This is a genomic window from Maricaulis parjimensis, from assembly GCF_016817355.1.
In the GTDB taxonomy this organism is placed as follows: domain Bacteria; phylum Pseudomonadota; class Alphaproteobacteria; order Caulobacterales; family Maricaulaceae; genus Maricaulis; species Maricaulis parjimensis.
In genome coordinates this window covers 225,001-282,362 of sequence record NZ_JADOTT010000003.1, presented here as the reverse complement: position 1 = coordinate 282,362, position 57,362 = coordinate 225,001, and the positions used below count along the sequence as shown (strand labels likewise).

Below are 57,362 nucleotides of genomic sequence, written 5' to 3'. Positions count from 1 at the left end.
ACGATCCGGTCTTTCGGTTCACTCATGATCCCTTGCCCTGCTCGGCTTGTGCATCGGCATGTTCCGGTCGTCCCGAAGCGCGCCAGCTGCCGCTCAGATCGACCATCACCACATCCAGGCATTCCACATCAAGCCGGAGCTCTCCGCCACCGGAAAATACCAGCACGACCTGTCCGGCCGGCTCTTCGCCGACCTCAAAGCGCACGGCGAGGAGATTGACGACGGCATCTTCCGCGCCCTGGCGGATATTGCGGCTGCGCGCGCCGAGCACCCCGCCCAGCTGCAAGCCGGCGCGAACACGGCGGTTGCGGCGCCCGGCCTCCCACTGGAAGCGGTTGAAGGCGATGGTGAAACGCTTGTTGCGGCGGTCGAACTCGAAATCACCCAGCAGCGCGACGGCGTCCTGCAGGGCCGCCGAAATCGGCTCCAGATCCTGCTGGTCGAAGGCAACGAGGCGAAGCGGTTTCGGGTCTCGGCTCACGCGCGGGGCGCTCCTGCTGTTGGGCGGCCTATTCGGCCTGACGCTCGATGCGGGCGCCGCACCCGGTCAGCTTGGCTTCCAGGCGCTCGAAACCGCGATCAAGATGGTAGACCCGGTTGACCACGGTTTCCCCTTCCGCCGCAAGCCCTGCGATGACGAGACTTACTGACGCACGCAGATCGGTCGCCATGACCGGCGCGCCCTTCAGCGTCTTCACACCGCGCACTACGGCCTCATTGCCGTGCACGGTGATGTCGGCACCGAGGCGGGCGAGTTCCGGGGCATGCATGAAACGGTTCTCGAAAATCGTCTCGCGGATCACGGACGTACCGGAGGCCAGCGTCATCAATGCCATGAATTGGGCCTGCGCGTCGGTCGGGAAGCCCGGATAGGGCTGGGTCTCGATATCGACACTGTCCAGTCGGCTGCCATTGCGGGCAATGCGGACGCCATTCTCGACCGCTTCCACCGTGACACCGGCCTTGCTCATGGCCGACCAGAGCGCCTTGTTGTGGGCATGGACCGCGCCGTCCAGAACCGCGTCGCCGCCGGCTGCGGCCACGGCAAGGGCATAGGTGGCAGTCTCGATCCGGTCACCCACCACACGGTGGGTGATGCCGTTGAGTTTCTCACGACCCTGGATACGGATCGAGCTGGTCCCCGCCCCTTCCACGAGCGCGCCCATGGCGGTCAGGCAATCGGCCAAATCACCGATTTCCGGTTCGCGGGCGGCATTCTCGATCACGGTCTCCCCGCGCGCCAGGGAGGCGGCGAGCATGGCGTGTTCGGTGGCACCGACAGATGCGAAGGGCAGATCAATCTCTGCTCCGACCAGACCGCCCTTGGGCGCACTGGCTTCGACATAGCCTTCAGAGAGTTCGATCCTGGCCCCCAGCGCTTCGAGCGCCTTGAGGTGGAGATCCACCGGACGCGCGCCGATGGCGCAGCCGCCCGGCAGGGAGACCTTGGCCTTGCCTTCACGCGCGATCAGCGGACCGAGCACGTTGAACGTGGCCCGCATCTTCCGCACGAGATCGTAGGACGCATAGGTGTCGGTGAATTTGGCCGCGTGCAGGTTGAGGCAGGCATTGGGCGCTTCCTCGACGGTGACGCCGAGACTGGCCATCAAATGCCCCATGAAACGCGAATCGGCGAGGCGCGGCATGTTGGTCAGCGTGACCGGCTCATCGGTCAGCAGGGCCGCGGCCATGAGTTTCAGGGCCGAATTCTTGGCACCGCTGATCGGGATACGGCCTTCCAGCCGCGTGCCGCCCTGGATGACGATACGGTCCATGCTCACTCCCTTACCGATTGTCCGTTTCGATGCGCGCTATCGAGACGGTGGAACTCGGCGGCATTATGACGATTTCGCGGGTTTTTCTGAGGCGGTTTGTGCAGGCGCACTGTCATTGCCTTCTGCATCAGGCGTTTTCGCCGAAGCCGGTTTCTTCGCCGCGGCCTTGCGGCGGCGAAGATTGGCGCGCAGGGCCTCGGCCAGGCGTTCTTCCTTCGAGCCCGGCTCGGGCTTGGCGGCCCGCTTGCGCGCAGCCGGTCCGGATGTGTTTTCCGCATCGCTCATGTAATTCGTCCTGCCGAACGCTGCACATCACGTCAAGACACTCTTGGCGTCGGCGGCACGGTGCGTTATATGCCCGGCTCTCGTTTGCCGACAGGCACCCGGTGCGCCGCTATAGCTCAGGGGTAGAGCGTTCCCTTGGTAAGGGAGAGGTCGAGTGTTCAATTCACTCTAGCGGCACCATTTTCTTGATCTCACGACAGTTTGCTTCGCAAACGTCTCCGATGGGCGGCCCATCAGGGGCTGGCGCGCAGTCGCGCTTGCGCCTTTGGCCCGGTTTTTTTGATTGTTCCCGCTCCGCTCGACCCGAGTCCCGGCACGCCCTGACGGTGTCAGGGTCGATGCTCACATGGAATGCGCTCAAGGCTGCAGGGCAGAGAGCGGTGCGGAGCTGCGGTTGTGATCTCACGCCGGTTTGCTTCGCAAACGCCTCCGATGGAGGGGACATCGAGCCCTTCAGGCGAACCTGTTCCAGAGGCATCCCATTCTACGCGCAAATGTTTTGGCGGCTGGGCGAACCGTGTTACCCAGACGGCCTGAGTTGAAACCCTGAGTATCCACGCAACCCCAACAGTGCCTTGAAACCCTATTCCACGACCCTGCTCGACACGCCACCGAAGCGGAAGAGTTCTGAGTCCCGTTCCGCCGACGCTGCGCCTGAAACGCCGGAACAGGATGATCCGTCGCGCCCGGCACGCGGCCTGATCAACGGGTTCGCGATCATGATTGTGTTCTGGGCCCTGGTCGCGCTGGCCTATTTCTTCCTGCGCTGACGCCGTCACCCGAACGGCAGCTCCTCAATTCCCGCCCTGCAGGACTTCGAACTCGACTTCACCGGTTTCAGAGTCCTGCACGATGAATTCGATTTCGCGGTCGGGCGGAGGCGCCAGAAGGCGGATGGCTGCGACCACGGCAAAGACCAGCAACACACCCACCGCCACTGACAGGCCGGGATTCCGGCGGGCAAACCCGATGGCAGGATGTCCGGCAAGCGTGACGCCCGGTTCAGCCGGGCGCGCCGGTTCCGCAGGCCTCGCGAGACTGTAGCCAATCCGCGGATGCGTCTTGATAGCCCCAGCATCGCCCAGCAGGCGGCGCAGGCGGGAAATGGACTGGGTGAGCGCTTCGTCACTCCCCTCGCCGTCCCAGACCAGATCCAGAAACTCATCGCGGGAAATCGCGTCGGGTGCGCGCTGGACAAGAAGCGCGAGCACGCCGGCCAGGCGCGGTTCCAGCCGGTCGTCCCGCCCGGCACACCGGACCAGACCGGCATTGAGATCGCACACGGCCTCGCCGATCCGCACACAGCGCACGGACGAATTCGAGACTGGCTTATGGGCAAGGTCGGACATGTTTCGAAACGTTTTCGTCAGGTCAGGCAGGGCCACGATATCTAGCGAAACCGCCTTTCCCGCACCTTCCGCGAAAATAAAAGGAAATCAAGCATGACCCGTTTCGCATGTCTGGCCCTGGGCCTGAGCCTGCTGGCCCTGCCTCCGGCAGCCTGTGCCCAGGCTGGCGACCGCCCGTCCCTGTCTGAGGAACATGTCCGGCCCCGGCTGGACGCGACCTTTGACCGATTGGTGGAGGCCGGTTTCACCGGCTATGTCATGATCTCGCATCAGGGACAGACCGTGTATGCCCGCGGTGAAGACAGCGCCGACATGCACTTCGGCCCTGATTCACAAATCGACATCCTCTCCATGTCCAAGAGCCTGACCGGGATGGTGCTGGCCCGCCTGATCGAGGACGGCGAACTGTTCCCCGGAACGACGCTGGCTGAAATCTTTGCTGATGTCCCGGCCGAAAAGGCGGGGATCACCCTGCACCAAATGCTCACCCACACAGCTGGCTTGCCGCATGCACTGGGCGAGGACACCGAGTATCTGGACCGAGACGCCTATCTCGCCCGCGCTTGGTCGACACCGCTCCTCTCCGAGCCGGGTACGCGCTACGAGTATTCCAATGTCGGCTATTCCATTCTGGCTGCCGTGGTGGAAGTCGCGACCGGTGAAGCATTCGACACCTATCTGGGTCGCCATTTCCTCGAACCGGCCGGGCTGACGCACACCGGTTATGAGTCGCAATGCTGCGCAACGTCTGGGGGCCAAGCCGTGACGGAGGTTTCCTGGGGTGGCGACCGTGCGTCCTGGCACCTGATCGGCAATGGGGGAATGCTCTCCACACCGTCGGACATGCTGGCCTGGATCCGGGCCTATGAGACCGGGGCGCTAACCGGCCAGGCGGCAACGGAACGCGCCCATCAACCCTATGAACAGGAAGGTGAAAATGCGCCAAGCCATTATGGCTACGGCCTTGTCGTGGAAGATCTGCCCCAACTGGGCCGGGTCTATTGGCACAATGGCGGCAGCCGGGCCTTCAACGGACACTGGCGCTATTACGCCGATCATGATGTGGCGATTTTCGTGACATCAGACCAATGGGAGGTGGATCCTGACAGCGTGGAACGCGCACTAGCCCGTGCGCTGCTGGCACCGTCTCAGCGCAAATAGACCATGGGACAGGGCCGGACGTCTTTCCTATCTGGACGCGGACGCCCGGCCCGCCTAGTTTGCCCGCGTTCGACGGGGGATTGCCGGGCATGTTTCGTTCTGATGTTTTCCGGGCCGCGATGGCGCTGGCCGTGACGGGGTCGGCCGCCAGTGCGCTGGTCGTGTTCACGCCGGAACTGCGTGCCGCCGGAATCCTGCCGGAACCCCTGCCCCAGCGCGAACTGGTCTATACGTTCATCAACATCACCGACGATCTGGACGCCCGTCAGGCCTGCCCGCTGGATCTGGACGCAGCCAAGAGCCAGGTGGAAAGCGGCCTGGGTCAGACCGTTCGTCCCGTCTACAGCCCGATCGCGGATGGTCCGGACATTCTGGTCCACGAGGTGGAAGCCGTGCACCGCGATGGCGATTGCGAATGGTCGAGCACGGTGCTGATCGGCGGCCAACTGGACGGGCCTCATGCCGACACCCCGGACGCGGCGCTCTCCAGCCTCCAACAGGCCAGCCGGGCCGCTCGCCCTCTGCTGGATGTTCACCGCTGATGCCATCGCTCTTGGCGTCGAGCCGGACACAAGGCTAGCCTGACGTCATGTCCCATTATTTTGACGCGATCGAACCCCGTTCAACCGGCCGTCTGGCGGTCACGGACGGGCATGACCTGGCCTATGATCTGTGCGCCAATCCCGACGGCCTGCCCCTGCTCTTCCTGCATGGCGGTCCCGGCTCGGGCGCGGCACCTAAATACCGGCGCATGTTCGATCCGGATGTGTTCAATCTGGTCCTGTTCGACCAACGCAGCTGCGGCCGGTCGACACCGCATCTCGATCTGACCGCCAACACGACGCAGCATTTGATCGCGGATATCGAGGCGCTGCGGGATCATCTCGGTATTGAACGCTGGATCGTGTTCGGCCCGTCCTGGGGATCGACGCTGGCGCTGGCCTATGCACAGACGCATCCGGAGCGGGTTCTGGGCCTGGTGGTGGAAGGGATATTCCTGGGCCGGCCGCAGGACATGGACTGGCTGCAGGGCCCCAATGGCGCGCGCATGGCCTTTCCCGACGCGTTTGCGCATTTCATTGCGCCGGTTCCCGAAACTGCCCGTTCATCGGTTCGCGCGACGATGGAGTGGTATTTCGAGGCCATGAAGGCAGAAGTCGCGAATGGTCTGGAAGACCTTGAGGCCGCGCTCAAAGACCCGGCGACAGCGCTGGATGATCTGCGGCAGTCGGCTCTCTACCGCTGGACCGAGTATGAGGACCGGCTTTCCTATCTGGACAATCCGGCCGAGGCTGTGCGCGACGGGTTGAAGACACGTGGTGAGAAATTCATTGCAGCGCATTCGCTGATCGAAGCGCACTACTTCCTGAATGACTGTTTTCTGGAACCCGACCAGCTCTTGCGGGACGCGTCGCGCCTCGCCGATATCCCCATGCATATCCTGCAGTCGCGCTATGACATGGTCTGCCCTGCCAGCGCCGCTTTCGAGCTGGCCGAAGCTTGTCCCCATGCCGGGTTCGACCTGGTTCCGGTCAATGGCCATGGCATGACCGAGACTACACAAGCCGTGCTCAATCGGATCATGACGGACCTTGTGAAGGCGATCAGCCCGCCGGGGCGGTAAACCGCAAGAGGTGGAAGGCGATATCGACACTGCCGCCCGTGAAATCTCCACCATTGGCCGTCAGTATGACCGGTGTGTCGGCATAAAAGGGACGCGGCCCGACCACGCCGATATTCGTACTGCCTGACAACACGCCCAGCGATCCACCGAAGGCGCTGGCCTCGCCAGCCAGGCCGCAATCAAAACTCGTGGCACCGGTGACGGTCTCACTGACCCGGATGGACACGGCGAGCAGAATGGCGCGTTCCGGAATGAGTTGTACTGTGCTGACTTGGCTGCCTGTCAGGCCGGTCAGGGTTTCGCTGATGATCTGGACATCGAGGCTGGCATTATTGAGCCCCTGAGCCAGGGGCGAACGCTGGGAGGCCATCCGCCAACTCTGCAGCAGTCCATCAAAACGGACGGGCAGCCCCTCATCGCGGACATGGACGGACCAGCCATCGAGTGGCGAGACTTTGTGCCAGGCCCCGTCGCGATAAAGAGCGAGCTCCCCGGCTGCGAATCCTGACCAGTTGGCGCCGGTTGCCCCATCCGGCACGATCCAGGCTTGGCCATTTTGCGGACTGGCTGGCTGCACGCCCAATGAGCGGCTCTCGACACAGGCCTGGGTGAGCAGGTCCAACCGCAAGAGGGCTTCATTCACGGTGACATGTTTTTGTGCCTGGGCCGGCTGGATCAGGGGCAGGTTCAGGTTCGGACTGGTTTCACTCATTGCTGCTCTCCAAGGCTTTGCATCAGCCTGGAGCACAGGGTCCGGCCTGCGGATTTCACGCGCGACTGTCCCTGATCTGCATCCGTACTTGACCTTCGAGGGCTTGGTGCCTTTTCTCCTGCCCGTGTGGCGCTCTCTGGCCGGGGAGGCGCGCGAGGAGAGGACAGCACGATGAGTGATACTATCCGCGCCTTGGCTGCGGGATTTCCGGCTATTGAAGCCTCAGCCTGGCAAGGCTTGGCAGAAAAAGCGCTTCGCGGCGCCCAGTTCGACACCCTGAATCGCGAGACGATTGACGGCATCAAGCGCGGCCCGGTTTTCTTTGACCGGCCTGAGGGCACGCATGCGGTGGATACGGCCCCGCGCGACCTCGACCTGCCCTGGGGCATGCGCCAGACCCTTGTGGAAGCCGATCCTGAACGCGCCAATACGGCAGCCCTGGATGATCTCATGGGCGGTGTATCCGAACTGGAATTGCGCCTCGATTCGACCGGCGCTTTCGGGCTCAAGGCCAATGAACTCGAACTGCTGGATGCGGCCCTGAAGGGGGTCGACCTCTCGATCGCTCCGATCCATCTGGACAGCCTGAACGGCCAGGGTCATCACGCCCACCTCCTGCTCGCCCTGTTCGCCAAGCGCCGGCTGGATGGCGAGACGCTGGGCGGCGGGCTGGGCCTGCACCCGATCGAGCGGGCCGCGCGTCAGGGTATCGCCCTGGATGATCAATGCTTCCCCAAGGCTGTCGATCTGGTCCAACTGACCCGCGAAGCCTTCCCGCAGCTGAAAGTCTTCCGCCTGGAAGCGGCCCTGGCCTTCGAGGCCGGCGGATCGGAGACCCAGGAACTGGCCCTGATGGCGGCCTCGGCGGCGACCTATATGCGGCTAATGATGGAGGCTGGCCTGGACGCGAACAGCGCGGCCGGCCTGATCGAGGCGCGCCTGTCGGCCGATGCGGACATCCATCTGACCATCGCCAAACTGCGCGCGGCCCGCCGCATCTTTGCGCGGATTGTCGAGAGCTTCGGTGCAACAGGCGACGCCACGCGGCTGAGCCTGCAGGCCAGCACCTCGGCCCGCATGCTGTCGGCCAAGGATCCTTGGACCAATCTGATCCGCAATGCCTGCGCCGGCTTTGCCGCGGCGGCCGGTGGGGCTGATGCCATCACAGTGCGCCCGCTGACCGAGGCCATCGGACGCCCGACCGGGTTTGCCCGCCGCGTGGCCCGCAATCTGCACATCCTGCTGGCCGAGGAGAGCCATCTCGGCGCGGTCACCGATCCGGCCGCCGGCTCCTATTTGCATGAAAGCCTGTCGGATGGTCTCGCCCGGGAGGCCTGGGCCCTGTTCCAGACGATCGAAGCCAAGGGCGGGCTGGTCGAGGCCTTCGCCAAAGGCTGGCTGCAAGAGGATATCCGCGAGGTCCGCGACAAGCGCCTGGCCCTGATTGAAGACGGCCAGACGCCGATCCTGGGCGTCACCCAATATGTCGACCCGGACCCGCGGGCGGTGGAAACGCTGGACCGCTGGCCCGAACCGGACGCACCGGAAGGCGCGCTGACGGCCATGCGGCTGGCGGCAGATTTCGAGGAGGCCGCCCAATGAGCACTTTCCCCGATTTCACGATGATCGATCTGGGCGAAGCCCATAGCGCCGGCACCGGAAGCCGCGAGGCCTGGAACACGGCGGAGGGCATTGCCGTCCAGCCGCAATACCGCGCCAGCGATGCCGAGGGTATCGACTTCCTGGGCTCGGTTCCGGGTGCGGCCCCCTTCGTGCGCGGCCCCTATCCGACCATGTTCCTGCAGCGGCCCTGGACGATCCGGCAATATGCCGGTTTCTCCACCGCCGAGGATTCCAACGCCTTCTATCGCCGCAATCTGGCCGCCGGCCAGAAGGGCCTCTCGGTCGCTTTCGACCTGGCCACGCACCGCGGCTATGACAGCGACCATCCGCGCGTGGCGGGCGATGTCGGCATGGCTGGCGTGGCGATCGACAGCATTTACGACACGCGCACCCTGTTCGACGGCATTCCGCTGGACCAGATGTCAGTCTCGATGACGATGAATGGCGCCGTCCTGCCGGTGATGGCGCTCTATATCGTGGCGGCCGAGGAACAGGGCGTGAAGCCGGAACAACTCTCGGGGACGATCCAGAACGACATTCTCAAGGAGTTCATGGTCCGCAATACCTATATCTATCCGCCCTCGCCTTCGATGCGGATCATCTCGGACATTTTCGAGTACACCTCGACACACATGCCGCGGTTCAACTCGATCTCGATCTCCGGCTATCACATGCAGGAAGCCGGCGCGCCGGCGGACCTGGAACTGGCCTATACGATCGCGGACGGTCTGGAATACATCCAGACCGGGATTGATGCGGGCCTCGACGTGGACGCCTTCGCGCCGCGCCTCTCCTTCTTCTTCGGCATCGGCATGAATGTCTTCATGGAGATCGCCAAGCTGCGGGCTGCGCGCCTGCTTTGGGCGAAGCTGGTGAAGGAACGCTTCAATCCCAAGTCGGACAAGTCGATCTGTCTGCGCACGCACTGCCAGACTTCCGGCTGGTCGCTGGCGGCACAGGATGTGTTCAACAATGTCGGCCGCACGGCGCTGGAAGCCATCGCGGCTGTGGACGGGCACACCCAGTCCCTGCACACCAATTCGCTGGACGAAGCGCTGGCCCTGCCGACGGATTTCTCGGCCCGGATCGCGCGGAACACCCAGCTCCTGCTGGCCGGTGAAGCGCATCTTTGCGATGCGATCGATCCCTGGGGTGGCAGCCATTATATCGAGCGCCTGACCCATGATCTCGCGGCCCGCGCGCTTGACCATATCGCCGAGGTCGACGCCCAGGGCGGCATGGCCAAGGCGATCGAGGCGGGCATTCCCAAGCTTCGCATCGAGGAAGCCGCGGCCCGCACCCAGGCGCTGATCGATAGCGGCCGCCAGACCATTACCGGCGTCAACAAATTCCGCCTCGCCGAGGAGGAAGATGTGCCGGTGCTCAAGGTCGACAATTACCTGGTGCGCAAACAGCAGATCGAGAAACTCGAGAAGCTACGCGCCGAGCGGGACCCGGCCGAAGTGCAGAGCACGCTGGAGGACATCACCCGCGCCGCTGAACAGGGTCAGGGCAATCTGCTCGACCTCGCGGTCAAGGCGGCGCGTGCGAAGGCCACAGTCGGCGAAATTTCCGATGCGATGGAAAAGGCCTTCAACCGCCATGTCGCGGAAATCCGTGCCGTGACCGGTGTCTATGGCGAAGCGGCCGGCGATGATGATCGCGTGGCCAAGGCCCGGGCGATGGCCGAGGCCTTCGCAAAACGCCATGGCAAGAAGCCGAAAATCCTGATCGCCAAGCTGGGCCAGGATGGTCATGACCGCGGCCAGAAAGTGGTCGCCTCGGCCTATATGGATCTGGGCTGGGATGTGGTGATCGGTCCGCTCTTCCAGACGCCCGAAGAAGCCGCCGAACTGGCCGCGCAAGAGAATGTGGACGCCGCAGCGGCCTCCTCGCTTGCTGCCGGTCACCTGACCCTGGTGCCGCAATTGCGCGATGCGCTACGCGATCAGGGGCGCGAGGACATCCTGGTCATCGTCGGCGGTGTGATCCCGCCCGATGATGAACCGGTCCTGCGCCAGATGGGCGCTGCCGCCGTCTTCCCGCCCGGCACGATCATCGCCGACAGTGCGGTGGTGATGCTGGAACGCCTGGGCATGAATGAGGAGGAACTGGCCTAGGGGATCTCGATTTCGCCCAGCGAGCGGTCTTCCTCTCCCGGCAGCTGCAGCACCAGACGATACCGGCCCGTGGGCAGCATCAACGTCACCGGGCCGGTCTCTTCCTCACGGACCAGATACTGATCCATCGGGATAGCACCCTCACCTTCGCCCGCGACGAATGCCTGCACCAGGAAGGGACCCTGCGCCGGCAGATCGCTGACGGTGTGAGGGCTGCGATACCCGCCCATTGCCAACCAGGCCGGACGGCCGCCTTGGCCCGCTTGGAGGAAGGGGTGCACGACAAGCATGTCGACGGTTCTGTGGCGGACCTCGTTGAACCAGCCGCTCCCGGCGTCCCGGAACGCCGTCGGCCGGGTGAGTTCAAAGGACTCCGCCAGGCTCGCAGAAACGGGATTACTGATGCGGTCGGCATAGGTTGTGCCCTGCTGTTGGTCGACCGTCAGCGGATCGATCCCAGTCAAAGCTTGCAACTCTGCCGCCATCCAGCCATTGAGGACACCATCCCCGTCCGTGTCACCGGTCTCATCGAGATGCTGGAAGCCCACAAAAACCACAACCCGGCTGTCGGGATTGGCCTCCAGGAATTCCGCAAGATTGGACGCCTGTGCCCGCTCCCTCGCCCGAATCTGGGCGGCCTGATCGCACTCGCCCGAACAGCGCTGCTCAGCAGTGGCTTCATACCGAACCAATGCCATGTCGAGCGACATCGCCGTTCGAACAAGGTCTCCGAAAACCGGTTCCCTTGAGTAGAACCCCATCCCGAGCGTCGGATAGCCCAGCGCTTCAGCCGTCTCGACCGGCTCGGTCAAACCGAATGTCTCTGCGGCGAAATGTGTGAACCCGTCCTGCACCAGTCTTCGCAGCAACAAGGTCGCAAAAGCACGATGCTGGGCGTCATTATGGGCTTCGTTGATGATCACGATGCGGTGGCCGATCGCAGCCTCAAGGATGGCGTCCACCGCATCGACCGGCTCGAGCCCCGCGAGATCGGCACTCAGTGGCTCGGCAGGCGGGGGAGCGCTCCATCCTTCAGACATGCCATAACCGAGGAAGTGTCGGCCTGACATGGTGAAGACCGACTGTTCCAGTTGAGCCACGATCTGGCTGGCCACTTCCGGCGGGTAGTGGGCCGGTGGCTCAATCATGTCGAGTGCAGCCAGATACCGTCCCTCCTGCAGGGCCCGCGAGTATGTCATCTCCTGCTGGGCCGTCGCAGGTACCGCAACCAGCAAGACCGCCAACGCAGCACCAAACACACTTTTCGATCTCACGCACATCTCCCGCATTCACACACCCGCAGCGCGTGCAGAGTTTCACACCACGCGCGTTCGAGAAAGACCCCCTCGAGATGTTCATGAGCGATACAGGAAAACTGTGGCAGAGTGGTCCGGTCCCAAAAGCGAGGCCCCGACATGAAGCGCACCCTGGTGACCCTGACCGTGCTGGCTTTGGCAGCCTGCGCCTCTACGCCGACACATTATGAACCGGCAAATGGCTCGGACCGTGGCTTCTCCGAGACTCGGATCGAGCAGGACCGGTATCGGGTCCGCTTTGCCGCCGGATCGGACACGACTTTCCAGCAGGCCGAGGATTTCGCCCTGCGCCGGGCAGCCGAACTGACCCTGCGCGAAGGCATGGACTGGTTCCTCGTGGTCTCGCGTCATCGCGACGGCAATGATCGCAATCCTGTCGGCGTCGGTGGGTCCGTGGGACACACTTGGGGATCCGGTGGGTTCTCCGGCAGCGGGGTCGGGATCGGTATCCGGATCGATGGCAATGCCGGCGACAAGGAAGTCGGGCTGGAAATCGTGCTGCGCACGGGCGAGCGGCCCGATCAGGCCGATGCCTATGATGCCCGGGCCATCCTGGAATACGAAGCCGGGGACTAGTCCAGCAAACCCAGCTCGCGCTGTTTCTTCTTGCTGAGACCGGAGCCGACAATGCGGTGGCTGTCGGTGATATAGGCCTTGAGATCATCCGGGCTCAGCCCGGGTTCCGCATAATGCTGGATCCAGGTCATGCCGCGCGACGCCAGATAGGGTGCCGGGCGCAGGCCGGGTTGTTCCTTGAGGATTTCAAAGGACAGGTCGGAGACCTTGAAGGAGAAGCGCGGCCCCTCCTCCGGATCGAAACTCGCCACGACGAAAACCTTGCCGCCCACTTTCCAGACATCCGCGCCACCCCATTGCACAACGTGCGAAGTGGCAGGCATGGCCTGGCAGAAAGCGCTGAGTTCAGCCTGATCCACCGGACTAGGCCGACAGGGATTTGGCCTGTTCCACCCACTGATCGCGCACGATCCGGCCGCGGCCATTGATCCGGTCATCCCAGACCTCGACATCGGTCTCGGTCCACTCGGCGATATCGGCGAAGCGGGTTACCCCCCCCGCCTGCAGCGCGGCCGCCGCTTTGGGACCCAGCCCCTTGATCTTCGTCAGATCGTCCTGCCCGGCCGGTGAAGCCGGCTTGGGCGTTGCCTTGGCCTTGGCCGCCGCTTTCGGTTTGGCGGCTGACTTGGGCTTGGCCGCCGGTTTCGGCTTGGCCGGTTCGGCGACCGGTTCCGGTTTGGCGTCCTCGACCGGTGCGGCCACAGGCTTGGCTTCGGCCGGCTTGGCTTCGGCCGGTTTGGCTTCAACCGGGGTCGCTTTCACCGAGGCTTCGCCCAGACGGCGGGCCAGATTCTCGTTTTCCTGGCGCAGGCGCGCATTCTCGGCCAGGGCCTTGTCGGCCTCGGCGCTGCGCGCATCACCGCTCCAGATCTGGTAGCCAATGAAGACACCGGCCGCGATTGCCGCGAGCAAGAGGAGACCCATCTGCCAGACCAGGTAGAACATGCGCTAACCCCCGAGTGTCGTAACTGAGAACCGGATCGCCCGGTCCTGATCCTGAACCAATTCTACCGTGACCCGCGGGTCCTCGGCCACGCCATTGCCCAGAAGGACAGCGACCTCGTCCACGCGGGCCGTGTCCAGCCCCGCGGCCAGGGCCTCACGCAGCACGCTGACGGTGAGGTGCGAGTCGGACGGGCAGGACTGGAACACCCGGCCGACACGGCGCAGGGCGACGGCGGTCAACGGGCTGGGCGATGAGCCCTGACGATCAAAGCGTAGCGTGTCGGCGCCCTGGGCTGCGCGGATGATCGCGGCACAGGCCTCAACGTCCGGCACATGGGCCTGGGCCGGCATGCCGGTCGGCGTAATGATCCAGGCGCCCTGATAGGGTTCCGGCAAGCTGGACAGGGCCGAGGCCACCGATTGCGCGGTCTGCGGATTGGCCGCCTCACCAACCAGAACGCCATAACTGGATTGCAGCACCAGCGCGCCCCGGTCGAGCCGGGCCAGCTGGCCGAGCAGGCGCGTCGCTGTGTCCTGCCAGGCCGCGGACGCCGAACCGCCCGGAACTAGGGTCAAATCCGTATCGGCGCCATGGGCAAACTGGTTTTCCGCATAACGCGTCAGCGCTTCGCGGGCCGATGCGTCTGTCGCATCGCCGCGCAGCAGGACCCGGCCATTCATGGCCACATCAGCGCGGAAGACGAAACCATGCTCTAGGCGCGCATCCACGGTCTCATCGATGACGCGGGTGACGCCGCCGGCAACCCGACCGCCGGACCAGGTGGAGGCGGCCACAGTGGAGAGCGCGTCGGCGCGGGCCGTATCGGTGGGCGCGGCACCGGTCACGATGGCCGTCTGGCCATTCATGCGCACATGCGCCCAATCATGACCGCGCAGGCTGAGCGCCGACTCGGCCCCAGCCTGGAGGCGGGCCTCAATCGCGCCCACGGAAAACGGACCGACCGAAAACAGAAGCACAGCCGCGCTGAACACGGCCGCTGCTGAAATCAGCAGGACTTTGCGAACCCGGGTCGTCTTCAAGAAATTCATCATCGCGTGAAATACCATCCCCGCGCAGGGTTCAATCAGCCGAATTCGGCAGTTTCAGGGCAAGCGGCTGATTCCGGGAGTAGCATTAAAAAAGCCGCCCCTCCAGAGGGCAGAATGCCGCTTTGTAACCCCAACGAGAAAGGGCCGGAGCGATTGCCCCGGCCCTTCCCGATTTCAGAGCCGTTTGACGGGCTTAGTAGCGGGCGCGCAGCGTCAGACCATAGGTCCGCGGCTGGCCCAGGAAGGCGTTGAAGGAGCCCGACTGGAACGGACCGTCGAAGCCGACCTGGATGTAGTCTTCGTCAAACAGGTTGCGGCCCCACAGTTCCAGCGACCAGCTCTCGTCGGCCGAGGTGACACCCACGCGGCCGTTGAAGATCGCATAGGCTTCCTGGATCTTCTCGGCGTCGAGGTCGGAACCGGTATTCTGTTCCGACACCCAGCGGCCATCGAGGTGCGCCAGCCAGGTCATGCCGTTGTCGAAATCACCTTCATAGGTGATCGCACCGGACGTGTACCATTTCGGCGAGAGCGAGAAGTTCTGGCCGGACAGGGCGTCCACATCGGCGGTACCCGTCGGAGCGAACGTGTCATAAGCCGCGTCCGCATAGGTCACGCCACCCTGAACCGTCAGGCCCGGAAGAGATTCCGGCAGCCACAGGATTTCCATTTCACCACCCTGAGTCGACGCACCGTCGATCGAGGTGACGAAGAAGGAAATGCCGTTGAACGTGTTCAGCTGGTAGTTCTCGAAGTCGGAACGGAACAGGTAGAAGTTGGCCAGGATCGTGTCATTGGCCCACTCCGTCTTGATACCGATCTCGAAGCTGTCGACCGTTTCCGGTGCGAAGGCCGCCGGATAGGTTTCCGGATTGGCCAGAACACTGGTGAAGTTCACAGCCTGCGTACCGGCTTGCGTGAAGCGGTCGAGGTTGAAACCACCGGCCTTGTAGCCGCGCGAATACGTACCATAGGCCAGCACGTCATCGGTGAAGCGGTGCGAGACGGACGCCATGCCCGACAGCTCGTTCTCTTCAAACGACTGGGTGTGGTCGATCAGGCTGAACACGTCACGCGACTGCGGGAGGCAGGTGAACGTGCCCAGCTGGGCGAGGCTGGCAGCCGGCAGACCGGACGCGCCGGACAGGACAGACAGGAAGGTCTGGGCCTGAGGCGTGGTGAAGTCGAGAGCCGGACCCACAGCGTGTTCCCACACGGCACAAGCCGGGCTTTCGCTGTCACCCCAATCGAAGGTGGCGGCTTTTTCCGTGGACGTGTGACGCAGACCGAAGGTCAGGTCCGTGCTGTCCGTGATGCGCCAAGTGTTGTGGGTGAAGAAAGACAGGCTTTCGGAACCCTGGGTGTAGGTATCGCCATTCACGTTCCAGGCACCGGCCGGGATGCCCTGGCCCGGAGCCAGACCGACAAAGCCCGGGACCGGATTGCCGAGTGCGGCCGAGACAGCGCCGGCTGCATTGGCGATGTCGACGATCGTCGTGGCCGACGTGCCGCCGGAGGCCAGCAGGGACAGGAAGGGTTCGAAATGCGCACCCGTCAGGATGGCGTCACGGCGAACGAGCGTCTCGTTGGAGTAGTAGGTGCCGACCATCCAGTCGAAATTGTCGGTCGCACCGGACAGGCGGGCTTCGAACGTGGTCGACGCAAAATCGACCGTGTTGTCATCCGCCAGGCGGTAGACAGCATCCATGCCCGTGAAGTCGGTGTCCTGGCCGGACATCACGGAGAAGTCACGGTCGGAAGCGATCACGGTCAGGTCGAAATTGTCGAACGCCCAGTTCAGCTCACCCTGGAAACCATAATCTTCGATTTCCTGCGTGGTCGGACGGTTGGAGTTCACGACGCGGGCGAACGGATCTTCCGAACCCGGCAGTTCGCGGGCACCCGGCACCAGGGCGTTGACGATGCCAGCGGTCGGGCCGGAGACCAGGCTCGGCGCGGCGCAGCAATCTTCATCGCGGCTGGTGTAGTCGGCGCCGAGGAGGACGCTGACATTGTCGGACAGGTCGAACAGGACCTGGCCACGCATGGTGTAGAAGTTCTGGTTGGCGTCTTCCGTCTCGGTGCGCGGACCGGAGAAGGTGTTCACCGTCTGGAAGCCGTCGCGCTCACGCGTGGCACCATAGAGGCGCATGGCGACATTGTCGGTGAGACCACCGGTGACACCACCGGCCAGGCCCCAGCCGTCCGCGCCGCCGCCGGACACGGTGGCCTCGGCATGGGCACCGAACTCGTATTCCGGGCGCTTGGTGCGGATATTGATGATACCGGCCGACGTGTTGGCGCCGAATAGCGTACCCTGCGGGCCCCGCAGGACTTCGATGGCGGACAGTTCCCCCAGATCGCCGAAGCTGATGCCGTTGCGCGAACGCGGCACACCGTCGATCACGACGCCGACGGAGGATTCCAGACCCGGGTTGTCACCCACGGTACCGATGCCGCGGATGCGGACAGTGGTGGAATACTCGTTCGAGGTCGAGGTGACATTCAGGCCCGGCGCGATAACGGCCAGATCCTTGATGTCGCTCACACCGGCATTGGTGAGCAGTTCTTCGTTATAGGCCGTGACGGCAACCGGCACGTCCTGGATGCCCTGCTCACGCTTCTGGGCCGTCACGGTGATGACGTCCACGGTGCGAGCTTCCTGGGCGACAGCTGCGCCCGAGGTCAGGGCGATGGCAGATGTTGCGGCAAGCAAAAGGGTGCGATGAATCGCTGACATACTCTATCTTCCTCCCGTTGGTCGGCGGCTTGGGACCGCCTGTCGTTCACGACCAGTTTCCTAAGTCGGGTATGGTCGCGGCCGGACACTTATCAATTTCTCCCGCCACGTGAAGACGGTTTTCTGCAATTTTGCGCCTTCGCACCTGCAGCGGCTGCTTTTTGGGGCGTTTTCCGACCCTGTGTTGCATACCTGTCACATCCGAGAGGATCGCTGATTGCGAAACCCGCTCTCACCGGCTTACACTCACGCCGGGCTCAGGGAGTGGAATTGTGACGATTCGTATTGCTGCATTAATCATTTCGGTCTTGTTTTGCTCCCCGATCTGGGCCCAGCCACCCCGTCCGATACAGCCGGAAGACGTGTTTGAGCTGGAAGCCGCTTCCAGCCCGCAAATTTCAGCCGACGGTATGGTGGTCGCCTTTGTGCGTCGCACAAATGACATCGAGACAGACCGCACGCGATCGGCCATCTGGCTGGTCTCGGCGGACGGAGAAAACCTGCGTCCGCTCACCGCCGCGAATGGCGAGAGCCACACGCCGCGCTGGTCGCCCGACGGGCAATTCCTCGCTTTTGTCATGCAAAGCGATACCGGCGCGTCCTTGCAGGTCTATGACCGTGAGAATGGGCGCGTCACCAAGCTGACCAATCTGGAAACGGGCCTGAATGATCTCGCCTGGTCACCGGACGGCGAACATATCGCCTGGGCGGCTTTTGTCATGGCGCCAGGCGTGGCAGCAGCCCCCCTGCCCGATCGTGGCGAGCATGACTGGGCCCCGGCCGCCCAGGTCGAGGACCGGCTCAATTTCCGGTTCGACGGAAGCGGCAATATTCCCAATGGCCGGCTGCAGCTTTTCCTGATGGCCGTGGATGGTGCCGAAGTCCGGCAGCTGACCGATGATGAACTCGGCGCATCGGGCGATTTTGCCTGGGACCGCGATGGCGCTTCGCTGGTCTTCTCTGCCGACCGCCGGTCGGACGGCGAAGGACAGGCACCGGACTCCGAGCTGTTCCGCCTGATGCTGGAAGACGGATCGATCACCCGGCTCACCGACCGGCGCGGCCCGGACACCAATCCGCAACCCTCGCCGGACGGCCGCCATCTCGCCTATCTTGGTTTCGATGACCAACGGATGGGCTATCACAATACCGAGCTCTATCTGGCCGGACCGGATGCGGGTGAGCCGGTTTCCCTGACCGAGGCGCTGGACCGCACCATCAATGCCTACCAGTGGAGCGCGGACGGCCAGTCGCTCTACATCCAGTATGACGATCATGGCGGTACGGATATCGCGCGCGTATCACTGGACGGGGCAATCGAGCCGGTTGCCAGCGGACTGATCGGGCCGACCTTTGGCCGCGCCTATACCGGCGGGAGCTTCTCCGTATCCGACACGGATGTGCTGGCCGTCACAGCAGGCTCTTCAATGATACCGGCGGAAATCGCGGTCGGACCAGCCGGCGGCGAACTCACCCGGATCACAGATCTGAATGCCGACATATTGCCGCGTCTCAGCCTGTCGGAGGCCGAGGATATCCGCTGGGCCTCGCCGCATGACGGCCGGGAAATCCAGGGCTGGGTCCTGTATCCGCCAGACTTTGACCCATCGCGGGAATACCCGCTCCTGCTGGAAATCCATGGCGGCCCCTTCTCAGCCTATGGCCCCAGTTTTTCCGCCGAATTCCAGCTCTATGCGGCGGCGGGCTATGTCGTGCTCTACACCAATCCGCGCGGCTCGACCTCCTATGGCTATGAGTTCGCCAACCTGATCCATCACGATTATCCCGGTCATGATTATGATGACCTGATGGGCGCGGTGGATCACATGATCGCCCGCGGCTTCATCGATGAGGAACGGCTCTTCGTAACCGGTGGATCCGGTGGCGGTGTGCTGACGGCCTGGATCATCGGCAATACCGACCGGTTCGCCGCAGCCGCTGTCGTCAAACCCGTGATCAATTGGTCCAGTTTTGTGCTCTATTCCGACCTCCCGCAATTCTTCTACCGCTACTGGTTCGCCAGCGCGCCCTGGGAGGATCCGGAGGAATATTGGCGCCGCTCGCCGCTCTCGCTGGTGGGCAATGTCTCCACACCGACCCTGATGATGGTCGGCGGAGCCGATGTCCGCACGCCGCGGTCAGAGACGGAACAATACTATTCCGCCCTGCATCTTCGTGGTGTGCCGACCCGGCTGGTCGTCATTCCTGACAGTTTCCACTCGATCTCGAATTCACGGCCCAGCCGCCTGTTGAGCAAGGTCGGTGAAATCCTGCGCTGGTTCGACATGTATGATCCGGGCGCAGAGGCGGACTGACCGGAGATGGCAGGCGAGACCCTGAAACTGGCGGCCATCCAGGCCGCTCCGGTCTTCTTCGACAAGGCGGCCTCGCTGGAAAAGGCCTGTGAGCTGATTGCGGAAGCCGGTCGCAAGGGCGCCACGATTGCCGCGTTTGGCGAGACATGGCTGCCCGGATATCCCTTCTTCATCGAAGCGCCGCTGGGCGATGTCTGGTGGGAAGCGGCCGCCGCCTATCTGGAAAACGCCATCACCCTGCCCGGCCCGGAAACGGACCGGCTCTGCCAGGCGGCGCGCCAGGCCGGGATCGACGTCGTAATCGGGATCGCCGAGCTCGATCCGGCAACGCGCGGGACCGTCTATGCCAGCCTCGTCTTCATCAGCCGCGACGGCGAGATTCTCGGCCGGCACCGCAAGCTGAAGCCGACGCATCATGAGCGTTCGGTCTGGGCGGATGGCGATGCCGAGGGGCTGCGCGTGCATGAGCGGCCCTATGGCCGCCTGTCCGGGTTGAATTGCTGGGAGCACAATATCGTCCTGCCCGGCTTCAGCCTGATCGCCCAGGGCACGCAGATCCATATCGCCGCCTGGCCCGGACGCGAGCCGGAACAGGCGCCGCGCGATCCGGTCTGGTCCCGCCAGATCCTGCTGTCGCGCGCCTTTGCCAGCCAGGCCGGGGCCTATGTCATTGCACCGGCCGGCTTGCGGCTGAACGAGCATGTGCCTGAACGCTTCCGCTCGCTGAGCACGTTCGAGCATACCGGGCAGAGCGCGATCATTGATCCGCGCGGCGAGATCATTGCCGGACCGATGGAAGGCGAAGGCATTCTGATGGCCGATGCCTCGCTGGACGAAGTGCGCAAAGCAAAGTCGGCCTGCGATCCGGCCGGTCATTATTCCCGGCCGGACCTGTTCGAACTCAAGCTGAAAGGCGAGACGATCTACCCACCCCGCAAGCCGGGCTAGGCCTTGGCACTGGGCCGGTTTGCGACCGCTTCATACCAGCGGTGCAAGGCTTCATACTCTTCGGGGACCGGCAATTTGATCCAGCGGCAGAAGTCGATCAGGGTCAGGCCGGCGATGTCGGCAGCGCTGAAATTGTCCCCGGCCAGGAAAGCGGTTTCCTGCAGGCGCTCATCCATGACTTTCAGGAAGGCTTCCGCACGGGCCCGGCCGCGTTCGGCGAGTTCGGGGATCTGCGAATACCGCTGCGGGCCGGTGATGGCATTGTCCTTGAAGAATTCGGACCGGTTCCGCAGGGCTTCGGCGACGCCCATCATGCCTTCGCTTTCCACCCGGACCCACCATTCCGCGACCAGGGCTTTCTCGACCGGGGTCGAGCCCATCAGGGGCGGTTGGGGATAAACCTCTTCCAGATAGCGGGCGATCGAGGCGTTATCGCACAGCACGGTACCGTCCTCGAGCTGGAGAGCGGGCACGGTGCAGCGTGGATTGACGGCGCGGAACCAGTCCTCGAACTGGGCCTTCTCCCCCAGATCGACCTGGATGGTTTCAACTTCAATGCCTTTTTCGGCCATGAAAATGCGGGCGCGGCGCGGATTGGGCGCAGCGGTGTAGTCATAGTATTTCATATCTCTCCCTCAGGCGGTTTTCCGCCCTTTTTCAAATGGTTGGGGGCTAGCCGAATTCCGGCGGACGGGTCTCCGAGACGCCGAGCCGGGCTTCGATCGCCCGCCCCAGCGCGACGATCTTGCCTTCCTCGAACAGGGGCGCCCACAGGCTGGTGGTCTGCGGCACGGTGAAGCGCGGCCCCTCGGCGCCGGGCTGGTTGCCGCCGAAAATCGTGCGGGAGGGCTGTTCGGAGAAACCGGAGCGGAAGGCAAGTTGCGGGTGGCCGGTATAATTGGTGATGACCAGCATTCCGGCGGCGTAGTTCGGGCCGATGATTGCATCAAGCCCTTCAAAAACCTCAGCCATATCCTGCATGACCTGACGGCGCAGACGGTCGATATTGATCAGGTCGACCGCTGAAATGAAACGGGCACGGCGCCAGGTGTTCGGCCAGGCATTCGGCGCCTGCCAGACCATGCTGTCATCCTCGCCAGACAGGGTGAGATGCTCGAAAGCCGCCGCGGACTCGGCCTCCACGACAGCATAGAGCGCATCGATGCGACGCTGGGGCAGTTCGAACTCGACCAGGTCCACACCGGCATCACGGGCGGCCTGCAATGCGGCCCGATCGGCATCAGAACCGGACTCGAACCATGACGGATTGTAACCGACGCGCATGCCCCGCACGTCCATTCCGGCATCAATATCCAATCCCATGGCAATCGATCCGGCGTCGCCTGAATCATAGCCATTGATCGCGGAGAGAACGAAGGCCGTATCCTCCACGGCGCGGCAAATCGGACCGATCTTGTCGAGCGACCAGCACAAGGCCATGGCGCCGGCGCGGGAGACCCGGCCGAAGGTCGGACGCAGCCCGGTCGTGCCGCAGCGATTGGAGGGCGAGACGATGGAACCGAGCGTCTCGGTGCCGATCCCGAATCCGACCAGGGCGGCCGAGGTGGCCGAAGCCGAACCGGCGCTGGAGCCGGAAGAGCCCTCATTCGGATTGAAAGGATTGCGGGTCAGGCCATCAAACCAGCGGTCACCATAGGCGATCGCGCCATTCGTGGTCTTGCCGAGAAGGACGGCGCCGGCCTCGCGCAGGAGGGTGGCGATATGGGCATCACTCTCGGCGACGCGGTCGCGATAGGGTTCCGCACCCCAGGTGGCGGGAATACCGGCGACATCGATGATGTCCTTCATGCCATAGGGAATGCCGTGCAACGGACCGCGATGACGGCCGGCCGCCAGGTCGGCGTCGCAGGCATCCGCTTCGGCGCGCGCGACATCCGGTGTCACGGTGACAAAGCATTCCAGGCGGGAACCATATTGTTCGATCCGCGAGAGATAGATTTCGGTGAGGCGGCGCGACGACAGGGCTCCGCTGGCGATCCAGGATGAGAGTTTCCAGACCGGTGCAAAGGCGATGTCGGCATCGTCCGAGGGCAGAGGCCCGGCGGACTGGCCGGACGGGGTGAGACCGGCGGTCTGTTCGCGAAAGCTGGCGCCTGGCAGGCGCGGATCAAAGACGGTGGCCGGAGCGAGCGCATTCGGCTTGTCGACGGCCCGCAGGCGCGATTTCTGGGCGATCCATTCATCGATCTCCAGAACCACCTGTTCACGTTCGGCTTCGGTGTATTCGATGTCGAAGAGAGCTTCGGCGCACTGGACGGTCTCGGTCGTCACACGATCCTGACCGAGGGCGGATCCGGCAGCGCCGGCCGTGAGCGCGGCAACAGCGCCTCCCTTGAGCAGGCTGCGGCGGCTGGCATCAAAGCTTTTCATGGATTTCCCCCTAAATCTCCTGCCCGGAAAACTGGGCCGGTGCGGGGGCGGTTTCAATCCCAACCTTCGCCGGGATGAACACTTTCACCCACAAATTGCCTTAATCCGCCCCATTTCACTTCACAATTGATCATTAACCCTAGTTCACGTGCCCATGCGGGCGTTCAAGCGGGGGAGAGGCCATGCCCTTGGATCAAACAGTTCTGGACCGGTCGGATTTCCGAGACGACCTCGTCGAAATGCGTCCGGAGATTGCCGAGTTTCGTGACACGCGGTCACCGGCCGCGATGATTGCGCTGTCGCGCGCTTCCGCCATTGCCCGCGCACGGCTGGCGGACCTGCGCAAATTCCGCCGCACCTGGGGCGGCGCCGTGGAGGATGCACCGGGCACCGAGGCGAAACCGGCCATCAAGCCGATCGACCGGGCCGCCATCTATCCGCAATCGCACATCCTGCACTTTTCCGTGCTGGCGACGCTGGTCCTGTTTGAAGGCCTGGCCAATGCCTATTTCTTCTCGAAGGGCTCTGATCTGGGCCTGCTGGGCGGCTGGCTGCAGGCGATCACCGTGTCCTTCACGAATGTGATCGCGGCCTTCTTCCTGGTGGGCTTCATCGGCCTGCGCCACATGTCCAACCGCCACAAGCCGATCCTTGCCGGACTGGCCGCTGTGGGTGTCGGTCTGACCGTGGTTGCCCTTCTCATGCTGAACCTGACCGCCTCGCACTTCCGCGATCTGCTGGAATTCAATGCGGCCACGCTGGCACTGGGTGGTGCTGAAACCACGGGGACGGTGCTGACGCCGGTGACCGAAGCCCGGACCAATCCGTTCGGCATCGAGACACTGGAAGCCCTGCTGCTCTTCGTGCTCGGCTCGACCTTTGCGGTCATCGCCGCCTTCAAGGGCCGCACATTTGACGATGCCATTCCGGGCTATGGCGGTGTGACCCGCCGTCTGGAATCGGCCTCCCGAGACCTCGAAAAAGCCCTGGAAACTGGCTGGAAAGACGCCAAGAAACTCTCCCAGGGTGAACTGGAAGACCTGGTCGAGGCGAAAAACCTGCTCGACGAGATCTGCAACGATCTGGCCGGACCGGGCGACCAGCGTTAAGCTTTGTCCCATCGGCAGAGGAATCTGCCGATGGGGACACCAGCGACGGAGGGGGCATGTCCGGACGCGACGCCATCGGGCTTTTCAATCTTGTGATCATTGCGGCGGTGCTGGGCGCGGTCAGCTACGCCGCCTTCGTGCTGAAGCCGGCCGAGTATGACAGCCAGACCCTGTGCCTGGCCGATGCGGTACCGCCGCACCGCGTGGTGGTGATCGACAAGACCGACCTCTATTCCCCGACGCAAGCCGACCATATTGCCGGTCTGATCCTGGCGGAACGCAATGCGCTGGCCGTCGGCGAACGCCTCTCGCTCTACGAACTCAATGAAAGCGGTGAGCTGCGCAATACCAACCGCTTCTCCCTGTGCAATCCGGGTGCGGGCGAGCAGGTCAATCCGCTCTATCGCAATCCGGAACGCATCCAGGCCCGCTATGAAGCCTTGTTTGCCGGGCCACTGGACCGCGCCCTGGCCGACCTGGTCACGCCCAAGGATGCGCCCTCTTCCCCGATCATCGAGGCCCTGGCCCGCCTGGGCCTGGACCCGGCCTTCGACCGGACTGTGCCCGGCCGCCGCATCGTCCTGGTCTCGGACATGCTGCAGAATTCGGAGGTCTTCTCCGTCTATGGACGCCGCCGGGCCTTCGAAGACCGTGTGCCGCCGGTGGACGAGGTCGCTGCGGCGATCCGGGACACCTACGGCGACAGCCTGCGCGGGGTGCAGCTGGAAATCCGTTTGATCCCCCGGGAGAATTGGGAAATCGAGCAGCGCGGCATTCTGATGGATTACTGGAATGCCGTTTTCCAGCAATTGGGCATCCGCGCCTACTGGGCTGACATCTGAACCCGCCTTCGAGGTTTTCCACAATCCAGCACCGTGAATGCATAGAATATGCATTCACCTGAATCAGCACGCGGCACACAATATCTAGTGTTCGGTGAATTGAGCACCGCTAGCTATTGGGTGATCCATGCCATTCCCGCTTCTGAAAGAACAAGCCGCCCGCGGCGGTCTTTCGGCCGAAGCCCGTGCCCTGGCTGACAAGGACTTGCTGACCTTCTGTGCGCGGCAGGCTCATCTGACGGAATTGGCCTTCACCCTGGCTGATCACGGCCATACTCATGTCGGTCATGTCGCCCGGCTCAGCCTCTACACGATCATGGATCTGGCGGGCGGCAATCGCGCGCTGGCGGAAGAACTGAACCACCGGCTCAATCATGCCGGTCTGGGCCTGGATCTGGAGCTGCAAGGCTGGGAAGCGCCCGAAGGCGAGAGCATCGCCCCAATGATCGACTGACCAACCGCATAAATTGAGACGGCAGGCATTGCCCTGACACCGCTCCGGCCTATCTTTCCCGAAAATTCTGCGTCCAGACGGAAAGACGGCCATGATCACAGTGCATCACCTCAATAATTCCCGCTCCCAGCGCGTGCTCTGGCTGCTGGAGGAAATCGGTTGTGACTACACGATCGAGAAGTACATGCGGGACAGTGAGACCATGCGTGCGCCGGCCTCGCTGAAAGCGGTCCACCCGCTGGGCAAGTCGCCGGTGGTGACTGACGGGGATGTAACGGTCGCCGAGTCCGGTGCCATCATGGAATACCTGGTCGACACCTATGCGCCGGGCCTCAAGCCGGAAGCCGGCACGGCCGCGCATCGCGCCTATGTCTACTGGATGCATTTCGCAGAAGGCTCGGCCATGCCGCCCATGCTGATCCGGCTTCTCGTGGACCAGATCGGCAAGGCCAAGATGCCCTTCTTTGCCAAACCCATCGCCAAGCAGATCGTGGCCCGTCTGCGCGCATTCGTGGATCCGGAAATCGACAATATCTTCCGCTATATCGAAGATGTACTGGGCCAGTCGGAATGGCTGGCGGGTGATGCGTTCACGGCAGCCGACATGCAGATGAGCTTTCCGCTGGAAGCCGCCGCGGCGCGGGCCGGCCTGGACAAGACAGCCTATCCCAATATCCACGCCTGGCTGGACCGCATCCACGCCCGTCCGGCCTATGCGAAGGCTTTGGAGAAGGGTGGCGAATACGGGATTGTCGGCAGCTAGGCCTCAGCCCTGAACGCGGAAACCGATCCGGAAAATCGCTCCGGAATAGGACCGGCTGGCGATGTTGGAGTCATTGTCGACATAGCCGGCCTCGCCATAGAGCGAGAAACGGTCACCGAACGGACGCTCGGCACCGGCCACGGCTTCCCAGCGGCTGTCGGACCGGGCGAAAGGCTCGGCCAGGGAAAACGCCCCGTCATAATCGCGCTCGACCAGTTCCAGCTGGACATGACCGGTCGCCTGCATCCCCAGCGGGGTCCAGGCCCGGGCGCGGGCGCGCCATTCATCATGGGAGAAGCGATCAGCATCGGCGTCAGCGGTCTTGTAGTAGAGGTCCGCGCGCGCACCGCCCCTGCGGTCTTCTGAATACCAGAACTGCTCAATGCCGGCACGCCATTGGGACTGGTCCAGACCGGCCACGACCTGGTCGCCGAAATCATAATTCGTGTGGCGCAGGCGGATGACGGTCTCCCGATTGGCCACGCCGCGATAGCGCAACTGCCCCTCGCCTTCCAGCCGGGTGTAGTGCGTGTCGCCATCACGCTGCATCCAGGAGGCAGAGCCGTTGAAACGCGCCTGCCAGTTTTCCCCGACCGGCGTCCAGTACTGGATGCGCGGGGTCAGAAGAACAGAATTGAGATCATCACGATCATCGAAGGCGCGCAGGCGAACCTGTTGTTCGAACCGCCAGACCCGGCCCTGCCCGGTCGGCTGGACCCAGCGCAGCCAGGTATTGCTGTCGATACCGGTCTCCAGATCGGACACGCCGCCCGGCTCGATGGTATCGGAGTCGATGAAGGGGTCGGACCGTTCCACACCATTCTCGGATCGGTATTCGAACCGGCCGTCCTGGCCGTGTGCAAGGGACGGGATCATCACCAGGCAAGCTGCCACTCCGCCCAACCAGTTCAAACCTGTGTTTTTCACGACCAATCCCCTGTCTTCACATGGATTTCAGCTTATCGCCCAAGCCGGTCGGAGGCTATCGCTTTGACGCAACAAAATTGCTAGTCTTCAGGCTTGGCAAGGGATGCGCCGGACCGGCGTTGTAACGGGTTGAGTGTCGGATGTCGGGTCGCGAACGCCAGCAGGGCAGAGACACGGACGGTTTCGTCCAGCCGGCCGAATTTTACCGGTCCGTCGACAGCGCGCCCAAGGGGATCAGCGTCAAGCGCGACCGGTCAGCGACCGACGGCTTCCTGATCACCTTCACTGCCCTGACAATGCTCGCCCTGTCGGGTGCCGCCTACATCAATGACCGGGTGCCCGGCGCCATTCCCACCGATCTGATCTTCTTCACGGCGGACCGGTTCAATGCGGTCCTGCCGATCCGGATATTCCTGGTCCTCTTCTTTGTGACCTATGCCGGTTATGCGCACGGCCCGATCCTGGCCCGTATCCGGCTGGGACTGAGCTTTCTGCTGAAGCTGGGTGCCATCGCGCTTCTGGTGGACAATCTGGCCTATCTGTCCTGGGCCTATGCCGATGCGGTCTGGCCGGTCTATGTGCAACAAATCCTGGTTGGCCTGTCCGGCCTGGCCATCTTTCCGCACACCGTGCTCAATCAAGCCCGCCTGCCCTGCCCGTCCGGATCCCCGGTCAAGCGGCGGGGGAAATTCTTCGAGTACGCGCTGGTCTTTGGCGCGGTCACGATAGCCGGCCTGTGCGCCACCATCGCCGTCACCGTCTTCAATGAAGACGTCGTCACCCTGCGCAATTTCGCCCTCTTGGGCGGGATGGGCCCGGGCGTCTTCCTGGCGCAGCAGCTCTTCACCCTGCAGCTGGGCCTGGTGGGTACGATCCGCAACCAGATCTCCGGCCGCAAAGCGTTCAGCCCGCCGGTGGCAGTCCTGGTTCCCGCCCATAATGAGAGCCATCTGATCGCCAAGACGATCGACGCAATCGATGCGGCTGCCGCCTGCTATGACGGGCCGGTCCGGATCGTGTTGATGGATAATTGCTCGGTCGACAATACGGCCGAGATTGCCGAAGAGGCCCTGGCGCGCTGCCGCTGTGCCCGCGGCGAGGTGATCGACAGCCCGGTTCCCGGCAAGGCCAAGGCCCTCAATCACGGGTTGGAACTGATCGATGAGGATTTCATTGTCCGGATCGATGCCGACACTCAGATCGACCGGAAAGCGCTGCGCATCGCCATGCGCCATTTCGCCAATGACAATGTCGGCTCGGTCGGCGGCCTGCCCCTGCCCTTCAAGAATAATGGTACGCTGGGCAAGTTCCGGGCGATCGAAGTGCTCAACCGGCACGGCTTTTTCCAGGTGGCGCTGGGCGCGTTCAACGGGATTCTCGGCCTGCCCGGCATGTTCGTCATCTATCGCCGTGATGTGCTGATGGAAGCGGGCGGGATCACCGAGGAAATGAATGGCGAGGATACGGATATCGTCCTGCGCATGACCAATCTGGGCTATCGCGCCGTGTCCGACCCGTCCGCCCGGTTCCGGACGGAAGTCCCCGAAACGATCGCCCATTTGCGCGAGCAGAGAACGCGCTGGTTCCGTAGCCTGTATCACGTGACCGCCCATAACCGGCGCATGCTGTTCCAGGGCAATCTGATCACGGGCGCGGTCGTCCTGCCCTTCACGCTGATGAATGGCGCCCGGCGGGCGATGATGGCACCGCTGGCCATCTATGGCGCCCTGCTCTTCTTCGTGTTTGGCGGGATATATGACCACCCGCATCTGGTGACGGTGATTGCTGTCCTGCTGGGCATGCCCTTCGTCATGTCGAGCCTGGTCGTGCTGTTCTGGCGCCGGCCGGACCTGTTGTTCTACATGCCGCTCTATATGGGTTTCCGCCTGCTGCGCTCCTACTACACGCTGGGCGCCATCCTCACCCTGGTCTATCCGCTGCGCGCGTCGGAGCGCGACTTCTTCCCACCCAAACCGCTGCAGGACGGCGTGTTCGGCGAGGCCGACGACGCGGCTGACTGGGAGGAAGAGGCGGAGACGGCGCCGGACGAAACCGGCGCCGACTGGCGTTAGTCGAGGATCAGAACCGCACCGAGACCGTGGACCACGGCGGCCTGTTCCTGGCCGATCCGGGCCGTCATCAGCGAGGGCGGACGATCCATGGCGTGGGCAATCAAACCGGTCACGGGGACCACCCGGTCCAGCGCGCCGCGTGTCGGACGCGGCGCCAGGGCGGTTGCGGTCTGCAGGACGGCCACCGATTCCAGATTGCTGATATCCGCCGCGGCAAACCGCTGGCTGCCCTGCACGGCGATCGTGTCTTCGCCGACATTGAAGGCGGCCTGGGCATTGGACGGATTGTGGTTCAGCGCGATGAAGTTCCGGTGCACTTCCGTGGTCCGCGGATCTGACGGGTCGACATAGGTGAGATCAATGCGGGTACGGGCCGGCACAAAGCTGGCGACGATCTCGGCACCCATCTGCAGGACGGAGAGGCGCTCTTCGCCATCCAGGTCACGCGGCACCAGGAGTTCCACCCGGTCACTGAAGGCCAGCGGCAGGCCGGCCAGACCGTTCAGCGGACGCACGACATCATCATAGAGCAGCGCCGATTCCGGCAGGAGCTGGATGGGATAGCGGCGTGCCGTGATCGTGCAGCCGCCGGCTTCGCGGTGGCGCTGGACCGAGACGCGGATGTCATTGCGCAGGGCCTGGGCGCCTTGCGGCAGGGCCAGGGTGAAGGTGTTCAGACGGCCGGTCTCGACGTGACGACTGTCGATCAGCACGCCATTGAGCTCAGTATGGACCAGATTGGTGAAATCGCCCGGGCCTTCCGGCAGGCGCAATTCCAGACGCAAACGGTCCGGAGCGCGGCCGTCCGGCATGGCGGAGAGGCCGTATTTTACGTCCCAATTGCGTTGTTCAGCGACATTCTGGACCGAGGTGTCGACCCCCATCTCACCGAACATGGTCTGGGCGGTCTGGCGCGAGGCTTCCTGGAAGGCATTCGGCTCGACGAAGGCGGTGCGGGCGATGGGCAGGAGTTCACTGGTCAGGAAGTCGACCGCGGAGGCGTTCTGCGCGTCGGTCAGACCGATCTGCACATAGCCACGGCGCTCCCAGAGCGTGGCACTCTCGCGGAGCTCACTGTCACTGACAGGCTGGAAGCCGGACCGGCTCAGCGTGTCGGCATCGCCCAGCAGGATCAGGCCACGGCCGCGCAAGCGCGACACGTCGGACATGTCGGCATAGCTGACCGAATAGCCGCGCTGGATCATGCGGGCGCCGAGGTGCAGCGCCATCGGGAAGTAATCGTCACCGGCTTGCGGCAGGGCAATGGTGACATCCGACGGCAGCAGGCTGACCACATCGCGCAGGGAGCGGATCGGCGCGCGCAGATCCATTTCCACCGCGCTGGATGGGTCGATCGTCACAACGGCACCGATGGAGCGGTCATTATGGCAAAGCTCGTCCGGCAGATCGCCGTGCAGCTGGAAGCCGACATCCAGATCGCCGCTGGTCAGGGCAGAGCGCGGCAGGGCCACGGTCCACTCGAAGTCCCTGGTCCCCGGAGCCAGGACGCGCTCCAGGACGCGCTGACCGTTCACGGTCAGGCGCAGGGCGGCGACAGCGCTGGCAGAGACATCCTGCACGCCGCGGACGACGAGACGGACCTCGCCCAGCTCGGCATCGCGCACGACAGGGAGCTTCAGAGACGCGTAAGACGGATAGCCGGAGATGAAGAGCCCGTCAGGCCGGCCGATATCCGCCAGGGTAACGGTCGCGGGCGCGCTCGTGCGCGCTTCAGCCGGGCCGGTGAAGACCCGATCCGCGAGATGCGTGAGATAGCGGCCGAAACTGCCATGACCGGCATTGAGGGCGCCGGAATTGAACAGGGTAATCACACTGGCGAGTGCGACAATTGTCAGGAAAATCGAAAACCACGGCCTGCGGCGGCGTTCACCCTCAGTGCGCTTCATGTGCTGCCTCTCGTCATCCGGAACACCCCGTCCGGATCATGCTGACCTACATCCCTCTCGGTTCAGCACCCCCCCAGGCGCGAGAACAGTTAAGGGATAGGTGGCATTTGCGACGAAATCGGGGCGAAGAGGGCCTGAACCGGGGTTCAACTGAGGCCATTTCATGGCAAATCAAAAGGCGGGCCGCATGCGCAGCCCGCCTCTGACAATTCATCTGAATTTCGCGAAATTCGCGTATTGGGAGAATTTACTCCTCACCGCTCTCGCGGAAATCGACGTCCAGTTCCGCGGCGAGATAGACCAGGGCCGCATAGGCGGCGACATTCTGGGCCAGCTCGTCCGGATCGATCTTGTCGAGCGTGTCATCCGGCGTGTGGTGCAGGTCGAAATAATCCGTGCCGTTCTGGTTGAGACGCACGGTCGGAACACCGGCCATGGCCAGCGGAATGATGTCCGGGCCGCCGCCCGGCTCGTCGGACCCGCCGCGGATAATCCCCAGCGGCGCGATGATGCGCCCGATCGCATCTACCGCCGGCGTCGCGTCATCGGACACATTGGAGACGAATTGCCAGATCGTGCGGGCGCCGAAATCGGATTCGGTTGCCAGTACGTGATTGTCGACTTCGTCTGCATGCTGCTCCGCATAGGCGAAGGCACCCAGAAGGCCGACTTCCTCAGCGCCGAACATGACGACGCGAATGGTCCGGCGCGGACGTTCCGGCAGATCCGCGATCAGGGCAGCGGCAGCGGTGGTGATCGCCACGCCGGCGCCGTCATCGACCGCGCCCGTACCCAGATCCCAGCTATCCAGATGACCACCGATCAGAACGATCTCGTCCGGGTTTTCCCGGCCGGTCAGTTCCAGCACGACATTGCCGCTGGTCACATCTCCATGCCAGCCGGCGGTGGAATCCACGCTCAGCGAGATTGGCGTGCCGGATTCGTGCAGGCGGCGCAGATGGTCGGCATCCGGATTGGAGATCGCGATGACCGGGATTTCGGCCCAGCGGCCATTCATGGCACTCATCATGCCGGTGTGCGGAAAGCGATGGCTGTCCGAACCCACGGAGCGGACCACAAGGGCGCTGGCCCCGGCCCGCTCGGCATGCTGCCAGCCAATGCGGCGGCGTTGATTGGCGGGACCATAACCGGCGCCTGTCTGGCTGGGCACCATCATGTCGCCATCAATGAAGGCGATCTGCCCCTCCAGCGCACCATCCTCCACGGCGATGAGATCATCGACCGTGCGGAAATAGACGATGCCGGATTCAAACTCGCCCGTGCCGGACCCGCCCAGGGCGGTGCCGTAGAGATCCTGCTCATAAGGAGCCGTCATCGTGATGGTCAGCTCACCGCGATCCCAGAAGGGCATGGTGAAGTCTTCCACGGTGACCCGGTCAAAGCCGAGCACTTCCCCCAGCGTTTCACCCCAGACGCGGGCGCGGGCTTCCGCTTCCGACCCGGCGAGGCGCGGGCCGACCTGGGTGGTCAGGGATTCCACGATCTCATACCCCAGATCACTGTCGAGCGCGGTCTCCACGAGACCCTGCGCCGTGGCAGCGACATCCTCCGGGATTTCGAAACGCTCCTGGGCCATTGTTTCCGCAGACAGAAAAACGGTCATTCCAAGCGCGACAATTGCTTTCATCGGGACCTCCCCACACATTGGACGCGGCCACTATGCGGGCCTGAAACGACGGCGCAAGTGACGGTGGTGCAATCCGCCGCGAATGGCCGCACAGACAACACAGGGAGAGCAGGCGTGACACAGACACTGACACGGATCATCGAAGGACGAACGCGCGATCTGGGCGGTTTCGAAGTCAAACGCGTCCTGCCCGCTCCGGGACACCGCATGGTCGGACCCTTCATTTTCTTCGACCAGATGGGTCCGGCCCGGTTCGCGCCGGGTGACGGGATCGATGTCCGTCCGCACCCGCATATCGGCCTGGCCACGGTCACCTATCTGTTCGAAGGCGCTCTGGGCCATCGGGACAATCTGGGTGTGGAACAGGTGATCCGCCCGGGCGATGTGAACTGGATGACCGCCGGACGCGGTGTGGTGCATTCGGAACGGACGCCGCCGGAAGAGCGCGAAGCCGGGCATGACATGTTCGGCATCCAGACCTGGGTCGCCCTGCCGGAAGATCTGCAAGACATGGAACCGGCCTTCTTCCATCATGGTGCCGACAGCCTGCCGCGTTTCACCCGGGACGGGATCGACTATGTGCTGATCCTGGGCACAGCCTGGGACCAGACCTCCCCGGTCGAAGTGTTCTCACCGATTGTCTACCTGCATGGCGAAGCCCCGGCCGGTGCGACCAGCCGGATCGATCTCGATCATGAGGAAGTCTCGATATATCTGGTGACCGGTGATGTGACGATTGACGGACAGCCGCTGAAACCCGGCGAGATGGCGGTGCTGGAGCCTGGCGGATCGGCAGAGCTCAAAGCGCTCAGCGACAGCCGGATCATGATTTCCGGCGGCCAGTCGCTGGGCCCGCGCCTGATCGACTGGAATCTGGTCGCAACCGACCAGGCGCATATCGATCAGGCCCGACAGGATTGGGCAGAAGCGGCCAAGTCCGGCTTCCCGGAAAATGGACGCTTCACCCTGCCGCCCCATGAGCAGGAACACATTCCCCTGCCCGCAAAACCGGGCTGACCCAGTCTAGTTCGACGGCGCCGGCGCTTCGCGGCCGCGGCCCGTGACATAATAAGTGGCGAAACTGGCGAGCCAGTGGCCGCCGGCATAATCATCACCGGTCACCGAGGCGATCCCGGTCTCGCCATGCACTTGCGCAGCCGCCAGCAGCGCCGGAATGCGGTCATCGCCCTCGGGCAAGGCATGGGCAATCGCGTCCAGATTCCAGGCGCGCGACAGGTTCACCCCGTCCAGATGCACCAATTTGCCATCACTGGGATCGAGCACCTGTCCCGGCACGAGCCAGTCGGCACTTCCATCCGTGGGAATGCCCGGCAGGAAGCCTGTCAGCCAGGACGCGAAATCATCCTGCGGCAGAACCCGGCGCATGAGATCAGCCTCCATCAGGCAGGGGGACAGGAAATCCTCACCCGAAGGCTCATAGCCGATCGGGCAATTGACGTCACCGGCATGGAATTCCAGGGATTTGGCGACCAGCAGCGCTTCCAGGTCTGCATCCCCGGCCGTGCGCGCCCAGTCCAGCGCCAGCGCGAAGCCAAAGGCCGACTGGTTATGGGTTCCGATCCGGATCGGATAGAGGAGATTGGGCAACCAGGAGCGATAACGGTCAGCCACCACATCGACCAGGGGCGCCAGGGCCGTGCGCCAACGCTCGGCGCGCGGATCGTCCCATTCGCGCAATTCCGCATCCAGCTGGAGCAGCCAGGCCAGTCCGTAGGGCCGTTCATAGGAGGCCCGGCCCTCAGCCTGGAAATAGGCCACTTCCCCGATCATGTTTTGCGGCGTGAGATTGGCATCCAGCGCCGCCGTTGCGGCTTCGGCGAGCGCATTGTCGGGATCCAGGCGCAGGAGACGGACCATCAGCCAGTGCCCGTGCACGGCGGAATGCCAGTCAAAACAGCCGTAGAAAGCGGGGTGAAGCGCGCGGGGTGTCCGGGCGTCCGAATCTGACTGGAGAACATGGGAGATCTTGTTGGGGTATTCGCGCTGAACACAGTCCAGAGCCAGCTGGAGAAAGTGTTGATTTTGGTCCGGCATGATGTTGTCAGCCTGCGCTGGAGCGATGTCGCTGCAATGAAACGTAAAAATCGCGATGGCGCTCAAAAATGTTCGCGATAACATGGACTTCCCCCGGCTTTGCTTTCGATTTGCTTCGTGCCGTAAGGGCTTTTCCACCCCCCGGCGATCTGCTACCGCGATCATACAAAAGCATTCGGATTGACTGGCAAGCTAATTGCTGGGGTCCGGATATAAAGGTGCGAGACGGGTGCACGACACACCGTTCGCCTCAAGGAAAAGTGACCCGTCCGGCTCGTCACGCGGTCCGGATTCACTGGGGGAAGACAGTATGTCCAATACAGATGTCCGCGATGGCGGACTGGAGAGTCTGGGTATCAAGGCCGGTCAGGTCAATCTGAACTGGAATGAAGCCCGCCTCTATGAAGAAGCTGTTCGCCGCGGCGAAGGCGAGGTCGCTGAAGGCGGTCCGCTGGTCGTGAAGACCGGCGCCCACACCGGCCGTTCGGCCAAGGACAAGTTCACGGTCCGCGATGCGGAGACCGAGGACCAGGTCTGGTGGGACAAGAACGCCTCGATCACGCCGGGCAATTTCGACACCCTGTGGCAGGACTTCCAAGCCCATATGGAAGGCAAGGAACTCTTCGTCCAGCAATTGTTCGGCGGTGCCGATCTGGACCACCGTCTGCCGGTTCGTGTCGTCAATGAACTGGCCTGGCACTCGCTCTTCATCCGGCACCTTCTGCGCATTCCGGCTGCAGACGAGTACACCGGGTTCGAAGCCGAATTCACGATCATCAACCTGCCCAGCTTCAAGGCCGATCCGGCCCGCCATGGCTGCCGCTCGGAGACCGTGATCGCCGTCGACTTCAATCGCCGCATGGTGCTGATCGGTGGCACCTCCTATGCCGGCGAGACCAAGAAGTCGGTCTTTACCATCCTCAACTACCTCCTGCCCAAGAAGAAGATCATGCCGATGCACTGCTCGGTGAATGTGGGCAGCGAGGATGATGCCGCAATTTTCTTCGGCCTGTCCGGCACCGGCAAGACCACCCTGTCCGCCGACGCCTCGCGCACCCTGGTGGGTGATGACGAGCATGGCTGGTCGGAAAACGGTCTCTTCAATTTCGAGGGCGGTTGCTACGCCAAGATGATCCGCCTGTCGGCCGAGGCCGAACCGGAAATCTACGCCACCACGAAAATGTGGGGCACGGTGCTGGAAAACGTCGTCATGGACGAGGAAACGCGCCAGCTCGACCTGGACGATGCCTCGCTGGCGGAAAACAGCCGCGGTGCCTATCCGATGAGCGCGATCCCGAACGCGTCGGAAACCGGCCGCTGCGGTCAGCCGAAAAACCTGATCATGCTGACCTGCGACGCGTTCGGCATCATGCCGCCGATCGCCAAGCTGACCCCGGCCCAGGCCATGTATCACTTCCTGTCCGGCTACACCGCCAAGGTGGCCGGTACGGAAAAGGGCGTGACCGAGCCGTCGGCCACCTTCTCCACCTGTTTCGGCGCCCCCTTCATGCCGCGTCACCCCAGCGCCTATGGCAATCTGCTGCGCGAACTGATCGCCGAGCATGATGTCGATTGCTGGCTGGTCAGCACGGGCTGGACCGGCGGGGCCTACGGAACCGGCCAACGCATGCCGATCAAGGCGACCCGCGGCCTGCTCAATGCCGCGCTGGACGGGTCCCTGAACACGGCCCAGTTCCGCGAAGATCCGAATTTCGGTTTCATGGTCCCGGTCTCTGTGCCCGGCGTGGATGACAGCATCCTCGACCCGCGCTCGACCTGGGCCGACACGGCCGCCTATGACACCCAGGCCGCCAAGCTGGTCTCGATGTTCATCGAGAATTTCAAGACGTTCGAAGCCCATGTGGGCGCCGACGTGCTGGCTGCGGCACCGAAACTGCGCGACCGTGCCAAGACACTGGAAACAGCTGCAGAATAACGCGTCCCACAGAGCGCGACAGGAACAGCCCCGGCCCGATCGGCCGGGGCTTTTTCTTGTCTCATGCTCCGCGCAAAAGAATTTCCGTTAGGGTTATGTTGAGAGAAAATATTGCACGAATGACAGCTGAAACCGGCCTGTCACAAAAAAACTGTTTGACCCAGGCCGCCAAATACGCCTTTCTTGGCATGAATTCGCAAGCGCAGCACTTTGCCGCGTCATGGAAACGACCGACATGCAACGCCAGATGATGATCATCGACAGCTTCACGACCCAGACCGGTTCCGGTCTGACGGGTCTCGGCTGCGTGGTCGATGGCGGCCTCGGTACCATTACCATGATTACCACCACCTCCTGGACATGGGGGGCGGCCGGCGTGCGCTAGCGGTTAAGCAAGAACCGCAACACACCGAACCCGCTCCCCGGCCCCGGGAAGCGGGTTTTTTCATGCCCGAAATTCAGACTTCACCATCACCAGACAGACCCAGACCCAAGGACCAAGACCATGCCCCTCGACCTCGATGCCCGAAAACCGCTGAAGCTTTGTGTACTCAAATTCGGGAGTTCGGTTCTGCAAAAGCCGGACGATTACGCCCGCGCCGCCCACGAGATCTACCGCCACACGCGCAATGGCGAGAAAGTCGTGGCGGTCGTGTCCGCACTCGAGGGTGAAACCGATTCCCTGTTCGCCGTGGGCGGCGATGTCGGCGAAGGCTGTTCCGACGCCCTTCTCGCCCGCCTCGTACGCTGTGGCGAGCTCAAGTCTGCAGCCCTGATGGGTCTGGCGCTGCAGCGCTCTGGCGTGCCCTCCGCGGTCCTGGACCCGCATGAAATGGATCTGCGTGCTGATGGTGAAGCACTCGACGCCAATCTGACCGGTCTCGATGCCGACCGTGTCCTGGCCTATTTCGAAACCGCCGACGTCATCGTTGCGCCGGGCTTCTTCGGTGAGGGGGCTGAGGGGCCTGTCACCCTGGGCCGGGGCGGCACGGACCTGACGGCTGTGGAATTCTCGCACTGGCTGGGCGCCGACCGCGTCCGCCTGATCAAGGATGTCGATGGCGTCTATACGGACGATCCGGCCAAGAACCCGGATGCCGTCCGCCTGGACCAGCTGGACTATGACGAAGCCGCCAAGGTGAGCCGCGGCCTGGTGCAGGAAAAGGCCATCTTCCGCGCCAAGCAGAACAATGTCGTGATCGAGGTCGCCGCCCTGGGCAGCCCGTTCGCCACGCGCATCGCTGCGGTGGAAAAACAAGCCGGTCCGGTGGAAACGCCCAAACGTCTGCGCGTGGCCGTACTCGGCCATGGTGCCGTGGGTGCCGGCGTGTGCTCGCACCTCCTGGCCCATCCCGGCCGGTTCGAACTGGGCCCGGTCCTCGTCCGCGATCCGGCCCAGCACGCCGCCAAGGCACCGGAACTCCAATTCACCAATGATCCGGCTGAAGCACTCGCCGGCGATCCCGATATCGTCGTGGAAGCCATGGGTGGCACGGATATCGCCCGCTCGCTGAGCCAGACCGTGCTGCGCGAGGGCCACCACCTCGTGTCCGCCAACAAGGCCGTCGTCGCGCTGGATCTGGATCGTCTGCACGATCTGGCCCGCCAGCACGGCCGTGAACTGCGCTATTCCGCGGCCGTGGGCGGTGGTGTGCCGGTTCTCGAACTGATCGACCTGCTTAACCAGCAGGGTTCCATCCTGTCGGTGGAAGGTGTGATGAACGGGACGTGCAATTTCATCTTCGGCCAGATGCAGCAAGGCGTTCGCCTCGCGGATGCCGTGGCCGAAGCCCAGCGGCTGGGTTTTGCCGAGGCCGATCCGAGCACGGACCTGGATGGTCTGGATGCTGCGGACAAGCTCTCCATCATCATCCGTCATGCCTTCGGCGTGACCCTCGCCCCTGACCAGATTCCGTGTGAAAGCCTGAATGATCTCAGCGCGCAGCGGATCAAGGCGGTGCAAGAACAGGGACTGGTCTTCAAACAGGTCGCCCGCTGCGACGTCACCCCCGATGGCCGGGTCGAAGCCCGGGTCGATATCGAGGCCCTGCCGAAGGACCACCCCTTTGCCGGACTGGTCAATGAAGGCAATGGCTTCCTGATCCGCATGCCCCAGCGCACCGTGTCCGTTCAGGGCAAGGGTGCGGGCCGCTGGCCGACCGCCGAAGCAGTATTCGCCGATATCATGGAAATCCAGCGCGCCTATTTGTCCGGCGAGCTCCACGCCTCGCCCGTGCAGGAGAATCCGCTTAGCCATATTCCGCGAATGTCGACGGGACGGGTGGCATGAAGGCCAAACTGAATTCCGCTCGCGCCAGTGCGCCAGCCAGTGTCGGCAATGTCGGCGTCGGATTCGACGTGCTCGGCCTCGCCTTCGACGCTGCACGCGACACGGTCTCTGTCACGGTGGAAGCCCAGCCCGGCGTCCGCCTGGGCAAGGTGTCCGGCTTGGTCGATGACCTGCCCTTTGCCGTCAGCAAGAATTGCGCGCTCGCCGCAGCCGCCGCCGTGCTGGACGCTGCCGGAGCCGATTTCGGTCTCAGCGTCGATGTCCACAAGGGCGTGCCGCTGAGCGCCGGCATGGGCGGATCTGCGGCCTCGGCCGTTGCCGCAGCCGGTGCCGCGAATGCCGTACTGGATACGCCCTTCTCGCCGGAAGCCCTGCTGCCGCTGGCGATGGAAGGCGAAAAAGTCTCTGCCGACCCGCCGCCCTGGGACAATGTCATGGCCGCCCTTCATGGCGGACTTGTCCTGGCGGCACGGCTGGATCCCCCGCTTATCCGCAGGCTGCCCCTTCCCTCCGGGGTGGCCTGCATCCTTTTCCATCCCGAACGGAAAGTGGAAACGCAAAAGGCCCGCGACCTGCTGGCTCCCGATGTGGCGCGCGGCACGGCCTTGGAGCATTCACGCAATATGGCCGCCTTTGTGGCTGGCTGCGTGACCAATGACCTGGACCTAGTAGCGTCAGGCCTGAAAGACATCTTCATCGAGCCCCAGCGCCTGCCACTCCTGCCGGAACTGGCCGATGTACAGGCAGCGGCTCTGGAAGCCGGCGCGCTGGGCTGTTCCTTCTCCGGGTCCGGCCCCTCGGTCTTCGCCTGGGCGCGCACGGAGGATCGTGACCGGGTTGAGGGTGCCATGGCGGCTGCCTTCGCGGCCGCGGACTGCAAGGCAAAATCCTATGCGGCCCCGCTGGACTCCCCGGGTCTGCGGATCGAACTGCTCGAACAGGTGGGATGAGCATGCTGTACCAATCGACCCGGGGTCAGGCCCCAAAGGTCACGGCCGACGCCGCCCTGAAGGCCGGCGCGCCCACCGATGGGGGGCTCTACTTGCCGGATGCCCTGCCGGAACTGGACCTGGCTTCCCTGAAGGCCACATCCGGCCTGGCCGATCTGGGCGGGGTCATGCTGGCGCCTTTCTTTGCGGGGTCACCGCTGGAAGGCCAGGCACCGGCCATCTGCGCGGATGCCTTCAACTTCCCGGCCCCGTTGGTCCAGCCCGATCCGGGCGATGACGGTCTGCAAGTGTTGGAGCTCTTCCACGGGCCGACCGGTGCCTTCAAGGATTTCGGAGCCCGCTTCCTGTTCCGCTGTTTCTCGGCCCTGGGCCAGGGATCGGACACACCGATCACCGTGCTTGTCGCAACATCCGGCGATACCGGCGGCGCTGTCGGCTGTGCCGCTGAAGGCTTGCCGGGCACACGCGCCGTGATCCTTTTCCCCAAGGGACGCATTTCCGCCTTTCAGGAACACCAGCTGTGCTGCTGGGAACCGCCGGTGGAGGCTTTGCGGGTCGAGGGCGATTTCGATACCTGCCAGGCGCTGGTGAAAGCGGCCTTCGCCGACAAGGCGCTGAGTGCAGAACATGCACTGACCTCGGCCAATTCGATCAGTATCGGCCGGCTCCTGCCGCAAATGGTCTATTGGGCGCGCGCCTCACTGGACGTCTTCGCCCGCACGGGCAAGAAGCCCGGCCTCGTGATCCCGACCGGTAATCTGGGCAATGCGCTGGCGGCTTTGCTGGCGCGCGAGCTGGGCCTGCCGATCGGTCCGGTCGTGCTGGCCACGAATGCCAATGCAACGCTGGCCGACTGGCACGCCTCCGGACAGTATGAGGCCCGGCCCTCCATCGCCACGATTGCCAATGCGATGGATGTCGGCGCGCCGAGCAATTTCGAACGCCTGGCCGGACTTGCCGAGGCCCGGGTCGAAGCCGTGGAGCGTGTCGATGACGACGCCATCCGGGCCCGTATGAAACAGGTCTTCGAACAGACCGGCTATGTCGCCTGTCCGCACACGGCAACCGCGCTGGAAGCCCATGCCCGGTTGAGCGATGGCGCCAAGGCCGAGCGCCCCTGGATCGCCGGGGCGACGGCCCATCCGGCCAAGTTTGCCGATGTGGTGGAACCGGTCATCGGTCAGGCGGTGGCGCTGCCGCCCGGCCTCGCCGATGTGCTGGACCGAAAGGTTCGCGTCCGGGATATTCCAGGCACGGCAGCCGCTTTGGCTGCCGCGCTGGAAACCCGGGTAACCGCCTAGCTGGTCACGGTATAGCGGACACCGCCTCCGGCGCGGATGTCAAAGCGGCGCGTGGCATTGCCCATGCCGACCGTGCCGGCGGAGACATCCCAGCACCCGGCCGAGACCGTGAAACGGTAGGAACGGCCGCGCGGGATCACCATGCCGGACGGCAAACGGTTGGGGCCGTACCAGGAGGCGCTGCATCGGGACATGGTGACGATCTCGATCGGCCCATGGGCCTGGTTGACGATCTCGATCACACCCGTCGGATCCCCCGGCCGCACAAGCGGGCCGACACTCACACAGCCACTCACTACCGTTGCGACCAGCGCCACAATCACACCCTTGATCATCCATTTCATGACGATTTCCCCTTGCTCGGCCCGACGGCCGGATTGCCATTAGACTTGCAAGGATACTGACGGTGTAATGCCCGCATCCATCCCCCATTCCGGGGAGACCATCGACACGGGAAAACGCGTACAAACGTCTGCAAGCTACGCAATTTCCAGCGGGGGACAGGTCGGCGGCATGCCTCAAGAGACGACACGACATCTGACACTGACGCCGAATAGCCGGCTGGCCCTGGTTCTGGTGATCGGACTGCTGGCGACGGGACTGGCAAGCTGGTCGGTCATGCGACCGGCAGAACCGGGACAGGCCTTCCGTTCGCTGCTGGATGTCTCTCCCGTCTACTGGATCCAGATCCTGACCGGTTTCGGGGCATTGGCGATTTCCGGTTGGGTCTGGGCGCTGCGTCCGCGGGATACGGCTGCCCGGCTGTTCGCCCTGAGCGGACTGGCCACCCTCACCTTCACCTATGCCCCCATCCCCTTCCGTTTCGCCCAGGCTGCAATCAGCGAGGCGGCAGCGACAAGCTTGATCGTGATGAATGCCGTTGGAGCCTCCTTCTTCGGCATCGTGATGGTGGTGCTCTTCATCAACTACCCGGCCCGCCTGCCTGCCCACCGCATTCTGACGCTGGCAGCCATCCTCATTTTCGGCGGCTGGACCCTGTTAGGCCTGGCCGTTGCGCTGAGCTCGGGTTCATTCAGCGGCCTCAATCTTCACCTGATCACCGTGCTGGAAATGCTGCTGATCTGCGTTGCCGTGGCCGCACAAATCCTGGTCACGGACCGGGACCCGAAGGCGCGAGCCGTCGCGATTTGGTTCGGCCTCGCCGTCCTGTTCGGGGCTGGCAGCTTCATCACGCTGACCGCCATTCCGGGGGCTTTGGGGCGTCCGCCCATCGTGCAGGCTCAATATTCCTTTGCCTTCTTCCTCCTGATCTATATCGGCGTGGCTGCCGGGCTGCGCCAATTCCGCCTGTTCGAGTTGGGCGACTGGGCCTATCGCATCCTGTTCTACGTCGCCGGTGCCGTCCTGCTTCTGGTGCTGGATGGTGTCCTGGTCTCCCTGATTTCTCTGGAACCCGCCTCAGCCTTCGGCTTGTCGCTTCTGGCCGTCGCCCTGGTCTATTTGCCGTTGCGCGACCTGATCGGCCGCCGCCTTCTGCCCAAGCCGGGTCTGAAGGAAGACGAACTCTTCCTGTCCGTCGTCGACATTGCTTTCGGCACATCCGACCGCGACCGGCATGCCCGCTGGCGGGCCTTGCTGGACAAGCTGTTCTCGCCGCTGGAAATCAGCACCGGATCGCAGGCCGTCGCCGAGCCGGAACTGGCGGAGGATGGTGTCGCCCTGCATCTGCCCGAACGGGCCGGTCACCCCGGACTGGTCCTGCGCTATCCCTGGCAGGGCCGCGCCCTGTTTTCGCCGCGCCATGTGGCCATGGTCCGCCAGCTGGTCGAACTGATGGCGCGGGCCGAGGAAAGCCGTCAGGCCTATGATCGCGGCGTCGCAGAGGAACGCGGACGCATTGCGCGGGACATGCACGACAATATCGGCGCCCAATTGCTGGGCGCGCTGCATTCCGGCGACCGCGAACGCAAGGATGTCATGATCCGCGAAACGCTGACCGACTTGCGGGACATCATCAACAATGCCTCCACACCGGGACTGGACCTGGATGAAACCCTGGCCGATCTGCGCGTGGAAACAGCCGACCGGCTGGCGTCTGTCGGGATCACGCTGGACTGGCAAAACACGATCGGCCAGGCCCCGGACCTGTCCACCTCGTCCACCCATGCCCTGCGCTCCATTGTGCGCGAAGCGGTCAGCAACACGATCCGCCATTCCGGCGCGAGCCAGCTGGCGGTGCGTCTGAGCCGCGAGGGTGATCTGGCACGCCTGGAGATTACAGACGACGGCAAGGGCTATGACATCGATGCCCAGAAGCGCGGCAATGGATTGTCCAACATGCAGACGCGCGCCACCGGTCTTGCCGGTACTCTGGAAATGAATTCCGGTGATACGGGCACCCGGATCACACTGGACTTTGCCCTGTCCCCGCGGGAGGTGAGACCATGAAACGCGTTCTGATTGTTGAAGACATCGCCCAGACCCGCCAATGGCTGGCCGGAATTGTCCAGACCGCCTTTCCTGACAGCCAGATCGAGGAGGCCAGCAGCATGCGCGCCGGGCTGGCTGCAGCGGCGGCCGCCGATTTCGATCTGGCCCTGATCGATCTGGGCCTGCCGGATGGATCCGGCCTGGAAGTCCTGCGCAGCCTCACGCTTGTCTGTCCGGGAGCGATCCCGATCGTAACGACCGTCATGGGGGATGATGCCCATATCGTGGCGGCGCTGTCTGCGGGAGCCCAGGGTTATCTTCTCAAGGAGAATCCGGCCGACATGCTGACCACGCAATTGCGCCGTATTGCCGATGGTGTGCCGGCCCTGTCCCCATCGATCGCCCGCCGCATCATGGAGCATTTCCGCTTCACGGGGCCTGCCGCTGATCCGGAAGAGGACCTGACCAATCGGGAACGCGAGGTTCTAGGCCTGATCGGCCGGGGTCACCGGAACATCGATGTCGCCCAAGCCCTGGAGCTTGCCGAGAGCACGGTCGCCAGCCATATCAAATCCATCTACCGGAAATTGGGCATCTCCTCACGGGCTGAAGCCTCCTGGCATGCCACCCGCATGGGGCTGACGTCGGATTCCCGTTAGAAAACAGCCCCCTGAGACGGCGCCCCCTGCCAAGGTGAATGCTATCTGAACAATCCGGGCGCAATTCCGTCCGAAATGGGGCCGGAACCCGGCCACAAAACCTCCATTTGGTCCTTTTCTGCGCCCGTTTTGGCCTGAAACCGATCCTAAACCATGACTGTCGCGGATCCGTAAGGATGGCGGCACGGATTTAGACCAAGCCTTGGGGGCTGCACATGTACAAGACCATCATCACTTCCGCCGTTGCTGCTGCAGCCCTGCTGTCCGGTTCGGCTTTCGCCCAGAACAATCAACTGTCCTACGATTTGAGCGCACAAGTCAGCTCGGTCTGTGGTGTCTACAACTCGACCGGCTCCAGCATCGACGTCGATTTCGGGGATCTGTCGAACACCGAGACAACGGCGACCGTGGAACAGGCGGCCGGTTCGGCGTCCTATGCCTGTAACTCGCCCAATGGTTTCACCCGCACGATCAGCTCCACCAATGGCGGCTATCTGGTCCGTTCGGGCACCAATGGCGGCAATCAGAACCAGATCGCCTATGAAATGCGTCATACCGGTTCCAACGGTCTGACCATGAACTGGACCCAGCTGACCGGCGCGGCCAATGCCGATCTGAGCGGCAACAGCTTCCTGTCCGGCGTGACCGGCAATGTGGACTTCCGCGTCTACGGTGTCCGCTCGACCAATGCCTCGGCTGACGGTGCCAGCTATACCACCGTGTTTGCAGGCGATTATTCGGATGTCGTGACCATTACGGTCACTGCCAAATAAGCCACAGCGTGCTAGAAGCGTGCAGGTTGGGTTTCACAACCACCTGCACGCGGCCGGCCTGATCGCCGGTTCCAGTCCGGAGCGCTTGTCATGACTGTCTGGTCCCGTCCCTTCGCCCGTATTAGCCTCGCCTTCATGGCGATGGTCTGCGCCGCGGGCCTGGCCCTGGGTTATGAAGTCGAGCCGATGCGCCTGATCCTCGACCTGGGCAGCAATCGGACCTCCACGGTCATCTCCATTACCAATACGCGCGATGCCCGCCTGCCGGTGGAAATCGTGATGAAGCGGCGGATCGTCAATCCGGACGGTAGCCAGGAGTTCGTGCCGGCTGACGAGGACTTCTCCGTCTTCCCGCCGCTCGCATTGATCGAGCCGGGCCAGAGCCAGGCCGTGCGACTGACCTATATCGGCGATCCCGGCATCACAGACAGCCAGGCCTATATCGCCGAAGTCCAGGAAGTGCCCGTGAACCAGCCCGGTTTCACCGGTGTGGTCTTTGCCTATAATTTCGGCGTCGCCGTCTATCTGCGCGCCGATGAGGCAGAAGCCGATGTCTCGCTGACGGAGATCCGCCGCGAGGATGACGGGCTGCACTTCCGCGCCGTCAATGACGGGACCGATTTCGCCATGCTGTCGGACATGTCGCTGCGGATCAGCATTGGCAGCGAATCCATTCGCCTGGAACCCGCACAGCTGAGCGAGCTGATCGAGAACCCGATCATCCCGCCCCATGCGGTGCGCGACTTCCATCTGGCGATCACGGATCTGCCGGACGGGGATTTGCGGATCAGCCTGGACTAGGCGGCGCCCGCTGTGAGGCCTGCCCTTCCCCTTCTCCTAAGCGGCTGCGCTGCCATTGTGCTGGCGACCCCGGCTGCGATGGCCCGTCAGCCGGCCCAGGCCTTCTCGGTCAGCCTGCCCCTGGTCGTCGATGACACCCGCTATCCCTCCGTCCTGGTCGAGACCACGATCAGTGATGTTCAGCGCATCTCGCCGACCGGCCTGTCCGCCTCCATTGGTAGCCTCATCAATGAAGAGACGCAGGACGCGCTCCTCGCGCTCGATCCGGACCTGATCCCGGTCGAGCAGCTGGCGCAAATGGGCCTTAGCCTTTCCCTCAACCCGCAGAGCCTGACCCTGGAACTGGACATCGCCCTGGAGCGGCGCGCCGCCAGCACGACCTCGCTGGCGCGGGACTGGGTGATCTGGGGCGATGAAGTCATCGAGCCCTCAGGCTTTGCCTTCGGCGTCACCGGTGCTGCGATCCTCAATGACAGTGTCACGGATTCGCGGGGGACGAGCGGTGATCTCAGCCTGGACGGGTTCGTGAATTTCGGGGGTTCTCACGGTGTCTCGATCGATTGGGGCGGGCGCTACACCTTCAGCTCTGCCGGCGAGGAAAGCCTGCGGCGCGACCGCATCCTCGCCTTCGTCGACCGGCCCGGTACGGCAGAACGTTTCTCTGCCGGTGATCTGGCGCCGCAACTGGCCCGCAATCAGGGTGTCCTGAACCTGTTGGGGCTGGCCTATGAGACCAATTATCGGGCACTGCAGCCGACCCGGAATATCCGCCCGACCGGAGATCGCTCCCTTCTGTTGGAACGTCCCTCCACGGTGGAAGTCTACGTCAACGGTGCCCTGGTGGACCGGTTTGCGGCGGGGCCCGGTCCGATTGATCTGCGCGATATCCCGCTGGCCAATACGTCCAACACCGTCACCATCATGGTGGAGGATGATCTGGGCCGGCATGAGGTCGACACCTTCTCCCTCTCCGCCAATATCGCGCTTCTGGCGCCGGGTCTGGATGAAATGGTCTGGGCAGCGGGCTTTGCCCGCGACGCCAATGCCAATGGGTTCAGCTATGATTTCAACCGGCCGGTCCTGGGCGGTGTGTGGACGCGTGGCATCAATTCCAGCCTGACCGTAACCGGTGGCGTTGCCGTGACCACGGATGTCCACTCGCTCAGTGGCGCAGCGGCCTGGCCGGTCTGGGGCGGGGTGATGCAGGGCGAGCTCACCGTCAGCGACGGGACAGTGAGCCAGCCGGACAGTGCTATCGCCCTCGCCTTCTCAGGCGGCCCCTATTGGCCGGAAACCCACTATACGACGCTCAATCTGCGGCTGGAATATTATGGCGAGGACTTTGCTGATCTGGGCGATCCGACAAGCCTCTCCGACACGCGCTGGAGCCTGGGCGGTGATGCCCGGGTCAATCTGACGGAGCGTTTGTCCGTGACGGCGGGTGCGCAATACCAGGATGCCCATTCATCCGGCAGCCGATCCGCCTCCCTCTTTACCGGTGTGAACCGGCGCTTTGGTGAGATCATCGCCTCGGCCACCTTGCGGCACACTTATTACGAGGCCCGCGATGACGATACCGGTCTCTTCCTGACGCTGAGCCGGCGCTTCGGCGGCCGCAATTATGCCAGCTACAGCCATGACAGCCTGACCGGGACCTCGCGGTTTGATGTGCGCCGGTCGCGCGGCGGCGGCATCCCCAATCTCCAGGCGCGGGCCTCGGCCGTGCACCGGGATTCGGAAACCGACTGGCTGACCTCTGTCGGGATCGAAACCTCGCGCCTGGGCCTGCAGCTCGACGGGGCCTACACGCCGGAAACCGCAAACGTAGACGAACGCGCCACGCTGGGTCTGCGCCTCCAGTCCGGCCTGGCCTATGCGGACGGGCAATGGGGACTGGGCCGGGACCCGGGCCGCGGCTTTGTCATGATCGACCGCCACGCCACCCTGGCGGACAGCGATGTCCGGATCAGCACCGGGGCCTCGACCACGCTGCTGGCCCAGGTGGATGAGTTCGGCCCGGCCGTTGTACGCACCGAGGCCCCCTTCCGCCCCCTGCCCCTGCGCGTGGATGCGCCCGGTGCACCGCCCGGCTATGATATCGGCCCGGGCCGCTACACGATTTTGCCCGGCAGCCTGACCGGGACACGGATCATCGTCGGCACGGAAGCGTTCCGCACGGCTGTGGCCACTCTGCTGCTGGACGACGGCCCCGCCCAGCTGGAGTTCGGCCTGCTGCACAATCTGGAGACCGGGACCAGCCAGGCCTTCTTCACCAACCGCACCGGCCGGGCCGCCTTCAATGCCCTCCTGCCGGGCGAATACGAGGCCCGCCTTGATAGCCGCCCCGGACAGCGCTTCCGCTTTGCGGTGCCGGCCGACAGCGAGGCCTATATCAATCTCGGTGAACTCACCGCGGAGAGACAGCCATGATCCGCCTGATAGGTTTCCTGGCCCTGACCGGCCTTTTGATCACCACGGGTGCCGAGGCGCAGCCTGCGCGATGTGATGGGTATGATCTGGAGGTCAGCCAGCAAACCGGCTTCAGCTATGATGCCAGCCGTGTCACCGACACCATCCTGACCTTGCAGATGCGGGTCCGCGAAGCCGGGCTGGATCCCCGCTGTGACCGGGTCGATTTCTCCCTTGCGATCGAGAACGGGACCGCGGCCAATCCGGAGCTGCTCTTCACCGGCGAAACTCTCGAGGCGGACTGGGAAAGAAGCAGCGAATTGCGGCGGACGGGCTCGACCTGGCAAGTCCAGTCGAGCGCCAGACGCCAGATCGTCGGGGGTGACACGCTGACTTTCGCTTTCTACCGGCTCGCGGCGGGACAATTCGTCGTGCCGGGCAGCTACAGCCACACGCTGCGCATCACGGTCGGCGATCGAGAGACCAGCCTGCCCATCCTGGTCCAGGTCGAGCCAGCCCTGCGATTTGAAGGCGAAAGCGCGGGCGGCAATCAGGCCATTGATCTGGGCGATGTCGGCAATGGTGCGCGCGGGGAGTCGGACTTCTTCTACCGCACCAATAGCGGCGTGGCCGTCACCCTGGTCTCCGACAATCGCGGCCATCTCGTGCATGAGCGCGGCGAGGCCTTTGGCCGGATTCCCTACCGCGCCCGCCTGTCCGGCACGCCGGTCGATCTGACGGGGGCGACCGGCACGACGGTGGATTTGCCCTACCAGTCCAGCGCCATCCAGGCCGGGCGCCTGGAAGTGGAGGTGGACCCGGTGCCTGCCAGCTATGCCGGGCGCTATTCCGATGTCGTCACCCTGAGTTTCATTCCATTTTAGATATTTTCTTGGGGGCGCATTAGTCACGCGATCAAGTTTCGCGCGCGCGATGAGACCAAGTCTGCTACCCGTATGCCTCGATTGGGTTACTGGCTGGGTATTGGATGGGGTTCCTTCGAACCATTCGCGGTGTGATCGGAGCGGCGGCATGCGTGCCGGCGGTCCTGCTCATCAGCGCTCCGGCCTCCTCCAACGAACTCGCCCTCTCTCTCAACGCCCATGTCGCCACGCGCTGTGCGATCTCCGACATCAATGCGGAAGACTGGGAAGACGGCGTGCTGCGCCTGGAAACCCGCTGCAATGCCGAGCAATACCGGATCCGGCTTCTGGTCGATGACCGGGATATCGCGCTGGACGGGGCAGAGAGCCTGGTCGGCGATGCCGGCATCCAGCTGCGCTCCGGCCAGGTCCTGGTCACCCAGCACCGCCCCGGCGCCCGCCAGATCAGCATCCGCGTCGATAATCCCTTTGACCTGACCGGTGCCCTCGCGATCCGGATCGAAGCGATCTGATCCTGAGGGACCGAACCCAGAAACAAAAAGGCGCCCCGGACGGGACGCCTTTTTCATTGGGTGCGGGGCGGCGAAAACCAACCCAGCTGCCAGCTCACTTGCTGCAGATCGCCTATCCCATTCCGCCATCAATACTCTCGGAGAGGGCTGATTCGATCCTGGCTATTTTCTGGACCAGTTCCTGATTCAATTGCTCACCATTTATTCCGTAGTGGATCTCGCGGTGAGCAGCAGGATGAATCGCCGCTACATAAAGAGGATGATCGGGCCCCTCATCAGACACCATGCGAGTGTGGTGTACCTCCAGATAGGGCGATCCGTCTTTTCGAAAAAACGGAGCGGGGCGCCCAGTCAGCTCACAAACGCCATTCGCCCGCGCCAACACATAATCCCGAACAATGGCGCTACGCTCGTAATAGTTCCGACTAGCAACTTCGGGATTCGATTTTACAGGTATTGTTCCGACAGCTAGGGCCTTCCCGCGCAACTCGCCAAGGGGCTTAGAAGCATTTTGCGCACTCATGGAGTCGCCTCTGTTTCCTTTGCTCCACTCCGTTCCGAGACGAATAAGGTGAAACTGGATGGATTGCCTCAAATTGCCTTCGACATCCTGACCCTGAAAATACCTCCAACTCTGGCAGAAAAACTGCCCCCTAAACACTACCGGTCGGCCCTTACCCATCCTTTCAAACAATAAAAGGGCTTTTCCATCTTCAAGGTGATCTCGGATCGCTTGATTGCCTCGCACGAATTCCATGTCGCCAACCTGGCCCTGACCCGTATAGCTGAAGCAATCTTCGTCGATCCATTCATCTGCGTAGCCATACTCGGTTCCGGATCCCCCAGTGAACAGAAAGACGTATGGATGAGATTTTGGCGTCGAAATCCCGCCTTGCTGCTGACCTCCGAAGATTTCATGGATGTCTTCTTTCCGCGAATATTCTCGGTTCAGTACGAAATCCAAAAGAATCCCCATCGCTTAGCTACGGCATGAGCCATAGAATTCCGCAAAATGCGCGGGGTCAATTGCCAGGCCCGATGAGAATAAAATGGCATAGACAACCAGTTGGCCAATCACTGCGGCAACCACCAGCCCGTGCATTCTAATCACTCATGCGTGTCGCACGCTCTGAGGCACCAATCCATTTAACTCCAAGCCGGCTGGGTCGCGCCCAGAACGACCTCCCAGCTAGCTCAATGGGCCAATCCCGAAACAAAAAAGGCGCCCCGGACGGGACGCCTTTTTCATTGGGTGCGGGGGTTCGATTTGGTCATTACCACACCTCAGCTTTTTTCAAATTTTATATCGATTCTTCAACTGCTTGCTAGATATTACATGTGATCGCATCACCGGTAATTTCCTCACAAAGTGGGGAGATTGCTGATGGGCTATATCGACGAGCAGGCAAATCAGTCCGAGTGCCAAAGTCCCGAAGACGTTGATCCCAAGCTCAGGGACATAATTCGGAGTCTCGCCCGGATGGCCGCCGAAAAGGAATTCGAAGAACGGCGAACGTCTCCATCAGGCCGCAGCCTGAAACGCTAGGTCTGAGCCGCCTGCATGCGCTCGCTCTGAGTCCAAAACTCTTGAACCAGTTTGTCTACGAGAGTCATTGGTCGGACGGCGTCGACATCTCGAATTTGCGAACGTGCTGTATTCGCGTTCCGAATTGCATCTTCGGTAAGGTGGCGGATTGCCTCGTACACCCCGTCAGTCGTCTTGGTATAGGTGCGAAAGACTTCGTGCTTTCTAAGTTCGTTTATGACTTCGGCCGCACTGGCGAACGAACGTGTGGTCATCGTTACATGAAGGAGAAGCCAGTACTCGAAGCAAGGGTCAGACGGTATCGCCGAGATTTTCTTGTCTGAGCGGCATTCCGCAATCACCTGGTCAAAGCACTCAAAATTGTCGTGATCAAAGACGAGATACACGAAATCAGGCGCGAATTGACCTTGGTTTTTGAGGTGCCTTTGTGCAGTAGCGAGAAGAGTACTCGGAGCGGTCTTAGAGCCGACTTTTTTTATAGTGATATTGCCGAGCCCCAAATCACGCTTCAAGCCCTCAAGGTAGAGGGGCTCCGTCTTTTCGCCCTCAGCATAAACCCAAATTTGGTCCAACTCGGGCGTATTGCCCTGGCGCCTCTTAAGACTCTTTTTTCTAGATCGCCTTGCCATTCTGACCTCTAAAAGTCGAATGCCTGCTGGTCAGCCTCAAACAAGCTTCGCTCGAACGGCATTGTTCGCGGGACAGCGCCATACTTTCCGGCCAAGTAATTCCTTTGGAAAAGACTTTCTTTCCTCGGCGCAAAATTCGTGAGCGGATAGTAGACGCTCGATCCATTCTGCTTCTTATCGCAAAACCAAATTTGGTCCCGAGACAGCAAACTACCACTCAAAATCGAGGAGTCATGAGATGTGAAAATGATCTGGGCGTCACTCGCATTCACTTCACGGTCCATAAAAACCGATATTACAGCTCGTAGTGCAGCTGGATGCAGGGAGTTTTGCAGCTCATCTACGACCAAGCAGAACCCATGCTCAATAGTCTCAAGCCAAGGCCCAGCCAACTTGAACAGCATTCTCGTTCCTGTCGACTCGTACTCAATCGGGAGACGCACAGAAGATCCGTCTCGCGTTGCAAGCTCAAAATCGACATCATATTTCGTAATTTTCCCAAGCTTGTCTGCTTGGAAGTCTCCCACTTCGACCGCTGCACCACGCCTACCCGTATGATCCACTAATTCCTCTGGCGAATCGAAAGTCATCTCTTCGGATGAAATTCCGCTCAGCGTCACTCCTGTAGTTTTGAGAAAGTGGACAACTCGCATGGCTTCATCTGGTTCATCCAAATGGCGACAAGTGACGCTATCTATAAACTCGGGAACCCGACCGATCACGCGTAGAAAGTAAACAATCCATTCGAACGCTGGAGATAGCTCTTCGGATTGGTGATGCGCGGCAACTGACAAGAAGAGAGACTTGCTACCTGTTGATTGCTTGAGAAACTCTTTTTTGCCTGAGACTGAATCACCGATCTCCCATTCATATCCTGCTTCACCCAGGTAATTGCGCTCAAACAAGAGCCGCTCCCGTGCTCTCGGCTTGGCACTCCTTGCGTAGAGAGACTCTGAATGGATTCGATTGGCGTCATGTGAAAAGGAGTAATCGTAGAGCTCGCCTTTGAACAAAAACACAAACCCGTAGCTACTTGGAGCAGCCGCAAGGTCAGCGCTAAGTTTGTGCGGTTCATGTGGGAGTTTATCGTTTCGCCCCCAGCTGCCGAATGAATGATGGACCATCCGTTGGGCGAAACGCATTGCCTGGATGAGATTGGACTTGCCGGCCCCGTTCGGGCCGAACATGCAGGCCGCGCTAACGACATGCTCAATCGCGCTGGAGTGCGTTTCCAACGTTGTGTCTGACCGTTTCGACGCAGCCATACTAAAGACTTGCGGCTCCGCGATGGACTTATGATTTGCCACCGAAAACTCGATTAGCACACCGACACCCCTGTTTTGCGGCGCGCTTTTGCGCCTTTTCTTCAATATAACGACTTAAGACCGCTGTAGGATAGTATAAACATCTTAACGAGCACCGATATGCGTCGAATCCGCACGGCAAACGGATTTGGACCTACGCTCTAACATATTGAATTTACATAATTCTGGAATCTCAGCAAAATAGAAAAGCCCTTGAAATCCATATGATTTCAAGGGCTTAGATTGGGTGCGGGGGTAGGATTTGAACCTACGACCTTCAGGTTATGAGCCTGACGAGCTACCGGACTGCTCCACCCCGCATCAGGATGGCTTCGCGGCACCGCAGCGCCGGGAAGAGGCGCGTATGTAGGATGACAGGGATGTGTCGTCAACCAGCCAGCTGCGCTTTACCTGCGCGCCAAGACATGGCCTAAACTCTCGACATGACAGTTTCCCCGAATGATCCGAACGCCCCCGCCCCGACTGCCCTCAAGGAGTGGCATGAAGGCCGTCACGACACCGCGCTGGAGCGGCTGGAAACGGCCGCCCGCGCCGGGGATGAGGTGGCGCTGAGTCTGATGGTGCAATTGAGCGGGCATGAGCCTGGCAAGGCCCAGACACGGGCCCGGGCCATGGCGCTGATGGACGCTCTGCCGGATGGCATGATGCGCAACCGGCACCGGGCCTATTTCCAGGCCGCCGGCCTGGCCGGAGCGGCCGACTGGTCGCTCGCCCTGAAAGACCGCCTGCTGCAGGCCGAGGGGGGCGACTGGCTTGCCCATACGGAGCTGGGACTGCTGGCCTTGATGGCCGGGGAAACCGAAGCTGGCATGACCTGGCTGGAGACCGCCGCCAAGGCCGGTTCTGGCCACGCCATAGCAGCGCTTCACAGGATTGGTCTGGATACCGGTACGCTGTCTCCTATCGCCCGGGAAGCCGGAACGAGTTTTGCGCGCTCGGGCCATCCGATGGCCCAGGCTCTGATCGCCAAGGCGCACCCTTTACCCGTGGCACCGGCACCGGCCGAACTGCCAGCTGCCACAGACGACATCTTGTCGGAGATTGCTGCCGCGATCACGCACGTACCAGCGGCCGATGAACGCCTGGCCGACGCGCCGCGTATCGATCGCTGGGATGATGTTCTGCCCGGGGCGGTTTGTGATTATCTGACCGTCAGCGCGTCACCGCTGCTCAAGCCGGCCCAGATCCATGATCCGGCGACCGGACAAATGCGCCAGGATCCCTATCGGACCTCGCTGACAGCCGCCCTGCCCGAACAGGTCATGGATCTTGTGAGCTTTGCCATCAAGACACGCATGGCGGCCCTGTCGGGCAAGCCCGTGGAGACCGGTGAAGCCCTCGCCGTGCTGGCCTATCGCCCTGGCGAAGAATATCGCGCGCATTTTGACTTCATTCTGGATGTCGAGGGCGAAGCCAAGGCGGATCTCGATGCCCGGGGTCAACGCGTTGCCACAAGCCTGATCCGGCTCAACTCGGAATTCGAGGGCGGTGAGACACGCTTCACCCGGCTGGACCTGTCCTGGTCCGGTGGACGGGGTTCCGCTCTGAGTTTCGACAATGTCACGGCCGAGGGCGAATGCGCCAAAGCCTCACTGCACACCGGGGAACCCGTGACCCAGGGCGTGAAGGTGATTGCCAGTCTCTGGCTCCGCGAGCGCGCCTAACACATTGACTTTCATTGACATATTGGCCCGGCTCTTGACGGTATTTCCGGATTCCAGGCACAAAAAAAGCCCCGCAGAGCGGGGCTTTTTAAGAACATAAATTGTGGAGTATTCGGGATCTAACGGGCAGACCGGGCAGCGACCTACTCTCCCACACCTTAAGATGCAGTACCATCGGCGCTAGGGGTCTTAACGGTCGTGTTCGGGATGGGAACGTGTGTGGTCCCCCTGCAATAACCACCCGGTCAGCGCGTTAGATCCGGAAAGAAGAGACATTTCTGATTTGTTTGAGGTGTTGCTTTGCTTAGTCCGACGAAGCGATCGCCGGGCATGAGCATCATAAGATCAAGCCTATCGAGTAATTAGTACCAGTCAGCTTCATGTGTCACCACACTTCCACATCTGGCCTATCAACGAGGTAGTCTTCCTCGACTCTCAAGGGAAAACTGGTTTTGAGGGGGGCTTCCCGCTTAGATGCATTCAGCGGTTATCCCTTCCGTATATAGCTACCCTGCTATGCTGCTGGCGCAACAACAGGTCCACCAGAGATACGTCCACCCCGGTCCTCTCGTACTAGGGGCAGCTCCTCTCAATTTTCCGACACCCACGGCAGATAGGGACCGAACTGTCTCACGACGTTCTAAACCCAGCTCACGTACCGCTTTAATTGGCGAACAGCCAAACCCTTGGGACCTGCTCCAGCCCCAGGATGCGATGAGCCGACATCGAGGTGCCAAACAATGCCGTCGATATGGACTCTTGGGCATCATCAGCCTGTTATCCCCGGCGTACCTTTTATCCGTTGAGCGATGGCCCTTCCATGCGGGACCACCGGATCACTATGGCCGTCTTTCGACTCTGATCGACCTGTCAGTCTCTCAGTCAGGCGGGCTTATGCCATTGCACTCAACGAGCGATTTCCGACCGCTCTGAGCCCACCATCGCGCGCCTCCGTTACTCTTTGGGAGGCGACCGCCCCAGTCAAACTACCCGCCACACAGGGTCCCGGACCCAGGTTCATGGGCCGCGGTTAGATATCAACAATTATCAGGGCGGTATTTCAAGGATGACTCCACCACAGCTGGCGCCATGGTTTCAAAGTCTCCCGCCTATCCTACACAAATAATCGCTAATACCACTGTGAAGCTGTAGTAAAGGTGCACGGGGTCTTTCCGTCTGACCGCGGGAACTCCGCATCTTCACGGAGAATTCAATTTCGCTGAGTCTATGCTGGAGACAGCGGGGAAGTCGTTACGCCATTCGTGCAGGTCGGAACTTACCCGACAAGGAATTTCGCTACCTTAGGACCGTTATAGTTACGGCCGCCGTTTACCGGGGCTTCAATTCGGAGCTCTCACTCCTCCTTTTAACCTTCCGGCACCGGGCAGGCGTCAGACCCTATACGTCGTCTTGCGACTTCGCAGAGCCCTGTGTTTTTAGTAAACAGTCGCCACCCCCTGGTCTGTGCCCCTCCACACTGGTTGCCCAATGCGGAGGCTCCCTTCTCGCGAACTTACGGGAGCAATTTGCCGAGTTCCTTCAGCATAGTTCTCTCAAGCGCCTTGGTATGCTCTACCAGTCCACCTGTGTCGGTTTGGGGTACGGTCTAATGCGGGAGCTATTTCCAGGGACGCCATCGCCGCCAATTCAATCCGATAAGGATTGACGACTTACGGAATCCGTCACTACCCGCCGGTGCAGGAATATTAACCTGCTTCCCATCGACTACGCTTTTCAGCCTCGCCTTAGGGGCCGACTAACCCTGCGCTGATTAGCATTGCGCAGGAACCCTTGGACTTTCGGCGAGGGGGTCTCTCACCCCCTTTATCGCTACTCATGTCAGCATTCTCACTTCCGATACCTCCAGCAGCCCTCGCGGGTCTGCCTTCATCGGCCTACGGAACGCTCCGCTACCGCTCAACAAAGTTGAGCCCGCAGCTTCGGTGTATCACTTAAGCCCCGTTACATTTTCCGCGCAGGAGCGCTTGACCAGTGAGCTGTTACGCTTTCTTTAAAGGATGGCTGCTTCTAAGCCAACCTCCTGGTTGTCTAAGCACTCCCACATCGTTTCCCACTTAGTGATAACTTAGGGACCTTAGCTGGCGGTCAGGGCTGTTTCCCTCTCCACTACGGACCTTAGCACCCGCAGTGTGTCTGCCATCTAGTACTCCATGGTATTCGGAGTTTGGTTAGGTTTGGTAAGCCGTTGGGGCCCCCTAGCCCATCCAGTGCTCTACCCCCATGGGTATAAGGATGACGCTCTACCTAAATAGATTTCGCGGAGAACCAGCTATTTCCGGGTTTGATTGGCCTTTCACCCCTAGCCACAAGTCATCCCCGTCTTTTTCAACAGACGTGGGTTCGGTCCTCCAGTGAGTGTTACCTCACCTTCAACCTGCTCATGGCTAGATCACCCGGCTTCGGGTCTCATCCCTCGAACTCAGTCGCCCTATTCAGACTCGCTTTCGCTACGCCTACACCTACCGGCTTAAGCTTGCTCGAGAGACGAAGTCGCTGACCCATTATACAAAAGGTACGCCGTCAGGCTTGCGCCCTCCGACTGCTTGTAGGCGTCCAGTTTCAGG

The 57,362-nt window shown here is 62.5% G+C and carries 50 protein-coding genes, 2 tRNA genes and 2 rRNA genes (2 of these 54 only partly in view); 30 read left to right on the top strand and 24 right to left on the bottom strand.

The genetic code is table 11. The features are described 5' to 3' along the window. From I0K07_RS07030 to I0K07_RS07015, 4 genes are all read right to left on the bottom strand, one after another. Positions 1-26 carry the start of a UPF0262 family protein gene (locus I0K07_RS07030; RefSeq protein WP_203292127.1) on the bottom strand. 457 nt of this gene lie to the left of the window's left edge, so 26 of the gene's 483 nt are visible here — the first part of the coding sequence; its start codon is at positions 24-26; its stop codon lies off the left edge, out of view. Beyond that, a complete protein-coding gene (locus I0K07_RS07025) occupies positions 23-481 on the bottom strand; it encodes a DUF2948 family protein (protein WP_203292126.1) in 459 nt (152 codons plus the stop codon). Before I0K07_RS07025 ends, I0K07_RS07030 begins: the two co-directional genes overlap by 4 nt. Positions 482-509: 28 nt before the next feature. After that, positions 510-1,775, bottom strand: a complete 1,266-nt coding sequence (gene murA, locus I0K07_RS07020; RefSeq protein ID WP_203292125.1) for a UDP-N-acetylglucosamine 1-carboxyvinyltransferase — start codon at positions 1,773-1,775, stop codon at positions 510-512. A gap of 63 nt (positions 1,776-1,838) precedes the next feature. Beyond that, a complete protein-coding gene (locus tag I0K07_RS07015; RefSeq protein WP_203292124.1) occupies positions 1,839-2,060 on the bottom strand; it encodes a hypothetical protein in 222 nt (73 codons plus the stop codon). A gap of 105 nt (positions 2,061-2,165) precedes the next feature. Between I0K07_RS07015 and I0K07_RS07010 the strand changes: the two genes are divergently transcribed. Both I0K07_RS07010 and I0K07_RS07005 read left to right on the top strand, forming a co-directional pair. Continuing rightward, positions 2,166-2,240, top strand: a tRNA-Thr gene (locus I0K07_RS07010). A 395-nt stretch (positions 2,241-2,635) separates the two neighbouring features. Continuing rightward, on the top strand, positions 2,636-2,830 hold the full coding sequence (locus I0K07_RS07005; protein ID WP_203292123.1) for a hypothetical protein: 195 nt from the start codon (positions 2,636-2,638) through the stop codon (positions 2,828-2,830). A 24-nt stretch (positions 2,831-2,854) separates the two neighbouring features. On the opposite strand, the gene I0K07_RS07000 is transcribed toward I0K07_RS07005, so the two are convergent. Then, the gene (locus I0K07_RS07000; protein WP_203292122.1) at positions 2,855-3,409 is read right to left on the bottom strand and encodes a winged helix-turn-helix domain-containing protein; all 555 of its coding nucleotides are present in this window, start codon (positions 3,407-3,409) and stop codon (positions 2,855-2,857) included. Between the two features lie 93 nt (positions 3,410-3,502). On the opposite strand from I0K07_RS07000, the gene I0K07_RS06995 reads away from it, so the two are divergent. From I0K07_RS06995 to pip, 3 genes are all read left to right on the top strand, one after another. After that, positions 3,503-4,570, top strand: coding sequence for a serine hydrolase domain-containing protein (locus tag I0K07_RS06995; RefSeq protein WP_203292121.1), 1,068 nt, complete (start codon positions 3,503-3,505; stop codon positions 4,568-4,570). An 89-nt stretch (positions 4,571-4,659) separates the two neighbouring features. Next, positions 4,660-5,112, top strand: a complete 453-nt coding sequence (locus tag I0K07_RS06990) for a hypothetical protein (RefSeq protein ID WP_203292120.1) — start codon at positions 4,660-4,662, stop codon at positions 5,110-5,112. Positions 5,113-5,159: 47 nt separating this feature from the next. Next, positions 5,160-6,194 (top strand): prolyl aminopeptidase, encoded by a 1,035-nt coding sequence (pip, locus tag I0K07_RS06985; protein ID WP_203292119.1) that lies wholly within the window; start codon positions 5,160-5,162, stop codon positions 6,192-6,194. Here the strand turns inward: pip and I0K07_RS06980 are convergent. Further along, positions 6,175-6,906 (bottom strand): DUF2793 domain-containing protein, encoded by a 732-nt coding sequence (locus I0K07_RS06980; RefSeq protein ID WP_203292118.1) that lies wholly within the window; start codon positions 6,904-6,906, stop codon positions 6,175-6,177. The two genes, pip and I0K07_RS06980, sit on opposite strands and share 20 nt — an antisense overlap. A gap of 171 nt (positions 6,907-7,077) precedes the next feature. On the opposite strand from I0K07_RS06980, the gene I0K07_RS06975 reads away from it, so the two are divergent. Further along, on the top strand, positions 7,078-8,508 hold the full coding sequence (locus I0K07_RS06975; RefSeq protein WP_203292117.1) for a methylmalonyl-CoA mutase family protein: 1,431 nt from the start codon (positions 7,078-7,080) through the stop codon (positions 8,506-8,508). After that, complete coding sequence (gene scpA / locus I0K07_RS06970; protein ID WP_203292116.1) at positions 8,505-10,649, top strand: methylmalonyl-CoA mutase; 2,145 nt, start codon at positions 8,505-8,507, stop codon at positions 10,647-10,649. The genes I0K07_RS06975 and scpA overlap by 4 nt, the downstream gene beginning before the upstream one ends. On the opposite strand, the gene I0K07_RS06965 is transcribed toward scpA, so the two are convergent. Then, the gene (locus tag I0K07_RS06965; protein WP_203292115.1) at positions 10,646-11,923 is read right to left on the bottom strand and encodes a hypothetical protein; all 1,278 of its coding nucleotides are present in this window, start codon (positions 11,921-11,923) and stop codon (positions 10,646-10,648) included. The genes scpA and I0K07_RS06965 overlap by 4 nt on opposite strands. Before the next feature lie 141 nt (positions 11,924-12,064). On the opposite strand from I0K07_RS06965, the gene I0K07_RS06960 reads away from it, so the two are divergent. Further along, complete coding sequence (locus I0K07_RS06960) at positions 12,065-12,541, top strand: CC0125/CC1285 family lipoprotein (RefSeq protein ID WP_203292114.1); 477 nt, start codon at positions 12,065-12,067, stop codon at positions 12,539-12,541. Here I0K07_RS06960 and I0K07_RS06955 read toward each other — a convergent pair. From I0K07_RS06955 to I0K07_RS06940, 4 genes are all read right to left on the bottom strand, one after another. After that, entirely contained in the window at positions 12,538-12,900 is a 363-nt protein-coding gene (locus I0K07_RS06955) for an MmcQ/YjbR family DNA-binding protein (protein ID WP_203292113.1), read from the bottom strand. The genes I0K07_RS06960 and I0K07_RS06955 overlap by 4 nt on opposite strands. Positions 12,901-12,904: 4 nt before the next feature. Continuing rightward, positions 12,905-13,486: a hypothetical protein gene (locus tag I0K07_RS06950; protein ID WP_203292112.1), complete on the bottom strand. Its 582-nt coding sequence runs from the start codon at positions 13,484-13,486 to the stop codon at positions 12,905-12,907. Between the two features lie 3 nt (positions 13,487-13,489). After that, on the bottom strand, positions 13,490-14,539 hold the full coding sequence (locus I0K07_RS06945) for a hypothetical protein (protein ID WP_203292111.1): 1,050 nt from the start codon (positions 14,537-14,539) through the stop codon (positions 13,490-13,492). 190 nt (positions 14,540-14,729) lie between these two features. Beyond that, entirely contained in the window at positions 14,730-17,276 is a 2,547-nt protein-coding gene (locus I0K07_RS06940; protein WP_203292110.1) for a TonB-dependent receptor, read from the bottom strand. Between the two features lie 272 nt (positions 17,277-17,548). Here I0K07_RS06940 and I0K07_RS06935 point away from each other — a divergent pair, with 272 nt between their 5' ends. Then, positions 17,549-19,591 (top strand): S9 family peptidase, encoded by a 2,043-nt coding sequence (locus I0K07_RS06935; RefSeq protein ID WP_338041036.1) that lies wholly within the window; start codon positions 17,549-17,551, stop codon positions 19,589-19,591. Between the two features lie 6 nt (positions 19,592-19,597). After that, positions 19,598-20,539: a carbon-nitrogen hydrolase family protein gene (locus I0K07_RS06930; RefSeq protein WP_203292109.1), complete on the top strand. Its 942-nt coding sequence runs from the start codon at positions 19,598-19,600 to the stop codon at positions 20,537-20,539. Here I0K07_RS06930 and I0K07_RS06925 read toward each other — a convergent pair. Beyond that, the gene (locus tag I0K07_RS06925; RefSeq protein ID WP_203292108.1) at positions 20,536-21,165 is read right to left on the bottom strand and encodes a glutathione S-transferase family protein; all 630 of its coding nucleotides are present in this window, start codon (positions 21,163-21,165) and stop codon (positions 20,536-20,538) included. The genes I0K07_RS06930 and I0K07_RS06925 overlap by 4 nt on opposite strands. A 46-nt stretch (positions 21,166-21,211) precedes the next feature. After that, a complete protein-coding gene (locus I0K07_RS06920; RefSeq protein ID WP_203292107.1) occupies positions 21,212-22,930 on the bottom strand; it encodes an amidase in 1,719 nt (572 codons plus the stop codon). 182 nt (positions 22,931-23,112) lie between these two features. Here I0K07_RS06920 and I0K07_RS06915 point away from each other — a divergent pair, with 182 nt between their 5' ends. From I0K07_RS06915 to I0K07_RS06900, 4 genes are all read left to right on the top strand, one after another. Beyond that, complete coding sequence (locus I0K07_RS06915) at positions 23,113-24,039, top strand: hypothetical protein (protein ID WP_203292106.1); 927 nt, start codon at positions 23,113-23,115, stop codon at positions 24,037-24,039. Positions 24,040-24,095: 56 nt separating this feature from the next. Beyond that, the gene (locus I0K07_RS06910; RefSeq protein WP_203292105.1) at positions 24,096-24,881 is read left to right on the top strand and encodes a hypothetical protein; all 786 of its coding nucleotides are present in this window, start codon (positions 24,096-24,098) and stop codon (positions 24,879-24,881) included. Positions 24,882-25,008: 127 nt separating this feature from the next. Further along, the gene (locus I0K07_RS06905; protein WP_203292104.1) at positions 25,009-25,335 is read left to right on the top strand and encodes a hypothetical protein; all 327 of its coding nucleotides are present in this window, start codon (positions 25,009-25,011) and stop codon (positions 25,333-25,335) included. 91 nt (positions 25,336-25,426) lie between these two features. After that, positions 25,427-26,098, top strand: coding sequence for a glutathione S-transferase family protein (locus tag I0K07_RS06900; RefSeq protein ID WP_203292103.1), 672 nt, complete (start codon positions 25,427-25,429; stop codon positions 26,096-26,098). A gap of 3 nt (positions 26,099-26,101) precedes the next feature. Here the strand turns inward: I0K07_RS06900 and I0K07_RS06895 are convergent, their stop codons facing one another. Then, positions 26,102-27,025: a hypothetical protein gene (locus I0K07_RS06895; protein ID WP_203292102.1), complete on the bottom strand. Its 924-nt coding sequence runs from the start codon at positions 27,023-27,025 to the stop codon at positions 26,102-26,104. 140 nt (positions 27,026-27,165) lie between these two features. Here I0K07_RS06895 and I0K07_RS06890 point away from each other — a divergent pair, with 140 nt between their 5' ends. After that, entirely contained in the window at positions 27,166-29,097 is a 1,932-nt protein-coding gene (locus I0K07_RS06890; RefSeq protein ID WP_203292101.1) for a glycosyltransferase family 2 protein, read from the top strand. Here I0K07_RS06890 and I0K07_RS06885 read toward each other — a convergent pair. Beyond that, positions 29,094-31,004 carry a cellulose biosynthesis cyclic di-GMP-binding regulatory protein BcsB gene (locus tag I0K07_RS06885; protein WP_203292100.1) on the bottom strand — a complete coding sequence of 637 codons (1,911 nt, stop codon included), beginning with the start codon at positions 31,002-31,004 and terminating at the stop codon, positions 29,094-29,096. The two genes, I0K07_RS06890 and I0K07_RS06885, sit on opposite strands and share 4 nt — an antisense overlap. Positions 31,005-31,251: 247 nt before the next feature. Then, positions 31,252-32,601 (bottom strand): M20/M25/M40 family metallo-hydrolase, encoded by a 1,350-nt coding sequence (locus I0K07_RS06880; RefSeq protein WP_420828480.1) that lies wholly within the window; start codon positions 32,599-32,601, stop codon positions 31,252-31,254. Between the two features lie 165 nt (positions 32,602-32,766). Between I0K07_RS06880 and I0K07_RS06875 the strand changes: the two genes are divergently transcribed. Beyond that, positions 32,767-33,669: a pirin family protein gene (locus I0K07_RS06875; protein ID WP_338041035.1), complete on the top strand. Its 903-nt coding sequence runs from the start codon at positions 32,767-32,769 to the stop codon at positions 33,667-33,669. A gap of 6 nt (positions 33,670-33,675) precedes the next feature. On the opposite strand, the gene I0K07_RS06870 is transcribed toward I0K07_RS06875, so the two are convergent. Then, a complete protein-coding gene (locus I0K07_RS06870; RefSeq protein WP_203292098.1) occupies positions 33,676-34,791 on the bottom strand; it encodes a DUF2891 domain-containing protein in 1,116 nt (371 codons plus the stop codon). Between the two features lie 226 nt (positions 34,792-35,017). On the opposite strand from I0K07_RS06870, the gene I0K07_RS06865 reads away from it, so the two are divergent. The 5 genes from I0K07_RS06865 (at position 35,018) to thrC (ending at position 41,184) form a co-directional block, all read left to right on the top strand. Continuing rightward, a complete protein-coding gene (locus I0K07_RS06865; RefSeq protein ID WP_203292097.1) occupies positions 35,018-36,643 on the top strand; it encodes a phosphoenolpyruvate carboxykinase in 1,626 nt (541 codons plus the stop codon). A 220-nt stretch (positions 36,644-36,863) separates the two neighbouring features. After that, positions 36,864-37,028, top strand: a complete 165-nt coding sequence (locus tag I0K07_RS06860; protein WP_203292096.1) for a hypothetical protein — start codon at positions 36,864-36,866, stop codon at positions 37,026-37,028. A 120-nt stretch (positions 37,029-37,148) separates the two neighbouring features. Further along, positions 37,149-38,933: a homoserine dehydrogenase gene (locus I0K07_RS06855; protein ID WP_203292095.1), complete on the top strand. Its 1,785-nt coding sequence runs from the start codon at positions 37,149-37,151 to the stop codon at positions 38,931-38,933. Beyond that, positions 38,930-39,883 (top strand): homoserine kinase, encoded by a 954-nt coding sequence (locus I0K07_RS06850; RefSeq protein ID WP_203292094.1) that lies wholly within the window; start codon positions 38,930-38,932, stop codon positions 39,881-39,883. Before I0K07_RS06855 ends, I0K07_RS06850 begins: the two co-directional genes overlap by 4 nt. Positions 39,884-39,885: 2 nt before the next feature. Continuing rightward, positions 39,886-41,184, top strand: a complete 1,299-nt coding sequence (gene thrC, locus I0K07_RS06845; RefSeq protein WP_203292093.1) for a threonine synthase — start codon at positions 39,886-39,888, stop codon at positions 41,182-41,184. Here thrC and I0K07_RS06840 read toward each other — a convergent pair. Further along, positions 41,181-41,528 (bottom strand): hypothetical protein, encoded by a 348-nt coding sequence (locus tag I0K07_RS06840; protein ID WP_203292092.1) that lies wholly within the window; start codon positions 41,526-41,528, stop codon positions 41,181-41,183. The genes thrC and I0K07_RS06840 overlap by 4 nt on opposite strands. A 169-nt stretch (positions 41,529-41,697) precedes the next feature. Here I0K07_RS06840 and I0K07_RS06835 point away from each other — a divergent pair, with 169 nt between their 5' ends. The 7 genes from I0K07_RS06835 to I0K07_RS06805 all read left to right on the top strand — a co-directional run bounded on the left by I0K07_RS06835 (position 41,698) and on the right by I0K07_RS06805 (position 49,613). Then, positions 41,698-43,593, top strand: a complete 1,896-nt coding sequence (locus tag I0K07_RS06835) for a sensor histidine kinase (RefSeq protein ID WP_203292091.1) — start codon at positions 41,698-41,700, stop codon at positions 43,591-43,593. After that, positions 43,590-44,234, top strand: coding sequence for a LuxR C-terminal-related transcriptional regulator (locus I0K07_RS06830; protein WP_203292090.1), 645 nt, complete (start codon positions 43,590-43,592; stop codon positions 44,232-44,234). Before I0K07_RS06835 ends, I0K07_RS06830 begins: the two co-directional genes overlap by 4 nt. A gap of 215 nt (positions 44,235-44,449) precedes the next feature. Next, a complete protein-coding gene (locus I0K07_RS06825) occupies positions 44,450-45,007 on the top strand; it encodes a sugar phosphate isomerase family (protein ID WP_203292089.1) in 558 nt (185 codons plus the stop codon). A gap of 90 nt (positions 45,008-45,097) precedes the next feature. Beyond that, on the top strand, positions 45,098-45,808 hold the full coding sequence (locus tag I0K07_RS06820) for a fimbrial biogenesis chaperone (RefSeq protein ID WP_203292088.1): 711 nt from the start codon (positions 45,098-45,100) through the stop codon (positions 45,806-45,808). A 78-nt stretch (positions 45,809-45,886) separates the two neighbouring features. Continuing rightward, positions 45,887-48,238 carry a fimbria/pilus outer membrane usher protein gene (locus I0K07_RS06815; protein WP_203292087.1) on the top strand — a complete coding sequence of 784 codons (2,352 nt, stop codon included), beginning with the start codon at positions 45,887-45,889 and terminating at the stop codon, positions 48,236-48,238. Then, positions 48,235-49,101, top strand: a complete 867-nt coding sequence (locus I0K07_RS06810) for a hypothetical protein (protein WP_203292086.1) — start codon at positions 48,235-48,237, stop codon at positions 49,099-49,101. The genes I0K07_RS06815 and I0K07_RS06810 overlap by 4 nt, the downstream gene beginning before the upstream one ends. Before the next feature lie 104 nt (positions 49,102-49,205). After that, on the top strand, positions 49,206-49,613 hold the full coding sequence (locus tag I0K07_RS06805) for a hypothetical protein (RefSeq protein WP_203292085.1): 408 nt from the start codon (positions 49,206-49,208) through the stop codon (positions 49,611-49,613). A gap of 112 nt (positions 49,614-49,725) precedes the next feature. Here I0K07_RS06805 and I0K07_RS06800 read toward each other — a convergent pair whose 3' ends face one another. Next, positions 49,726-50,577 (bottom strand): HNH endonuclease, encoded by an 852-nt coding sequence (locus I0K07_RS06800; RefSeq protein ID WP_203292084.1) that lies wholly within the window; start codon positions 50,575-50,577, stop codon positions 49,726-49,728. Positions 50,578-50,997: 420 nt separating this feature from the next. On the opposite strand from I0K07_RS06800, the gene I0K07_RS15855 reads away from it, so the two are divergent. Continuing rightward, positions 50,998-51,159 carry a hypothetical protein gene (locus I0K07_RS15855; RefSeq protein ID WP_238934633.1) on the top strand — a complete coding sequence of 54 codons (162 nt, stop codon included), beginning with the start codon at positions 50,998-51,000 and terminating at the stop codon, positions 51,157-51,159. Here the strand turns inward: I0K07_RS15855 and I0K07_RS06795 are convergent. The 3 genes from I0K07_RS06795 to I0K07_RS06785 all read right to left on the bottom strand — a co-directional run bounded on the left by I0K07_RS06795 (position 51,156) and on the right by I0K07_RS06785 (position 53,413). Further along, positions 51,156-51,788 carry an RloB family protein gene (locus I0K07_RS06795; RefSeq protein WP_275297463.1) on the bottom strand — a complete coding sequence of 211 codons (633 nt, stop codon included), beginning with the start codon at positions 51,786-51,788 and terminating at the stop codon, positions 51,156-51,158. The genes I0K07_RS15855 and I0K07_RS06795 overlap by 4 nt on opposite strands. 8 nt (positions 51,789-51,796) lie before the next feature. After that, positions 51,797-53,023 carry an AAA family ATPase gene (locus tag I0K07_RS06790; RefSeq protein WP_203292082.1) on the bottom strand — a complete coding sequence of 409 codons (1,227 nt, stop codon included), beginning with the start codon at positions 53,021-53,023 and terminating at the stop codon, positions 51,797-51,799. Between the two features lie 313 nt (positions 53,024-53,336). After that, a tRNA-Met gene (locus I0K07_RS06785) sits at positions 53,337-53,413 on the bottom strand. A gap of 122 nt (positions 53,414-53,535) precedes the next feature. On the opposite strand from I0K07_RS06785, the gene I0K07_RS06780 reads away from it, so the two are divergent. After that, entirely contained in the window at positions 53,536-54,777 is a 1,242-nt protein-coding gene (locus I0K07_RS06780; RefSeq protein ID WP_203292081.1) for a prolyl hydroxylase family protein, read from the top strand. Between the two features lie 130 nt (positions 54,778-54,907). On the opposite strand, the gene rrf is transcribed toward I0K07_RS06780, so the two are convergent. After that, positions 54,908-55,022 (bottom strand): 5S ribosomal RNA (gene rrf / locus I0K07_RS06775). 96 nt (positions 55,023-55,118) lie between these two features. Continuing rightward, positions 55,119-57,362, bottom strand: a 23S ribosomal RNA gene (locus tag I0K07_RS06770); it runs 547 nt beyond the window's last position.

What these genes read in the sequence shown, in the direction of transcription:
- I0K07_RS06920 (WP_203292107.1), bottom strand. Translation starts at nt 22,930, where the DNA reads ATGAAAAGCTTTGATGCCAGCCGCCGCAGCCTGCTCAAGGGAGGCGCT.
- pip (WP_203292119.1), top strand. Translation starts at nt 5,160, where the DNA reads ATGTCCCATTATTTTGACGCGATCGAACCCCGTTCAACCGGCCGTCTG.
- scpA (WP_203292116.1), top strand. Translation starts at nt 8,505, where the DNA reads ATGAGCACTTTCCCCGATTTCACGATGATCGATCTGGGCGAAGCCCAT.
- I0K07_RS06810 (WP_203292086.1), top strand. Translation starts at nt 48,235, where the DNA reads ATGATCCGCCTGATAGGTTTCCTGGCCCTGACCGGCCTTTTGATCACC.
- I0K07_RS06925 (WP_203292108.1), bottom strand. Translation starts at nt 21,165, where the DNA reads ATGAAATACTATGACTACACCGCTGCGCCCAATCCGCGCCGCGCCCGC.
- I0K07_RS06835 (WP_203292091.1), top strand. Translation starts at nt 41,698, where the DNA reads ATGCCTCAAGAGACGACACGACATCTGACACTGACGCCGAATAGCCGG.
- I0K07_RS06915 (WP_203292106.1), top strand. Translation starts at nt 23,113, where the DNA reads ATGCCCTTGGATCAAACAGTTCTGGACCGGTCGGATTTCCGAGACGAC.
- I0K07_RS06950 (WP_203292112.1), bottom strand. Translation starts at nt 13,486, where the DNA reads ATGTTCTACCTGGTCTGGCAGATGGGTCTCCTCTTGCTCGCGGCAATC.
- I0K07_RS06780 (WP_203292081.1), top strand. Translation starts at nt 53,536, where the DNA reads ATGACAGTTTCCCCGAATGATCCGAACGCCCCCGCCCCGACTGCCCTC.
- I0K07_RS06850 (WP_203292094.1), top strand. Translation starts at nt 38,930, where the DNA reads ATGAAGGCCAAACTGAATTCCGCTCGCGCCAGTGCGCCAGCCAGTGTC.
- I0K07_RS06960 (WP_203292114.1), top strand. Translation starts at nt 12,065, where the DNA reads ATGAAGCGCACCCTGGTGACCCTGACCGTGCTGGCTTTGGCAGCCTGC.
- I0K07_RS06825 (WP_203292089.1), top strand. Translation starts at nt 44,450, where the DNA reads ATGTACAAGACCATCATCACTTCCGCCGTTGCTGCTGCAGCCCTGCTG.
- I0K07_RS06975 (WP_203292117.1), top strand. Translation starts at nt 7,078, where the DNA reads ATGAGTGATACTATCCGCGCCTTGGCTGCGGGATTTCCGGCTATTGAA.
- I0K07_RS06855 (WP_203292095.1), top strand. Translation starts at nt 37,149, where the DNA reads ATGCCCCTCGACCTCGATGCCCGAAAACCGCTGAAGCTTTGTGTACTC.
- I0K07_RS06990 (WP_203292120.1), top strand. Translation starts at nt 4,660, where the DNA reads ATGTTTCGTTCTGATGTTTTCCGGGCCGCGATGGCGCTGGCCGTGACG.
- I0K07_RS06815 (WP_203292087.1), top strand. Translation starts at nt 45,887, where the DNA reads ATGGCCCGTCAGCCGGCCCAGGCCTTCTCGGTCAGCCTGCCCCTGGTC.
- I0K07_RS06820 (WP_203292088.1), top strand. Translation starts at nt 45,098, where the DNA reads ATGACTGTCTGGTCCCGTCCCTTCGCCCGTATTAGCCTCGCCTTCATG.
- I0K07_RS06945 (WP_203292111.1), bottom strand. Translation starts at nt 14,539, where the DNA reads ATGATGAATTTCTTGAAGACGACCCGGGTTCGCAAAGTCCTGCTGATT.
- I0K07_RS06980 (WP_203292118.1), bottom strand. Translation starts at nt 6,906, where the DNA reads ATGAGTGAAACCAGTCCGAACCTGAACCTGCCCCTGATCCAGCCGGCC.
- I0K07_RS06860 (WP_203292096.1), top strand. Translation starts at nt 36,864, where the DNA reads ATGGAAACGACCGACATGCAACGCCAGATGATGATCATCGACAGCTTC.
- thrC (WP_203292093.1), top strand. Translation starts at nt 39,886, where the DNA reads ATGCTGTACCAATCGACCCGGGGTCAGGCCCCAAAGGTCACGGCCGAC.
- I0K07_RS06885 (WP_203292100.1), bottom strand. Translation starts at nt 31,004, where the DNA reads ATGAAGCGCACTGAGGGTGAACGCCGCCGCAGGCCGTGGTTTTCGATT.
- I0K07_RS06805 (WP_203292085.1), top strand. Translation starts at nt 49,206, where the DNA reads ATGGGGTTCCTTCGAACCATTCGCGGTGTGATCGGAGCGGCGGCATGC.
- I0K07_RS06910 (WP_203292105.1), top strand. Translation starts at nt 24,096, where the DNA reads ATGTCCGGACGCGACGCCATCGGGCTTTTCAATCTTGTGATCATTGCG.
- I0K07_RS06890 (WP_203292101.1), top strand. Translation starts at nt 27,166, where the DNA reads ATGTCGGGTCGCGAACGCCAGCAGGGCAGAGACACGGACGGTTTCGTC.
- I0K07_RS06930 (WP_203292109.1), top strand. Translation starts at nt 19,598, where the DNA reads ATGGCAGGCGAGACCCTGAAACTGGCGGCCATCCAGGCCGCTCCGGTC.
- I0K07_RS06840 (WP_203292092.1), bottom strand. Translation starts at nt 41,528, where the DNA reads ATGAAATGGATGATCAAGGGTGTGATTGTGGCGCTGGTCGCAACGGTA.
- I0K07_RS07000 (WP_203292122.1), bottom strand. Translation starts at nt 3,409, where the DNA reads ATGTCCGACCTTGCCCATAAGCCAGTCTCGAATTCGTCCGTGCGCTGT.
- I0K07_RS06940 (WP_203292110.1), bottom strand. Translation starts at nt 17,276, where the DNA reads ATGTCAGCGATTCATCGCACCCTTTTGCTTGCCGCAACATCTGCCATC.
- I0K07_RS06865 (WP_203292097.1), top strand. Translation starts at nt 35,018, where the DNA reads ATGTCCAATACAGATGTCCGCGATGGCGGACTGGAGAGTCTGGGTATC.
- I0K07_RS06880 (WP_420828480.1), bottom strand. Translation starts at nt 32,601, where the DNA reads ATGGCCCAGGAGCGTTTCGAAATCCCGGAGGATGTCGCTGCCACGGCG.
- I0K07_RS06795 (WP_275297463.1), bottom strand. Translation starts at nt 51,788, where the DNA reads ATGGCAAGGCGATCTAGAAAAAAGAGTCTTAAGAGGCGCCAGGGCAAT.
- murA (WP_203292125.1), bottom strand. Translation starts at nt 1,775, where the DNA reads ATGGACCGTATCGTCATCCAGGGCGGCACGCGGCTGGAAGGCCGTATC.
- I0K07_RS06900 (WP_203292103.1), top strand. Translation starts at nt 25,427, where the DNA reads ATGATCACAGTGCATCACCTCAATAATTCCCGCTCCCAGCGCGTGCTC.
- I0K07_RS06830 (WP_203292090.1), top strand. Translation starts at nt 43,590, where the DNA reads ATGAAACGCGTTCTGATTGTTGAAGACATCGCCCAGACCCGCCAATGG.
- I0K07_RS07015 (WP_203292124.1), bottom strand. Translation starts at nt 2,060, where the DNA reads ATGAGCGATGCGGAAAACACATCCGGACCGGCTGCGCGCAAGCGGGCC.
- I0K07_RS06905 (WP_203292104.1), top strand. Translation starts at nt 25,009, where the DNA reads ATGCCATTCCCGCTTCTGAAAGAACAAGCCGCCCGCGGCGGTCTTTCG.
- I0K07_RS06870 (WP_203292098.1), bottom strand. Translation starts at nt 34,791, where the DNA reads ATGTTATCGCGAACATTTTTGAGCGCCATCGCGATTTTTACGTTTCAT.
- I0K07_RS06995 (WP_203292121.1), top strand. Translation starts at nt 3,503, where the DNA reads ATGACCCGTTTCGCATGTCTGGCCCTGGGCCTGAGCCTGCTGGCCCTG.
- I0K07_RS15855 (WP_238934633.1), top strand. Translation starts at nt 50,998, where the DNA reads ATGGGCTATATCGACGAGCAGGCAAATCAGTCCGAGTGCCAAAGTCCC.